Genomic DNA, 57318 nt, shown 5'->3' on the forward strand with positions numbered 1-57318 from the left:
CTACGTTGATTATAAAATCAACCTGCTGGATGAAGACGATCAGTTCTACGCCGATAACGGGATCGCGACTGACGACATCGTTGCAGTTGGTTTAGTCTATCAGTTCTAATCTGCTCATTAATACGCAAGCCCGCTTTATATAAAGCGGGCTATTTTATTTATGCTGACCCGTCCTGAATGACGTTTTTAAATTGCGAGGAAGTATCAGGTATTTCCTCACCGAAAGTGCTCAGTTAACGTCCACCCAAATTCGATTAAAATCTGGCCATCCCTGGGGAAATACAGTTACGTCGCAGATCCCCTTGCTTGCCCGCACTTCAAACTTCAGGGTGAATAGCGGAGACACGCAGCCAGTCCTGATCAGTAAGTCCATTATCCTGCGTATACGCTCAGGATAGCGTGCTTCATCCCGTCCAAGGCGAATCAGGAGCTGACTAAGCCTGCTATAAAATGCCGGTGGCGTGAATTGTCGGATCATAACCGAATGACAGAAGCGAGTTTCTGGTGCGAACCACCATGGGGTTTGAAAGCGCAGATCCGACACACCTATATCGCAGTCATCCCATTTTTCAGGCAGGAACCACAAATTGGCATCAATGGGGCGTATCGTCAGTTTACATCCCCAGTAACGCATCTGACGCTGAAGATTTTTCATCAATGCTTCCGTCTCAGGCGCCCAAAAGTAGCCGAGCGTCACCGCTGGCGGCAGCAAAACGACTTCCGCATTCTCAGACAATGCAGGTACTGACCATTGCTCACTGACAGGTGATACATTCTCACGCCCAATAAGCGATCTCAGAGCAACGCCAGCCAGTGCCTGAATAAAACGTTGCTGCGATGGGTTCAGACTCCCACTGCGATTATTAAATGCAAGGTAGACAAAACCAGCATTATCTTTCGGGAGATACTGAAACGTCGCTCCCTCCGGCTCCTCATCCGGGTGTAGCAGGACCACTGTGGTCCACTGCCTGCCAGGCAAACGGGCCTCAATACTGTACTCGATGGTCTGTATCCGCGGTTTCGTACCGTGATAACAATAAGATGCCTCAAGCTGCAATTGATGATCGTTATGCACCCGGATCGCGAAAGGCCCTAACCCCGTTTCCCCCGACTGCGGGTGAGCAAGCCGGTGTACCGGATCGGCCAATCGGTATGCCAGCATCGCATCAGGTCGGGACAGTGACAAAATCAGGGTATCTATACCGCGGTCTTTTTCCAGCTCGACGGAAGTCACATGAGAAAATGCAGGACGAGCAAGGTGAATCTGCAACGACTGTAACAACTGGTCGGCATGAACAGGCTCCCCATTGTGCCAGGTCAGGCCTTGTCGTAAAGGAAATCGCCAGGTCTGTAAATTCTGGCTTTTTTTTGCAGCCATCGCCACGTCCGGCACTGCAACACCTTGATCGTTGATGGAAGTCAGTCCGGCATGAACCATATTCAACAGATGGCGTTCAACCCTCCCGGTATGGTCAGAGGGCACAATGGCATCAATTGGACGGTAGAAACGAATACACACACGGTTACTGCTAACATCCTCTGGGGGAGAACTTTCATATTCTGAATCTAACGTCGCGCTCACTTCGAGGAAAATTTTCTCTTTTTCCTGCATAGAGACATCTTTCACACGGCAGTGTAAACGCCCCCTGGCTCCCTGGCCACGCTGTCCGGTCCACGATAGCCACTGACGTGCCATCATCGACTGGAGTAACACCCGCGTATAGCGACGGCAGCATCCCAGTTCTTCAGCAATTTCCTGTAGCGTCACCGCCGCGGCAGTCGTCTGCCAGCGAGCAACTAATCGTTGATAGTGAGATTCCAGACGGGATGTCTTGGGGGTGTATTTTCTATCCCGATTCATTACTGACATCATCCATTCCTTTATTTTTACAACCTTTCCTGATACCGCGAGTGGTGCAGAATATTTTCAGTTAATAGAGCATAGAAAAACAATCAGTGTTATGCCCCCAAAAAAACTTAAATAGAGGTATAACACCACTTATTCTCGCAGGGTTTATTCAGTCACTTTCAGTCGTATGCGTGGTTTTTCGTCCCTGTCAGATTTTGCTGTAAAAAAAGGCGTGATGCACTGACGGTTATTCATGCCCATTTTAGGCAGAGTACTGGCGATAGCTGTTACAGGTGAAACTGTTGCCTTCAGCCTGCGAGTTGGCTCATAACGCTTCCACCACTGAATAAAATCCATCAGCTCGACATTGTTGCTCAAGCTAAATTTGCGCATGAGACTGTGTTTCTGTGAACTTACCGTCTTCGGACTTAGAGCCAGCCTGTCCACCAACTCTGATAACGACGTTCCCTGGCTTAAATAGTCGATAACTCGTTCCTCAGATTTAGTTAATAGCAACGGACGACAGGCATGACAACTAACCTCTTTCGTCTGAAACCGGCGATGCCAGGCCAGTATTATCTGACGCCGAATTTCCGCAAGAGTATCTGTTCTGTGCAGAAACACACAGTTATGCTGACACGGAAGAATTGTGTTCTGCGAAATCTCTCCGCGTGCCGAGCTGATCACAATCAGCAGGCTGCACTGCTTACGTAATCTGTATTCAGGGCGACACATTGCCTGCACACCTGCAGCACAATGATCAACATAGATATCCGCAACACGGATGGAGGAATTGCCAGGCGCCCCAGTCATTCGGGACAATGAAATCCCCATTCCATGGGTAAAAATATCTTCCAGTAAAGACAACATTCCCTGGCTGTAAATCTGGTTATCATCATTAAACGCTACCAGTAATGTTGAAGATTTAAATTTCATTCATGTATTCCTGCTGCTCACTTGTGAAGCTTTGGTTTATCGCCCGGTTAAATATTTGGCAATAACCGAAGACGACATCAATTCGTAATAATGACTGAAATATACGATCGTTAATCACTCATATTTTTTACGATATATTTAGCTAGCTGTTAATAGCAGCCAAATGAATACCCCCTCTGTGAGATATATTGTGTATAAATGCGGATTCTAAATCACTAACAGAAAAAATGACTCATGTTGTATTTTTGGCAACACCCAGCGACATAAAAAACCAAGCCCCCAGGACATACAGATAAATATACATCAACGTTACCAGTGTGATGCTTCACAAGCTGGAAAAGAACACTAAAACATCATAACGGACGAATTTGAAAATCATCCACTTAAAAAAACGGATAAAATTATTAGTGATTTCCTTTTGCAATTTACAAAAAATAATTTCAATTCAAATAATCACAAACTCCAGTCAGATAGAGAACCTAAAAAACATTATACCTAATAATAAGTTACTATAAAATAACGCGACGGCCGTAAAAGTTATTTTTGCAGTTAAACACTCCGCGCAAACAAAAAAAACACAATTTAATTCGTTCGCAATCAAACTAATCCCATTAAAGCAGTGTAAAACTCTACGCGAGCACAAAAACACACCCAATAAAAAATAACATGCAACATAATAGCAACCAAAACCAAACTATACAGCCACAACAAATAATAAAAATTCACTTTACCAGAAATTGAGACCTAAAAATTGTTAGCGCAAATCTATAACAGGTGCTCTTATTTTTTGTGCACGGAATTATCAAACCTGGCGTAAAAAACATTAAAGGGAACGGGCTTGCTAAATAGATACCCTTGCCCAAGAGCAACCCCCATCTGCTGGAGTTTCTCCTGTTGTTTTTTATTTTCAATACCTTCAGCAACCAAAGGAATCTGTACCAGTTGAGAGAGATGAACAATGTTGCTGACGATGGACTCTTCAACGCCTCCTCTGCCCAGTGAATCAATAAACATCTTATCTATTTTCAGATATTGAGGAGAAATTCTCTGCAACGCCGCATGGTTTGAATAACCAGTACCAAAATCATCCAGAGCCAGCGATGCACCGGCGTCTTTCAATCGGTTAAGTACATTTTCCTGGATTAGATTCAGCTGCCTTTCAGTGATTTCCAGCATCACACCGATATCAATCAGACTCATGCGTTGAATAAATCGAATACAGGCGTCTGTAAATTTATTGCACTCCAGGGATTCAGGCGGGATGTTAATACCGATATGAAACGATGTCTCTCCGCGATTACCTATTTGTTGCATATCCACTTCTACCCGCTCCAGTAAACTGAGCGTCATTGCATTAATCAGCCCATTTTTTTCCGCATCATGAATAAACTCATTAGGTGGAACAATCCCCCGCTCCGGATGGTTCCATCGGGCAAGAACTTCAGCTCCTACAATTTTTCCGGACATGAGTTCTACGACAGGTTGATAATATGGAATAAATTCGTCGTTATCGATCGCCCGTGCAAGCGTTTCAATCGATGACAATCGCTGTATATGACGCAGGTGAACACATGATTTTATCAACAGAATCAAAAATAAAATAATGATATAGCGATTATCTTGTAAATAATCACCGACCTGTCGATTGGATTTATCCACAATCCAGAAAGGATAATTATGCGAAGCCACCCGGGTCATAGATTTGCTATCGGGGTGCAGTAAGAACAACGCATCTATTTTTTTATCATGGGAAAATTTTTGTAAAATATTATCGATGACTGCCTTATAGACCGCAACCGCAACCACTTGCCCCGCAGCAGGGAAATAAACCATATACATATCCGTCTTTTGACGATGAACCAACTCAATCATCAAAGAGTGAGTGGTTGTACCTGACGAATGAATTCCCAGCGATTCCCTGCCTTCAAGAGATGAGCAAGTCCATTCGCCGTTTTCGATAATATTGAGTGAGCGGATGCTGTCTTCTGATGCCGTCAGACGGTTCAGTGTTCGCAACAATTCGTCCGTACAGGCTTCGTGGATATGTGTACTGGCAAGTGCTGCCAGTGTCCGTGCGCCATTAAAAACACGATTAATTTCTTCTACCAGATTACCTACTGCGTGTTCCCTGATGAGTTCTTCCTCTTTATTCCATTGCAGCCATGAGGCCAGCATTCCGGTCAGAAGAAAAATCAACACCATCACTGTGGGCGCAGCTTTCTTGGTTATAGACATAATTAACTCGTATTATCGGACAAAGCACCCACCGGGGTGCTTCCGGTATAGTTAAGAAATTCAGGCGAAAGTCTTACATGCGGCATCAATCCAACGGCATCAGAAATTCCATTTCACACCGACCATTGCGGCGCTGTCGTTATAGCCTTTATCGCCAACCTGAACGCCAACGTTACCCCACAGATTCAGATGGGAAGTTACCTGACCTTCCACACCAACCTTAACTTCACCGATATTTTTCGCACCATTCTGACGTACATTCACGCCATCCATCGTTGCACTAAAATCTCGGCTATTGTGGATCCAGTTAATCTCAGCAAAAGGCTGGAATTCTCGCGATTTACCGTTATCCATCTGATGATGGCTGTTAATCCAGGTTTTCATGCCCAGACGCGTCTGTAGGTTACTGCTGCCGTTGCTGCTGACTCGCGTCCCGTTGCTTTCAAGATGGTCATCAGCGTCCACTCCCATCCACACAGCCTGCGCCTGAGGCTGTACATACCATTCGTTCAGTGTCCCTTTGCTACCATTGAACACACCCAGTTTCTGGGTGTAGCCCGTTTCCAGTGAGGCCGTTACTCCGCTGGATTTATACGACTCGCCCTGCAGATCATCGCCCTTCACATGGTTATCGAACCAGTTGTACTGTACCCAACTGTCCAGATACGCGCCGTTGTGTGACTCATCATTGGCATACCATGTCGCATATACGCCGGCACTATAGCCATTCACCGATCCCTTAGCATCGTATCCGGTTCGTGAAGACCGGGTGTTGTTGTGTTCATTGCCATAGCCCGCCATCACGCCAAGATGCCAGCGATCAACCTCGTTCTGACTCCACTGAGCAATATCTCCCCCCAGCTGCAGCACATAGCGATTGCTCTGGGTTTTCAACTGCCCGCTGCCATCACGCCAGCTATTGTGTCCTCCGACATGGCGCATCCACATACTGGTAATTTTCTGCTCCCCGGTGAGTGCATCCGTGTACCGGATCTCACCCTGGCGATCGTGAAGTCGCGTGACGAACATATTGTTCGCTGCTGCCAGGTTTGCGGTGTAGCTACTACCTTCCGGACGCAGGTCCTTCTCGGTATCTGGATTGGGTTTCGGATCGGGATCCGGATTGGTTTTACCGCTGGTGAGGTACCAGTTGCCGCTGTTCTCATCCAGACCACGCCCCAGGGTATAATCGTAGGCACCCGCGACGATACGTCCCGCCTGGGTAAATTCACCGTTTGACTGTCCATCAACGTGAATCACCTCTATTCCGTCGACAGTCGCAGCCCCTTTGCCACCCGTATTCGTCACACTGACAGACGTTTTGCCGCTCGTATCGCCATTAATCACCAGCTTATCCGTAACGGAACTGTCGTCACCCAACGCCGTATTTAATGACAGATGGCCATCGTTACCGGTGTAGTTCCCCTTAACGACCAGTTGATTACCCGCCAGTTGACCATGAATACCAGTAACAAGGTCACCGCTGTTCGACAAATCACCACCTACAGTAAACAGCTGAGGGTTGTCGCTCACCACCGACCCGACCAGTAACATACCGTCGTTATCGATGTTGCCTGCTACTCCACCAGAGCCGGAGAGCACCGCCCCGTCATGAATAGTGACCTGCGTACTGGCAAGTACCACCGGAGAGTCTGCCTGTCCCAGTTCCAGTCTACCTTGTTCGATAACAGTCTGGCCGGTCCAGGCCGCGTTATCACCTACGGTAATGGTCCCGGCGCCTGTTTTGGTTACGCTTCCCTGACCGTAAATCTCGTTGTCGAGTTGCCATGTGCTCTCACTGTTAAGTACCAGTGAACCGACATTACTGACTTGCGCATCGCCCAGGTTTTCCGCCGTCGAAGCCGTAAGCCGGGAGTCCGCATCAATGGTGAACTGCCCGGAGAAATCACTGTTATTCCCTGCCAGCACCACATCGCTGCCGCTCAGTTCTACCAACCCAGCGTCACTGATATTGTTATATAGCGTGCCTACGGATTTGCTCAGAGACAGCGTGCCCGCTGCGACGATATTTCCCACCCCCAGCCCAAGGGTATTATTCATCAACACACTTGCATCTTCTGCGATGGTTGTTTTAGCCGTCAGCGCACTGTTTTCACCGGTTACCGTCAACGTGTCGCCGATAATCTTCAGCTCGCCGCTGCCAGCCAGCGTACCGTCAACAGAACCACCATGTTGCAGCGTCAGGCTTCCGCCGTTGATATTCAGCAACGAATCCGCCACAGCAGACAGTTGATCAATTGTCTGGCTGTGACCATTCATATCAAAACCGGTTTCTGCTGCCAGACGAAGTTCACTCGTTTGTCCAAGAACGTTGTCGTTTTGCATCAGCAAATTACCACCACGAACATCAGTGGCCCCGGTGTAATCATTATCAGTATTTGACAACGAAACGGTCTGCCCTTTCTGACTGTCAATTGCCAGATCGCCATTACCCGTTACACGGGCACTGAGGTCTGCCGCATTTCCACTATTACCATTCGCACCCAGGGCCAGCGCATTATCGCCAGACGCAAGAAGTTCCACCTGCGTCAGCCCGTAACTGATATACAACCCGTCATTATTCTCACCGCTGGTAAGACGGTAATCATAGGTCCCTTCAGCTACAACCTCGCCGTTCTGACTGATAGAGGATTCAACGGCATCACTGATAACCTTTCCGTTCTGGTCCGTCAGTATCAAATTTCCTGCGCTGCCGATAGTGTCCCCATCACTGGAAACGAGTTGAATCAGGCTGTTTCCATCATCCTGCTCCAGAAGAGTAATATGGGTATTCGGTGTGGGAGTATCGTTATTTATCATTCCCCCCGTGGTTACCTGTATCGTTCCCTTTCCTGAAACATCCAGATCTCCGGTGGTATGAACTGTTTCCGTGCTTTCTGTCTGACCTGGGATAACATCTCCGAACACCAGCTTGCCACCATCAAACGCAAGCTCGTCAATAACCTGTTGACCATTCCCAACACTGACCACACTTCCTTCACCTAAACTCAGCAACATATTTTTCAGCGCAGCAGTATTCGTACCTGCCAGAGAAAATAATGTGTCTTTAAGCGCCAGCGTGCCGTTGAAATTCTCAGTCACTTCGGAGGAGTTAAAATCAAATGTATTTCCCGCTGCATTAATCTGAAGTACGCCCTGCCCAGTAAGCGTGTTAATAAACTGCCAGTCGTGAGCTGCGTCAATCTCCAGTAAGCCTCCGGTCATGGTAATTTCATTTGTGCCGATATTTTGTTGTTCTGAAATAACCAGTGTGGCAGGAGAGGAAATATTAAAACGCCCCTGAAAAGCGGAGTTATCACCGGACAAGGTAGAAACCCCACTCTCAGCATTTACTGAACCTGTACCGCTTATATCCGCATCAAGGACAAAATCCGTGTTGGTATGATTAAGTGTTAATACACCATCACCAACACCAAAAACAATTTTCTTAGTATCAATAATGCCGGCAACCGCCGCATCAGCACCCGCTCTGGCACCTACTGCCAGTTCACCGCTGGACCCGGAATCTTGCGCGATAACAATCTCTGGAGCACTGAGTATTCCACTATCGGAAGCAACCGCTGTCCCCTTACCCTGAAGTCCAACAGTCATTTTATCATTCGACGATATTATTGAATCAGCACCCTTTACGCTCATCAGATTATCGTAGGCTTTCGTCTCATCCATATTGCCTACCGAGATTGTGGCTTCACTATGGGTATGTCCGCCATTTGACGTGGTGAGGCTTCCGGAGCCGTATGTTCCGACATGAATACTGCCCACACTCCATAATTCACTGTCTGTACCATCAACACTCACAACACCTGACGTTTCTCCGGATGAAGATGCCCTGCCGCCGATCCATATACCACCGGATTGATGGCGAACTTTTCCGCCATCAGAAATATTCATAAACCCATTTCCGTCCCCGGCCCCCACCTGGAGAGCTGCAGCATTTGTAGAGGATATGGTGACGAGACTTCCCTGCCCGGAAACATTAAGAGTGCCAGTCCCTTTATGGTTTTGACCATCGATAGACCCGCCAATATCAAAGGGATAACTCATTGATTCTGCGCTAACTGTCAATTTCCCGCCATCAATGACATTTACGGTACCGGTAGAATCTTCCTGGCCAATATGGAAGTATTTAGTTAAAACGTCACCACCTTGAACAATATTCAGAGCACCGTCTGTTTCATACCCAACCCTGATGCGACTCGGGTTGTTTGAGGTCTCATCCCATACGGAATCAATTGTAACTTCCTGGTTATTATTGATATCATTAGCCATTGCACTTGTAGTACACAGCGCAGATATAACAGCAATAAACACTTTGCTTAATTGCATAAACACAGCCTTACATTAGAATAGATACAGCAACGGATAATGACCATCAGTTATATTGATCACTATTTTCGTCACATATGAATGATGATCTAACCATTAGTCTGGCTAGCAAACCTGGGCAAAAAATACCTAAGCGATACCATTAATCAGGCATTTGATTATTATGATTAAATATATTTTAAGATTAATGCGTACACTGAAGTTTCTTTAGGCTCTATTTTTAAGATAATAGTAAAGACATTCCTCTTTCCTGAACCAGCAAGGTCAAATCCAGCCCGTCATTATTCAACGATAATTTTATCGTTTCTGAATTAATCGATCTTCACTTTTACTTTGATGTGAAAGATCAGCCTAAAACACCTTCAGACACACCTGGGTTGAATCAGGAAAAATATCTCAGAGCACAGGCATCTTATCGACACCCAAAATCAAATTCAACAATATTTGAAAACAATATTTTTGTTGAATTTAAGGGACGCAAGATTTACCATTTAGAAACAATGGCATAGAAAAAACCAACGCAATTAAAAATAGGATTTATCTGCTTAAAAACGCTATAAACCAATTATCACCTGGAAAATAATCATACAAAAAATTATTCGCTTGCTTACTTTTACACCAACACGTTGCTTGTTTCCTGTGATCTGTAAACAAGATTTTACGACAAAAACAAACATTTGTTGAAAAATACAATTTCGTTTAATTCAGGGCGGAGCTGTGGTAACGTTATGGCATATCCCCCCCCGATGAGTAAGACTAAAGTATGAGTATTAAGCGCTATGCCACCAGTAAGCCCTTCCCTTTTTCCGATGCAGTTCAAGGGAATGGCATGGTATTTCTTTCAGGTCAGGTATCTATGACAGAGGAGGGTGAACCCGTGTATGGCTCTGTGACTGAACAAACGCAGAGGATCATGCATACCATTGTTGAAACGCTGAAACGTACAGGTATTTCGCAAGATAATGTCGTCAAAGTACAGGTATGGTTAAGTGATATGAAATATTTTGCTGAGTTTAACGCAGCATATTGCACGTGGTTCCCAAATGGTTACCCTGCAAGGACAGTAACAACCAGCCGCCTTGCCTTTGAATTGGATGTTGAGATAGAGGTACAGGCAGTCGCCTCGTAAAGAGACCATAATGAAAAACGAACGTGATCACTTAATAACTGTGCTGAGCGCTTCACTGGAAGCTCTGCGTACAACTCTCCCCTCAAATACTGAAGCCGTGTTACACGATCTTACACAGCCGGAAAAATCAGTTATCAGTATTGTCAACGGGCATATAAGTGGTCGGAAAATTGGAGATGCGCTGCTATCGGGACCGGATGATGACGCCGGCTTTTTAGGGCTACTCGATGCTTCACAGCCCGTCCCTACCCGTGTATTCAGTGGATATACAACAACAACGGTCGCAGGAACAAAGCTGAATAGTGCATCAACAATTTACTACAGCAAATCAGGTAGTCCTCTGGTGGCCTTCTGTATAAATGTTGATATTGAGGCCGTGGTACGGTTAAAGCGTGAGCTTGATTATCTTCTGCCAACACCTGTCGAGACAGAAAGCGCTGACAGTATCCCCAGAGATATTCAAGATAAGTCACTGGACGAAGTTCTTGCTCAATATCGACCAACAGGCTCAGAAAGCAAAACAGACTTTAGAAAGCGGGTCGTATCTGAAATACATGCAATGGGATTTTTTAAAATTAAAGGCAGCGTTAACCATGTAGCAAGAGCATTAGGCGTAACGCGATATACAATCTATAACTATCTGGACAAAATCAATGATAAATAATATCACAACCAGCCTCCCCTTTTACCAGGTGGATGCTTTTACGTCGCTCCCCTTTGGAGGCAATCCCGCTGCTGTATGCCCATTAACGGCATGGCTGGATGATGATATTTTGCAATCGATCGCCGCAGAAAATAATCTCTCAGAAACCGCGTTTTTCGTACCTGTTGAAGATGGATATCATCTTCGCTGGTTTACACCGGCGACAGAAGTTGATTTATGCGGTCACGCAACGCTGGCAACATCATGGGTAATGTTCAATAAACTAAATCATCCTGGCAAATCTATTCGCTTCCATACGCGCAGTGGCATTCTGACTGTGACTCAGCAAGGTCATGAATATTGCATGGACTTTCCGGCAAAGTCTGCCACAGAAGTTGAAGCGCCTGCAGGGTTACTTGAAGCACTCGGTATCACCACTGGTGTGATTAGCGTATGGCAATCAGACGATCTGATTGTGCTGGTGGACGATAAAGCAATCATTGATAAATTAGCGCCGGACTTCAACAAATTGGCTTTATTTGATACCCGTGGCGTCATTGTCACTGCCGGGGATGAAGAGTTTGATTTTGTCTCTCGTTGGTTTGGACCGCAAGTTGGCGTAAATGAAGATCCCGTTACCGGATCAGCACATACTTTTCTTGCCCCGTTTTGGGCATCACGGTTAGGCAAAACAGAATTAACGGCGCAACAAGGCGGTGCGCGAAAGGGCACATTGCGTTGCGTTGTAGGCGATAATAAGCGTGTAGAATTATACGGCGCCGCCCGCTTGATGATTGAAGGGATGTTTCAGTTGTAATATTACAGCCCTGATTTGTAATGGTGAATATTTTCACCATTACTCATGCTCAGAAAATCATACTTTACCCCTCCAGTGATATTGATAACACAATCAATAAATATGGCAATATCATAAATGCGAGTTTATAAATGACAGCGAACACAAAACTATCCTTGCCAGAAACTATGGCACTTGGCGGAATGACGCTAGCTCTTTTTCTCGGTGCCGGCAATATCATATTCCCACCGTTGGTTGGTCTGCAAGCCGGTACAAACACGTTTAACGCTGGTTTTGGTTTTATTATTACAGCTGTGTTATTTCCTGCATTAGCAATAATTTCACTTGCGATTAATGAAGGTAGTATCAATGAACTCACCAGGCCATTAGGAAAATGGGTCAGCTTTATATTCATCGGTATTTGTTTTTTAACTCTTGGTATGTTATTTGGTACTCCACGCACAGCTACCATTAGTTATGAAGTAATAACTAATGGAGCAGCAGACATATGGTGGAAAAAACTTATTTTTTCTGCTGTTTTTTTCGGACTGGCAGGCGCAATTTTAGCAAAGCCAGGTAAGATGCTTGAAGTCGTCGGCTTTGTCCTGTCACCGGTAAAAATTAGTGTGCTGATTTTCATTGGCGTATGCGCATGGTTTCATCCCATAGGCGAGATCACTACGGCGACAACTATATATGAAACACAAGCTTTCAGAGCAGGGTTTGTAAATGGTTACCAAACATTAGACGTGATCAGCGCACTATGTTTTGGGGCTATTATCTCACACACGCTTAAGCAACGTGGGGTTACACATACTAAAGGCATTTTCCGATATTCTGCTTCATCAGCATTTATTGCTGCCACCGGACTAACTCTGATTTACATTTGCTACATATCGATGGGCGCACACACTCCAGAGATTGGTGCGACAAACGGTATGCAAATCATGAGTGCATATGTAGAGACTGTTTTTGGAACATATGGCAGAGAATTGCTGGCAGCCATTATTACTCTGGCCTGCCTTGTCACCGCAATAGGACTCACGAGCGGTACAGCACAATTTTTCAAGCAGAACACAGGTATTTCTTACGGCGTATTTGTGACTCTGTCTCTTATATTCTCAGCAGCAATTGCTATTCTGGGCTTGAATTCGCTGACAACACTGGCGATACCGGTTCTTTGCTCTATCTATCCGGCTGTTCTGGTTGTAGTAATATTAGGCATATTTCGTAGATGGTTTGATATTCCGGATAATTTATACAGAGTCTTTTTTTATAGTGCGCTGGGAGTCGGCATTCTCAGTCTGTTTGTGAAAGGATAAATTAGTCCCTAATGGCAACCTCTCTCCGATTATACGATGAGGGTTTTGTGTAATCTTAAGCCTGCGCTATCTCCTGATTTCTGTGAAACGCCAGAGAGATGGCGCCGCCTCCGTCTTTTCAGGAAAAATTATTAAAAGTGATACTTCACGCCTGACGCTATTGCCCGTCTGGGCAACATAGCTGTTACTCTGAACAACCGTCACATCTGTAAACAGGGACCCGTCGATGGGTATCGGTCAGATTGTCGAAAACCTCAGTCTCTGATGTTGAAATCGCCATACCAGCCTTCCGAAGCCTTAGCACATCGGCAGCAATCCTCTGGATCCCAAACCAAAAAAGTCCATCCAGCGCAGTAACCGGTAACCCAGCCTCAAGTGCCATTCTCAGTCGTTCGCGCGGAGACTTCACTGTTTTTGCTATTTGCTGGTAAGGTGCGGCCGTGATCCCGGATACATCCACCCGACGAATGCGATTGGACAGATGATAGTGAAACTCATCTGGTATCCCGCTCAAATCCGCCTTCAGACTCCAGACACAACCAAAACGTTTCCCGTTGAAAACCACATTCTTTTGGTTGAGTTGCCATTCATCACGCACACTGGCTATTAGCTGTGGAGTGCGTACTAGCAACAACCGAAAAGGTAGCTCAAAACTGGTCACATAATCCACGTTAAGTAACGCAATACGCAGGCGCTCCTCTGCCCCTGCTTTTTTATCCTGACATTCAGCAATAACATCCGCCCACTGACGGGTTAACCTGGGGGACTCCCCTCTTTCCGTTAAACAGTACTTTTCAATCTGGTAGTCAATGGATGAGGACACTCCGATTCCCTTCAGTATGCAGTTAAGTATTGAGTTGCTTATTTTACCAGCAGCCAGATGTAACGGGAAGCATACTATTAAACGGAAACCTGCCGTTTCAGCGATAAATATTTCACTACGAAACGCTGCGTAACGTCTCAAGGGCATGAGCTTATATCAGAAGCAAAACGACAGAAATTTAGTATTGATATAGTAAGGCGCATCCGGATATTCCTGAGTGAATATCCGGTATTTGGGCTGAGGAACAACCTTATTAAAGTGCAACACTTCGACTGAAGTCACAAAATGAATGACATGCTGGTAAAGCTCTACCTGGAATGCTGGCTAAGTGATAACTTGTGTAGCTGCGAGTTTGCCCAATGCATACCAGGACAATACCCAGCAAACCAGTTATGAATGGCATACTGAACAAATAAAGTTTTAGCTGAAAGAGATATAAATCGATTGGGTTGAGGCGGTGTTTTGGCGGAGAGAGGGGGATTTGAACCCCCGGTAGAGTTGCCCCTACTCCGGTTTTCGAGACCGGTCCATTCAGCCGCTCTGGCATCTCTCCGTTCTGGCGGTTGCCATGATGCCAGGTAATTTGGCATTTTAACAGACCCAGTTCCGTCAATTTCGTTCAAGTGACGAGTTTGCGAGCAAAACGATGATTAAGTGGCCCTGGAAAGAACAAGAAACAGTCCGTAATGATGAGTGGCCCTGGGATGATGCCCTGGCAATTCCTCTTCTGGTGAATCTCACTGAACAAGAACAAGCCAGACTGATCGCCCTGGCCGAACGCTTTTTACAGCAAAAAAGGTTAGTTGCCCTTCAGGGATTTGAACTGGACCCACTGAAAAGTGCGCGTATAGCTTTGCTTTTCTGTTTGCCCATACTGGAATTGGGTATTGAGTGGCTTGATGGTTTTCACGAAGTGCTCATCTACCCTGCCCCATTTGTCGTGGATGACGAGTGGGAAGATGATATTGGGCTGGTGCATAATCAACGCGTAGTTCAGTCCGGACAGAGTTGGCAGCAAGGTCCGATCATCCTGAACTGGCTCGATATCCAGGATTCCTTCGATGCCTCCGGCTTTAATCTGATTATCCATGAAGTGGCGCATAAACTTGATATGCGTAATGGTGATCGCGCCAGCGGCGTCCCGGCAATCCCTTTGCGAGAAATTGCAAACTGGGAACACGATCTGCATGCGGCAATGAACAACATTCAGGACGAAATCGATCTGGTGGGTGAAACCGCATGCAGTATAGATGCATATGCTGCGACCGATCCTGCCGAATGTTTTGCCGTATTATCCGAGTATTTTTTCAGCGCTCCCGAATTGTTTGCACCGCGTTTTCCCGCATTATGGCAGAGGTTCTTCCAGTTCTATCGGCAAAACCCAATGCTACGGTTGCGCGATAGCCGGGAAGATGACGATTATCGCTCATCGAATGTGCATTAACACTACGTTTTGAGGATTAATTAACCAATTGATATGGCGTGCTAATTTTACTGTTGACACGATATAGTGAGGTCAGTAATATGCGCCTCGTTCACACGATTCCTCTGTAGTTCAGTCGGTAGAACGGCGGACTGTTAATCCGTATGTCACTGGTTCGAGTCCAGTCAGAGGAGCCAAATTTAGAAAAGCCCGCTTTTTAGCGGGCTTTTTGCTTTAGATCTGATAATCAATCATCACTTCATCTGGCTCCATAGCCTGTCGTTTGATCTCATCCACCGATAAGCCCGCATTACATAACTCAATGAATCGCCAGACGTAATTACGCTGTAACTGACCTCGTTTCAGGCCAAGCCAGACGGTATTCGCATCAAATAAATGCCGGGTATCCAGACGGATCAACGTGCCCTCTTCCTGCTCACCGCTGGATTGCTCCGCCACCAGTCCAATCCCCAGTCCCAATGCCACATAGGTTTTAATCACATCCGAGTCCTGAGCGCTAAGGATAATATCGGGCACCAGTCCTTTACGCGCAAATGCCTCATCAATGCGGGAACGTCCCGTAATTCCTTGTCGATATGTAATTAGTGGCCAGTGAGCAATAGACTCTAACGTCAATGGAGAAGCCTGAACTAACGGATGATCATGAGGAACAAGCAGGCTGTGATGCCAACGGAACCAGGGAAAGGCCACCAGCAGTGGATCGCTACTTAACCGTTCGCTGGCAATCCCGATATCTGCCCCGCCATTTTGCAATAGCACGTCAATTTCTTGCGGCGTCCCCTGTACTAACTCAAGACGGACTTCAGGAAAGAGTTCGCGAAATGCCTTAATCACCGACGGCAGGCTGTAGCGAGCCTGTGTGTGCGTGGTAGCAATCGTCAGAACACCGGACGTGTCATTTGTAAACAAATCCGCCAGTCGGCGAACATTACTGGCTTCATTAAGAATACGTTCGGCGATAACCAGCAATGCTTTGCCCGGCTCAGTCATGCCCAGCAGGCGTTTACCGCGCCGGATAAATATTTCAATACCGAGTTCATCTTCAAGCTCGCGAATATGCCGGCTTACGCCCGACTGCGAGGTATAAAGAATGTTCGCGACTTCCGTCAGGTTGTAATCCTGACGGGCCGCCTCGCGGATAATTTTAAGTTGCTGGAAATTCACGCTTCGCTCCGGGTACATCAGACATTACGCTATTGTTAAAGTCTGACGCCCGGCATAACAAATAATAAAAACCTGCATCTTATTCCTGTCGGGAATAAGGTTTAACTGACCAGCTGCAATTCGCGGTTTTCCAGCGCCGGACGGCTGACCAGTGATAACAGAATTTCTTTTACCGCTTGTGCCTGCGGCGACAAACTCCCTCTGGCCGATACATTCAGCGATAATGGCAAGCTCATCGACGGCGTTGTAATCCGGGCCATCCAGCCATTTGCGGCATTACATAATGAACGAGCGGCCGACTCAGGCAAAACAGTCACCCCCATACCGCTGGCAATAGCTGCAGTTAATGTGGAGATGGACTCGATTTCCCCGATTACTTTGGCCGTTAAGCGACGTAGCGAAAAGGCTTCGTCCACACGTAAACGTACAGCACTATAATCTCGCGGAAGAAACAGATTCATTTGAGCTACCGCGATTAAATCAACACTTTGACCCGGACAGTCACGCGTGCCAACAAGGAAAAGATCTTCTTTTAGCAATGGTTGACTGGAAATCCCAGCCACCGGCGAACGCTCATAGAGCACAGCCATATCAAGTTGACCACTGAGCAGTTTGTCGTTGAGCACTGCGCCACTGTTTTCATGCAGGTAAACCAAAACATCCGGCAGCTCGGCACGTACAGTTTGTAATAACGGCATCGTTATTGAGGATGCGGCAGTTCCAGGTGCGAGCCCAATAGACACCTGCCCGCTCAACGTCTGCCCGACATTATTGACCGCGAGCTGCGCCTGTTCACACTGACGCAAGATAGTCCGGGCGTGAGTATAAAGAACCTTTCCGGCCTCAGTTGGCGTCACGCCGCGCTTGGTACGAATCAACAATTGCTGATCCAGTTCACCTTCCAGCGTAGCAACCTGCTGACTCAGCGCAGGTTGCGCAATGTGCAACACCTCCGCGGCCTGGGTCAGGCTACCAATATCGACGATTTTTACGAAGTATTTCAGTCGTCTGAAGTTCATTTTGCCTCCTGTCGGAATACCAGAACCCGTGCTGGCAGTCATATTTATCAGGTTGCAAGATGCTTGCCAGTTTCGCCTGGCTGCAGTTAATCGCGCTAACCACCCGAAAAATAAGGGCCGATGGTGAATAATAACTATTCTCGATGCTTTGCGCAGTTTTCTGCCTGCCCCAACACGGGTAGGCGCGCACCAGAATGGAGCAAAAACATAAAAAGATTGAAAGATCGTCGCTTTGTTGATTTTGTCAGCAAACAAACACACATTTGCATTTACCCCTTTGACAACCCCTACGACCCTCGCTAATATGCGCCTCGTTCACACGATTCCTCTGTAGTTCAGTCGGTAGAACGGCGGACTGTTAATCCGTATGTCACTGGTTCGAGTCCAGTCAGAGGAGCCAAATTTAAGAAGCCTGCTCAGGAAACTAAGCAGGCTTTTTACTTTTTTACTGCCATTAAAAACCTCATTCCTTAAGCACCCTTCCCAACAGTTTTTCACCTGCCGGATGCCACATCACACCAATGATTAAAGTTGTGTAAATGTAAATCGTTTCAACTTTGCAATTATTGTAAGTGCTAGTGATTATCATTTATTGTACGACTGCCGAAAGGACGAGCGCTCGCTCGTTCACTGAACGTTCCAATTACTCTGGGATATAAACGATGAATGCTCTGCCTCGCACTGGACTGCGCCGTATCACGCTTGCATCAGCCCTGGTACTCTCCGTTAGCCTGCCGGCTTTCGCCCAGGATACGTTAACACTCTATACCACCCGCGAACCGGGTCTGATTCAGCCCCTGCTTGATAGCTGGACGCAATCCAGCGGTATAAAAGTAAGCACCGTTTATATCAAGGATGGCATGCTTGAGCGTGTAAAAGCAGAAGGTAAAAACTCCCCTGCAGATCTGCTGATGACCGTCGATGCCGGAAATCTCATCGATTTAGTTGAAGCTGGCGTGACACAACCGGTGCAGTCCGAAACGTTGAAGACTGCAATCCCGGCCAATCTGCGAGGTGAAGATAACCAGTGGTTTGCGCTTTCTATGCGAGCACGCGTACTTTACGCTGAGAAGTCTCTGCCAATTGATAACTGGCATTACGAACAACTCGCAAGCCCTGAATACAAAGGTAAAGTGTGTATCCGTTCCGGACAGCACCCGTATAACACGGCGCTGATTGCCGCCATGATTGCGCATCACGGTGAAGCCAAAACAGAAGAGTGGCTACGCGGTGTGAAAGCTAACCTGGCACGTAAAGCCACCGGCGGCGACCGTGACGTAGCTCGCGATATCCTCGGTGGTATTTGTGATATTGGCCTGGCTAACTCCTATTACGTCGGCCATATGAAAAATGCCAAACAAGGCAGCGATGCCCGTCAGTGGGGCGATGCGATTAAAGTCGTTAAGCCAACCTTTGAAAATGGTGGCACGCACGTCAATATCAGCGGTGCAGCCGTAGCCCGCTATGCACCTAATAAAGCAGATGCTATTAAACTGATGGAATACCTGGTTTCCGCACCCGCTCAGCAGCAATACGCGCAAGCAAACTTTGAGTATCCGGTACTGAAAGGCGTTACGCTCGATCCGGTTATTAGTGCCACTATCGGTGAAATCGACGTAGATAAAATTCCGTTAACCGAAATCGTGAAGTACCGTAAGCAAGCTAGCCTCCTGGTAGATAAAGTTGGATTCGATCAATAAATCGCTACAGTTTCCGACGTTACGCGGCCTGGTTTCCGGGCCGCAGTCATTATTAACACCATTGCATCTTAGCGCGTTATGCATTGCGCTAGGTGTCCTGACACCCATTGTTGCGCTTATCTGGCAGGCTACACAGGCTGATTTATCTCACTGGGATAATCTCATCGCGTTTGTATTGCCCTCAGCGTTAAAAAACACAGTACTTCTGCTGGCGGGAGTCGCTGTGATGGTGGGCGTGATTGGCGTTGGTAGCGCGTGGGCCGTAACGGCGTGGGACTTCCCAGGCCGCAAAATTCTCAGTTGGGCACTGCTGTTGCCACTGGCGATGCCGACTTATATCGTCGCCTTCGCCTGGCTCGATTTACTGCATCCAATCGGCCCACTGCAGACATTCATCCGTTTTTTACTGGGCTTTGACAGCCCACGACAGTTCCGCCTGCCAGATCTACGTTCACTTTCCGGTGCCATTATTTTGCTCGGTTTAGTACTTTACCCTTACGTTTATCTGACGACCCGGGCCATGTTCATCAGCCAGCCCGCCCATTTACTGGAAGCTGCCCGTACGCTTGGGTGCAGCGCAACCGGGACTTTCTTTCGCGTAGCCCTGCCAATGGCGCGTCCGGCGCTGGCAGTCGGTGTCAGTCTGGCACTTCTGGAAACGCTTAACGATATTGGCGCGTCGGAGTTTCTCGGGGTACAAACATTAACGGTCACCGTGTACACCACATGGATCTCCCGTTCTGATTTATCCGCTGCTGCACAAATCGCCTGCATGATGCTGATGTTTATCTTCTTCATTCTGACGCTGGAGTTTTATGGTCGCAGAAAGCAAGGATTCAGCAGCCGCAGCCTGCGAGAAATTCAACCCACACGCGTGCACGGCTGGCGGGGATGGCTCCTCGGCTCAGTGATTGCGCTGCCAGTTATTTTGGGATTCCTTGCCCCGGTACTGTTTTTAATGTGGGAGAGCGTCAAACGTTTAGGTGAAAAGAACCCGCTTTCCGCCTCGTTGCTCTCCGCATTGCAAAATACACTATTGCTGGCGGCGGGAACCACGCTGGTAGTGGTTTGCGTCAGTTTACTGGTGGCCTGGAGCGCGCGTCATAGTGCCGCAGACAACGCCATGCCAGGCTTTCGTCGCGGCGTGATGCGTCTGGCCTCTTTGGGCTATGCGGTGCCCGGCACTATTCTGGCAATTGGTTTTCTGCCGCCGGCTATGGCGGTAGACCGCTGGCTGGCCGATATACTGGATATTCGTGGTTTGCCGCTCATGTCTGCCGGTATCCTGCTGATTATTTGCTGTGCGATGCGCTTTCAGGCGATCGCCATCGGAGCGCTGGATTCCGGACTGGGTCGTATCCCCCCTTCCCTTGAACAGGCTTCGCGTTTGCTGGGTGAAAATGGCGCAGGTACATTTGCACGAGTCCATTTACCGCTACTACGACCAGCAATAGTAAGCAGTGCATTGCTGGTCTTTGCCGATGCGATGAAAGAGCTGCCCACGACTCTACTTTTACGCCCTGTCAATTTCGAAACGCTGGCAACGCTACTGTATGCAGAAGCCGCTCGCGGAACCTATGAAGAAGGGGCAATTGCCGCGCTGATGATTGTTTTAGCAGGCACGTTACCGGTTATTTTGCTGGTGCGTCACCAGATGACACGCCGTGGTTAAGAGAGTACCAATGTCAGAAATTGCATTACGACTCCAGGATGTGCATGTTGCATATGGCAACAGTCAGCAACCGGTACTGAGCGGATTTTCTATGTCTGTGCGCAAAGGCGAAATCGCCTGTCTGCTGGGCGCTTCAGGCTGTGGGAAAACCACGGTACTTCGTGCTGTTGCCGGGTTTGAACGCCTGCAACGCGGAGATATTTATGTTTCTCAGAGGCACGTTGCCGGCCCTGGCGTGCATCTGCCGCCGGAAAAACGGCATGTCGGCATGGTTTTTCAGGAATATGCATTATTCCCTCATTTGACGGCACAACAAAACGTGGCATTTGGCTTACGACGTATGCCGCGTGAAGAACAGCAGGCCAGAGTGGCAGATCTGTTAAACATGGTGGAATTGCATAGCCATGCCAGCCGTTATCCCCATGAGCTTTCAGGTGGGCAGCAACAGCGTATTGCATTGGCTCGCGCACTGGCGCCACATCCTGAAATCCTGCTGCTGGATGAACCCTTTTCCAGTCTTGATAAGCGTACCCGTGAACGTCTGGGGGGTGAGGTTCGGGATATTTTGCGTGCAGCCGGACAAACAGCGCTGCTGGTTACGCACAGTGAACATGAAGCCCGGTTGATGGCAGACCATATCGGTTTCGTAAAAATGGGGCAGTATCACATTAAACAAGCGGCCAGTCTTACTTGATCACGAAAAACAGGCCGCCTGTTACTCATTAATATTTATGAATCAGGCCGATATTCACCGGCATCCCGGAGCGTCGTTCAAGTGTTGCATTCGCGCGATTAACATCCACATCACTGCCTGTGATAAAACTACGCAATGCAGACGTTACCGGTAGTGGGATCTTTTTATCTGACTCATATTCAGCGCGATTTCGGGACAATGGCTCATGGACCTCAACCCAGCGGCTACCGTCTGGCTCTGCGCTATATTTCACCGGTCTGTCGATAAGTTGAACGCGCGTTCCAACCGGTACAGTATCAAAAAGGTATTTGATATCGTCATTACGCAGACGAATACAGCCCTGGCTCACCCGCAGCCCAATACCAAAATTGGCATTTGTTCCATGAATGGCATATAGCCTGCCGATATAAATGGCATACAACCCCATCGGATTATCTGGCCCGGCCGGAACAAAAGCAGGTAAGCTCTCCCCACGAGCGGCATATTCTCGCCGGGTATTCGCCGTTGGCGTCCAGCCCGGTGCTTCCTGCTTCCGCTCTACCACTGTCACCCAGTTACGTGGCGTTTCTCTCCCCGCCTGACCGATGCCGATCGGCAAAACCTCAACTGTATTTGTGCCCTGAGGGTAATAGTAAAGGCGCATTTCTGCGACATTGATGACAATTCCCTCACGTACGGTATCTGGCAAAATAATCTGCTGCGGTACAACCAGCGTTGAACCCGATTTAGGCAAATAGACATCCACGCCCGGGTTGGCCTCAAGCATATTGCTTAGCCCCTGCCCGTACTGCGCAGCAAATGCCTCCAGCGGCTGAGTATTTCCTTGCGGAACCGTAATTGTCAAAGGACTTCCCACCAGACGACTTCCCTCGGGTGGCAGCGGATAGCTTACAGCCTGTGTTCCCTGACTCGCGAACAGCATGATAAGCGAACATAGCAGTTTTACACGACGCATCATTGTCCTTTCCTTCGTCGCAACAGATATCCGTTAATTATAGCTTTTTTATCTGTTTTTCGGATTTACGACGTACACCATAAGAAAGAAACCCCGCCATTCAGCGGGGCACGGAGGACTACGCTTCCTTGCCGTCTGGTAGCACAATATTGCTGGCAGCTAAATGCCCCATATTGCTGTACATCGCACAGGCGGCTTCGACAATCGGCATCGTCAGCGCGGCACCACTTCCTTCACCTAAACGCATCCCCATGTTGAGATACGGCTCCAGTTCCAGATGTGCCAACGCGGTCCTGGCTCCCTTCTCGGCAGAGAAGTGTGAAGGGATCAAATATGGCTTAATCTCAGGCGCTATCCGGCAGGCGGCAAGTGCAGCTGAATAAGAGAGGAACCCATCCAGCAGCACCGGCAGACCGCAGGAGGCAGCACCTAACATCACGCCTGCCATACCGACAAGATCAAAGCCGCCGACTTTTGCCAGCACATCGATACCATCACTGGGGTCAGGTTGGTTGACGGTAATTGCCCGGCGGACAACCGCCACCTTATTACCAACGCGGGAAAGTGGAAGGTTAGCGCCAATACCAACCACATCCTCAGCATCGCTACCGGTCAACACGCTGACAATCGCTGCTGCGGGCGTAGTGTTTGCCATACCAAGCTCACCAACGCCAAACAGTGTCACGCCCTCATCCGCCAGTTCACGGATATAGCGGATGACTTCCAGCAGCAGTTCTTCAGCCTGAGAGCGGCTCATAGCCGGACCTTCAGCAATATTGCCGCAACCACGCGCCACACGCATATTGACTACGCCGGGGATAAGATCAGCATCAATCCCCACATCAATCACATGAACCTTTGCACCCGCCTGAGCCGCCAGCACGCAGACCCCGGTTGTCCCGCGCGTCATATTTGCCGCCTGAATAGCCGTGACCACTTTGGGTGAAACAGCAACGCCCTCATCCCATACGCCGTGATCGGCACACATCACCAGCATCGCTTTTCCCCCGACATGCGGCACACCCTTAAGGCCCGGCATACCAGCCAGTTGCACGGCAAGAGATTCAAGTCGACCAAGACTACCCGGTGGTTTGAGTAATCCGTCAATATGCTTCTGCGCACTCAACATCGCAGCACTATCGGGTGAAGGGATCGCCTGGAGTAAAGAGGATAAAGTCTGCATAAGGGTTCTCAATGTGTAGGCTGACTCAAAGCAGAGCCAGCAAGAAGATCAGCTCGCCAAGTTCGATGGCCGCACCCAGCGTATCGCCGGTTTGTCCACCCAACGTGCGTTTCAGTAATTGCCCAAGAATGAAAATTGCCACCATCGTGACGACCAGAGCCGCCACGCCACGCATGCCAGGAAGCAGTACTGCGGCAAGGATTGCCGCAAACCCCAACGTTACGCAGGTTTGTCGTCCGGTTACTTTGCCAATAAAGACGTTTCCCAGCCCCTCTTCTCGGGCATAACGATGCCGGTACATCAGCAGAACAGCGGTTCCCCGCCCCGCCACACAGGCCGCCGCCAGTGCCGCGAGCATCGGTGTTCCGCGCAAAGCCAGTTCGCTCACCACCAGCACTTTAGCCAGCAGAACGAAAATCAGCGCCAGCCCACCGTGCGTCCCCAGGCGACTGTCACGCATGATTTCCAGCATGCGTTCGCGCCGACGAGCAGAAAAAATGCCGTCACAGGTGTCCGCCAGGCCATCAAGATGAAAACCACCGGTCAGCAGCGCCAGAGCCAGCACGCTAAACAGTGCGGCCAGTGGAATACCGCACCAGGGTTGCAACGCCATAAACACCAGACCAGAGAGTCCCCCTAGCACTACGCCGATAAGGGGAAACATGACGATTCCGCGCGAATACTGTTCGAAATCGAGTCCTTGCGACCACCGTGTCGGAACAGGCAAGCGACTGATAAAAGAGAGCATTGCCCAGAACAACTTACTCATTTAATTTTGACTCCAATTCCAGATACCACCAGCCAGACCTCATCCGCCGCCGCTGCCAGGCGCTGGTTAACTCGTCCGGCAATATCACGAAAATGCCGCGCCAGACGATTCTCCGGAACAATCCCCATCCCCACTTCGTTGGTAACCAGAACGATTTTTGCCGGACAACGCTGACAAGCTTCGATCAGCATATGCATCTCTGCCTCAATAGATGTCTCCATTGCCGCGTAATCCCAGCTGTCGGGATCGCTATCACCGCCCAGTGAAAAGAGCAGATTGGTCACCATCGTGGTGATGCACTCCAGTAAAATCGCCTCTTGTGGATCGTTCGTCGCCGTTATCAGCTCATCAAGATGTTGCCAACGCTCAGCGGTACGCCAGTGCGCGGGACGACCATCGCGATGATGCTGAATTCGTGCAGCCATCTCGTCATCAAAAATCTGTGAAGTCGCGATGTACAGCACGTTCGGAGAATCAGCAATTAGCGCCTCAGCATGCCGACTTTTGCCGCTGCGTGCTCCGCCGGTAACCAGAATCATCATACTGGCTCCCGATGTTGCTGCATGATGGTATAAATTTTCTCAATATCGATGTGTTGCCGCATCGCATCCGCCAGCAGATCAAACTGCTGCGATTTATATTGCGCGTAATGGAAGGTGGAATCCAGCGGCGCTAACCCTTTCCGTACACGCAGACCATTAACCAGCGCACGAGTGAATTCATCGCTGTCGAACAGACCATGAAGATAGGTGCCAAACGCCAGACCATCGGGGGTTACCGCGCCATCAGCCACATTACCGCCGTCTTTGTGCAACGTCATCACCGACTGGCATTGCGTGGTTAATTCCGTTTCACCCATATGAATTTCATAACCGCGAACGGATAAGCCCGCCGCGTCCGCCAGCCAGTCAGGCAAAGAGGAGGACATCTGCCCCTCAACCAGGGTCGTTGTTTTGTTCTGGGCAAAATGGGTTACGGTATTGAGCAACCCCAGCCCCGGCAGCGTACCGAGTCCTGACTCCACCTCATCAATGATGGTATCGCCGAGCATCTGGTAACCACCGCAAATGCCCACCACCGGAACGTGCTGGCGATGTAGTTGCAACACGCCGTGCGCCATACCACTTTCACGCAGCCAGACCAGATCGCCCAACGTATTTTTACTGCCGGGCAGGATCACCAGGTTAACACCCGCCAGTTCCTCCGGGTGACGCACATAGCGAACGCGAACGTCCGGTTGTGCCGCCAGTGCGTTGAAATCAGTAAAGTTGGAAATATGTGGTAGTTGAACGACAGCAATCTCTATATCTCGTTTATCGGTGCGCAAATATTTGCCTTTTTGCAACGCGACACCATCCTCATCTTCCAGATCAACATCCAGCCACGGCATCACGCCGAGCACTGGAACGCCGGTCAGCGCTTCAATTTGTTCAATACCGGAATAGAGCAACGCCACATCACCACGAAATTTATTGATGATTACGCCTTTTACTCTGGCGCGTTCGTGGTCGTGCAGCAGCGCCAACGTACCGTAAATTGAGGCAAACACCCCACCACGATCGATATCGGCAACCAGAACAACCGGACACTGCGCCATTTCCGCCATGCCCATATTGACGATATCGCGATCGCGTAGGTTAATCTCAGCCGGGCTTCCCGCCCCTTCCAGCACCAGCACATCAAACTCCTGAGCCAGGCTGTTATAAACCGAAATAATCTGTTCCCGCAGGCGCGGTTTGTATTCGTGGTAACTCACCGCATCCATATCGGTGGCGACTTTGCCCATTAACACGACCTGGGCTTTACGGTCACTGGTCGGTTTAAGCAGCACCGGATTCATACGCACATCCGGTGTGATCCCTGCGGCTTCCGCCTGAAAAATTTGCGCGCGCCCCATCTCTTTACCCTCTGGGGTTATTCCAGAGTTAAGCGCCATGTTCTGCGATTTAAACGGTGCAGTCCGCAATCCATCCTGGTGAAAAATACGACACAGTCCGGCAACCAGTACGCTTTTGCCCACATCAGATGCCGTTCCCTGCAACATTATTGCCTGCGTCATGACGCCTCCTTCAGTGCGTTCTCTCGCATACAGCTAAAAAATTCAGCCTCTGTTTTACACAGCGGGAAGCCTAACTGTGTATGCAGCTTCACCAGCCAGGGCTGAGTTAATCCTGCTTGTTCAATAAGATCCGTGCGGGCAAATACCTCACCCGGTGTGCCGTGCGTCAGCACTTCCCCTCGGCGTAAAACGTAAACTGCATCGCTAACTTCATAAATAAGATCGATATCATGACTGGAAATGACCACATGATTTCCTTGCGCCACAATGCGTTTAATAATCTCAATCATCTGCGCACGACCCGATGGATCAAGGCCCGCAGTGGGTTCATCCAGTAACAGATACTGCGCCTGCAACACCAGCGCCCCTGCAATCGCAACACGTTTCTTTTGCCCGTGGCTTAAGCATTGAATGGGCTGATGGCGGAAATGTTGCGCATCTACCAGCGTCAATGCATCGTCAACCCGTCGGGCAGTTTCAGCCTCATCCACACCCAGATTGCGCAAACTGAATGCGATGTCACTGTCAATGTCGGTATAAAAGATTTGCTGATCGGGATCCTGAAATACGGTTGCCACCTGCTGGCGCAGCGCCAGCAGACCACGCTTGCTGTAATCCAGCGGTTTTCCTTGCCACATCACCGCCCCCTGCTGCGGACGTAGTAAACCACTCAGATTCATAAACAGCGTAGATTTCCCGCAGCCGTTCGCTCCCACCAGTCCGGTGACAGCATGCGGAGAAAAGTCCAGCGTTAGCCCTTTAAGGATGGGGTCATCCTGATAGCGAAACCAAAGCGCTGAGGTGGCAAGCATACTTTTCCTTACAGGTGAAAATCACCCTGATACAGTTTGATATCCAGTGTGGTGGTCATTTGTTGATAGCGGATCAACACGCGCGTAAACAACAATCCCACCAGCATCGCCAGCGAACGATAGCTCAACGGCAAACTACGATAACCAAAACGCAGCGTTTGTGCGCGATGAATGGCGAGCGCTTCGTCTAACAGAATAAAAATAAAGCGCCAGGTCAGCAGGATCTGTTCAGTGAGCAGTCGTGGAACATGCGCACGTTTGAGCAGAATGATTAACTGCGGAAATGGCAAGTTAAGCACCAGCCAGAATGTTGCCGCCAGTGCCGCCAGACTACGCCAGAACGTCTCATTGGCGGTATGTAAGCCCGAGGAGGTGATCCCCAGCCAGTAGCTCCCCACCGGAAGGCTGGCCAGTAAGGTCTGCGGATCGCGACTGACGCTAAATAAAATCGTCACAACACCAACTACCAGAAACCCAAAGGGCAATGCCATCCAGCGGCACCAGCGCCAGAAAGAAATGCGCAGCAACCAGCAACTCAGAGCGGCAATAAGTAACAGCTCAATACCCTGCCCCATCGGGGGCAGAGTAAAGGCCAGGATCATCATCAGCAGCCAGAGCAGGAATTTCCGCTGTGGTGAGACATGAAACCAGCGGCTCTGGTAGCTAAGCCTGTCAAGCCCGGTCATCACGACGTTGTCTGCCCTTGGTGTAACCCAGAATGTAGAAAATGACCGCTGCACCAAGAGATCCCTGAAGCGTAAACAGCAGGCTTTCAATCTCTCCGCTGGCGGGTTCATACAACGGCTGGAACCATGGCTCATAATGAGGGGCGATAGCCTGAATCTGGCTTTCTGCTTCGCCATCCGAGCCACCGTATTCTCCGCCGTGGTTAATAAAGAACGGCAGGATCACCAGCGCCACCACCATCCCTAACAGAATCAGCGTCTTTTTCATCGTTAATGTCCTTGTGCCGTAATCAACTGACGTTTGGTTAACTGGTCGTAGATCATCACGGTCAGCAAGCCTTCCGCGATAGCAATTGGGATCTGCGTCAGACAGAAAATCCCCATAAATTTGATAATTGACCCCATCGCGCCTGCCCCCGGATCCGGGAAGGCGACACCCAACTGGACCGAGGTAACAAAATAGGTCACAAGATCCGCCAGCATAGCGCACAGGAAGACGCAGACATCACGACGGAACCCCGCGCGACAGGCCATCTTCCACACCATGTAACCCACTACCGGGCCAATAACCGCCATCGACATGCCGTTCGCGCCCAGCGTTGTCAAACCGCCATGAGCCAGCAGCAACGCCTGGAATAACAAGACGATCGCACCAAGAATCGCCACGACGCCCGGCCCAAACAGAATAACGGCCAGACCGACCCCAGTCGGATGCGAGCAACTGCCTGTCACAGAAGGAATTTTTAGCGCCGACAGAACGAAAATAAACGCCCCACACAGTGCCAACAGAACTTTCTGGTGGTTATCTTCCTGCACGATTTGACGCAGGCGTACCAGTCCATACCACAGACAAGGTAAAAACAGCAGCCACCAGGCCAGCGCCCACATCGGCGGTAAAAAACCTTCCATAATGTGCATCGCGAACGCTTTTTCAGGGACAATCATCAGTAATAGCGCCGCGGCCAACCCGCTGAAAGACAGCTGTTTTAGCTGTTGTTCAAGCTTCATTGTGCATACTCCCACTGTTTGTTGACCAGAATGGTCGAGAAATAAGGCAGCGGCTGATCGTCACTCACTTCATTGAGATGACGCCAGCACTGCTCACCCGGCAGCGTGGCTTCTGACATCATTAACGCGCAGTCCAGCAGACCCTCTTGTTGTAGCAATGCCTTGATGCGCGCAAAACGACCATACACTTTCATCAGTACCAGACTGTCATGTTGCTTTAACGCCTGCTGGATTTCTGTTTCCGGTGCGGTACAGGAGACAACTGCCAGCGACTGCTGCTCCATAGCAAGCGGTGTTTTTGAGCGAGCGGCAATAGCGGCAAAAGAAGTCACACCAGGGACGATCTCTAACCAGTCAGGGCAGCCAATCCGCTGGAGTAAAAAGACCCAGGTACTAAACAGCATGGCGTCGCCGAGGGTGATAAAACCTACCTGCTTACCGGCATTCACTTCCTGTACCAACGCGGCAGCGACCTCGTCCCAGACGGCTTCTTTTTCCGAGCTGTCAGCACTCATAGGAAAATGGCAGCAGCGCACTTCAGTCTGTTCACCAATGTATTCACGCACGATCGACAGCGCCAGGCTATCCCCACCTTTACGCCCGGCTGGCGCATAGAGAATATCCAGTGCGCCAAGAGTGCGCGCTGCACGCACGGTGATCAGATCGGAAGCACCTGGTCCGGTGCTTAGTGCATACAATTTACCGCTCATGCTGCTTCCTCCAGCGCCACGTTCAGCGCCTGCTGTAAATGTGCCACGAACATGGCACGTACCGCCGGGTTCTCACCCAAACCACTTAACCACGGCGTGGCCGGAATTCCCGCAGCGTTGAATAACGTCTTCCACGAGTCATCTTCATCGGAAGCCATATCATTGATGGCGTGGTCGCCAGCAACTAACATCAGCGGCATCAGATGCACCGCCGTTACACCTTCCTGACGCAAACTTTCAATAATCACTTCCACTTCCGGATAGCTCTCCACTGCCCCTACACGGGCCGGAAAACGCTGCGCCGTCATCATGTGATCGAGACAGGCGTAGGCGGCAAACGCATGGTGACTAGCTCCGTGTCCCATAAACACCACTTTTTCACTCTCTTTAAGCGGCGGCATCTGTTGTTGCAGCGCCAGCATCAACTGCGCGTAATCATCGTGGCTACTCAGTAGCGGTACACCCAGCGTCAGGCGCGAAAACAGCGGGCGCATGCTCTGAACTTCACGGACAATTTTTTCGTATTCGTCACCGTTGATGATGTGCAGCGACTGAATAGCCACATCCTGATAGCCCTGCTCCGCCAGCTTTTGCAGTGCCTGCAGCGGCGTGTCGATATCGATGCCATCACGCTGTTTGAGCTTGCGGATGATCATCCCGGAGGTAAACGCCCGAAACAGATCGCGGTCAGGGCAACTGGCTGCAAGATCACGCTCACAGGCCACAATATTTTTCTCACAGGTGTCGTGGTAGCTGGTGCCAAAGCTGACCACCAGAAGCGCTTTCTTCATCTCTTACTCCTTAAGCAGCGGCCAGCCAGCGCGCTAAACGCGCCCCAAATGCGGCCTGACTTTCCAGTAACTCTTCTCCCGTCACCAAAGGTGCCGGACGTGTAATCACGATGCAGGGGATACCGGCATCCAGACAAGGTTGTACTTTTTCCTGATAACCGCCTTCCGCACCCGATGCTTTAGTGATAACCACATCAGCCAGACACTGGCGGTAGAACGCAGCATTAAACTCGGCGCTAAAAGGACCGCACAGTGCGAAAATTTCACCCACGCCAAAGCCCAAATCCGCACATTGCTGGATAACCTCAGGTACCGGCAGTACGCGAGCCAGCAGCGTTTTATCCGGCAATCCCGTACGCCAGATAGCCAGATCTTTACTACCGGTCGTCAGCAGTACGCGCTCACCGAAGCGTCGCGCTACATCGCAGGCTTGTTGAATACTCTGCACGGTGTACAAATGCGGGTGCGTTAAATCACTCAGTTGCTCAGGGCGCTGATAGCGGCTTAGCAGTACGCCTGCCGCTTCACATGCGCTCATGATGTTACGGCTCACCACTTCGGCATAAGGATGTGAAGCATCGATCACCCAGCGCGTACCATTTTCTTGCAGCCAGGCAATCATCTGCTCCCGCTCCAGGCGTCCACAGCGCACCTGACCTTTGATGTCGCCCGCCAGCTGTTTCCCTGTCGGTGTTGCAACCGACAGGGTATAAGCCACGTTTGCTGCATCGAGTTGCTGGCACAGCATGCGTGCATCGCTGGTGCCACCCATGACCAGTACATCTCCGTAATTCACAGCACATAACCCCGTGGCGTGATCATCAGGCCATCCTGAACATAGGTCGTTTTATTACCAACAATCACCAGACTGGTCATATCAACCGGTTCAAAGTCCATTTCACCCAGCGTGGTCAGCCATTTCTCCTGTTTTTTACGCCCCGCCGACTTCACGATCCCCACCGGCGTTTGCGCGCTTTTACTGGTCGAAAGCAGTTCAAAAGCACGCGCCAGGTGCCCTTCACGGCCGCGGCTGCGCGGGTTGTAGAAACAGATAACGAAGTCAGCTTCACCTGCGGCAACAATGCGTTTTTCAATCACCGGCCATGGTGTTAACAGATCGCTGAGACTGATATGGCAAAAGTCGTGCATCAACGGTGCGCCCAGCAAAGATGCCGCAGCAATACTGGCCGTCATCCCTGGAACCAGCTTGACCTCAACATCCAGCTTCTGCTTGCTGACCAGTTCGAGTACCAACCCGGCCATGCCATAAATCCCGGCGTCGCCACTGCTGATCAACGCCACGTTGTGCCCAGCCTGCGCCAGTTCAATTGCCGCCTGGCAGCGTTCAATCTCTTTGCACATACCGGTTTTGATCACCTGCTTATCACCAGTGAAGGCTTTTACCAAATGGGTGTATGTTTTATAGCCAACAATAATTTCTGCCGCCTGCAGTGCTTCAACGGCTTCCATGGTCATCATTGCCTGCGAGCCAGGGCCAATTCCAATTACGGTTAACATCAGTGTGAAACTCCCAAAGTAATAGTGACGCCCTGTTCACGCAGGGTCTCGCCTAACAGTTGTCCATGACTCAGTAGCCAGGCTGCAGGACCGGAAACACTTCCCGTGCCGACCGTTTTGCGAACAAACGACGAAGCAGGAAAACGGTGTTCATGCTCACGCAGCGCGTCAGCAGTAAAGGTTTCGAAAGGTACGCGACAGCAGGAGGCCAGTTGGATAAGTCCCTGTTCATCTTTTTTCAGCGTGATGCTGCCAATCGCTTTTAACGCCAGCGGATCGAGCCGCTGGGCTTCAAGTTGACGGGCAAGCAACTCGGCTAACAACGGAAATGGCGTATCACGGCGACAACCAATTCCAGCCACCACCCGCTGTGGCACCAGCTTCCAGTGCGGGATGGGCATTTCTGGTAAATCGGTGCGCAGAGTGATGCAAATTAACGCATCCAGTTCCGGTAATTGCGTGAGATCGGTTACGGTGATAAAACCACGGCGATCACAATGGCTGACGTCCTGTGCCAGTTCATCATCCCACCACAGCCCCACCCGTTTGTTGCTAACCAGCATCTGGTTGACAATTTTTACCACTGAGCGGAAATCGGTCATTCGCGCATTCAACTGGAACGCAAGCGTGTCCAGAGCCGCCATATCATTCACATCCGTCGCGGTCGTAATCACCGGATCAGCCCCCAGCATTCCCGCCAGATAACGCGCAAGGGCATTAGCGCCCCCCGCATGACCTGAGAGCAGGCTGATAACATGCTGGGCACGCTCATCAATCACCACGACCGCCGGATCGCAGAACTTGTCGTTTACCAGCGGGGCCAGTACGCGTACCGCAATACCGGTCGCACCAATAAAAATCAGCGCTGAGTAGTTCGCAAAAGCGTCGCGCGCAGCATTGGCAAAACCGTTTTCGAACGGAAGAAATCCCTCCTCCAGCAACTTTTCACTGGTGAAACAGGTTACCGGCAGCATCGCCGCCAGACGCTTCGCAAGCGTCACGCCGCCCGGTGTCAGGCAAAACAGTGCAATAGATTCAGGCTTTACGGTATTCATGGCTAAAGTCCGCCGCATAGAGTTTGGAGTAGTGGTACTCCGAGCCCAGGAAATTACCGACCAGAATGAGCGCCGTTTTGCGGATCCCTGCATCGCGTACTTTGTCGCCGATATCAGCCAGGGTGCCGCGCACGGTCTGGCTTTCTGGCCAGGTCGCTTTGTAGATGACTGCCACTGGTGTGGTCGCCGGGTAACCGCCTTCAACCAGACGTTCAGCAACCCGGTGAATACGCTGGACAGAAAGATAAATCGCCATGGACGTCTGGTGGCTGGCAAACGACTCCAGCTGTTCACGTTCTGGTACCGGCGTGCGGCCCTCCAGGCGGGTAATAATCAGACTCTGTGAAACTTCAGGTACGGTGTACTCGACACCAAGTTCGGCCGCTGCACCGAGGAATGCGCTGACACCCGGTACAACCTGCCAGTCAATCCCACGTTTGGTCAGCTCTTCGCCCTGCTCACGCACAGAGCCATACAACGAGACATCACCAGTTTGCAGGCGTACTACGGTTTTTCCTGCCTTCACTCCGGCTTCCATCAGGTCGAGGATCTGCTCCAGATGCAGTTCCGCGCTGTCATGGCACTCAGCACCTGCCGGGCAATAATCCAGCAGTTCAGTGTTAATCAGCGACCCGGCGTAGATAACCACCTGCGCCTGTTGCAGCAAGCGGTAACCTTTAAGGGTGATCAGCTCACGATCGCCAGGACCAGCGCCAACAAACCACACACTACGGGGATCAAAAATCTCAGACATGGTTTCCTTCCTTCTGACAGGCGATAACAAAAACGGGATTATTCGGTTTGAAATAGTGACCACTACCGAGCACAGTCAGAGATGAAACCTGCATTTGCAGGCAATCCACCCTCTGTACGCCGAGATGGTCCAGATGAGCCAGGGCGGTATTCAGGTTTTCCTGAAGGATGAACGTCATCACCAACCGTCCTGCCGGATGCAGTTGACGCATCGACCAGTCAATCAGATCGGTCAGATGACCACCGCTGCCGCCCATAAAGATGGCATCGGCTTTTTCGGTGATGGTCATCGGCGCGATACCGGGAAAAATGTCGATATTCCCGCAGGCAAAATGCTGGCGATTTTCGTCCAGAAGCCTTAACGCATCAGGGTTACGCTCGATAGCCGTGACGCGCAGCGACGGATATTGCAACGCCGCTTCGATTGATACACTGCCGGTTCCTGCACCAATATCAATCAGGTGACTGGCACGGTGTAATTCAAGTTTTGAGAGGGCAAGTGCGCGTACCGCTTCTTTGGTCATCGGCACTTTCCCTCCACGCAGAAAAAGCTCATCTTTCATCGAGGATCACCACTGCATTCATGTCATAGTCGGCATTAATTTCACTGAGAGGCAGGCAGTGGATACGCTCATTTTCCATCGCCAGGTTTTCGCCAATCACCATCCAGCGATGTCCCTTACCCCGTGCAATCAGTTGATGGGCGATTTCACGCGGGCCGCACAGGGCATCCGTGACCATTGCCACTTTGTTATGTCGAGCCAGCTCATCGAAACAAACGTTGCGACCGTGGCTACTGGTGAGCCACATGTCGTTCATATCAATGCCGGACTGCGCACAAAGGTACTGCACCGCACTAATACCGGGAATAATGCGCACATTTTCGATGCCAAAGTGCGCCACCATCCGGGTACCGATGCCGTAAAACAGAGGATCACCAGACGCCAGCACCACCACGTGTCGGTCCTGATGAGCGCTAATCCAGCCCAATAACTCCGGGATGTTGGCCCCGAGGACAAACTGTTCACCGGTAAAATTCGGGAACTGCTGCAGATGCCGCTTGCCACCGACAAGAACATCCGCTGTTGCGACCGCATCGCGCGCCGCCGGCGTCATCAGATGCAACCCCGCGGGCCCCATCCCTACAACAGTTAACATTGCATCTCCTCCGCAATCTCGGCGACAGGACGGTTGCTACCAAGGATCTGGTTATCAAAAGAGAACATAATGGCGTCGCAGGTCGGGGGATTTTTCGTAAAGCGCAAAGTTTGCAGAACGCGCATGCAGATACGCTTAGCCAGATGGTTATAGATATGCTGAAAGCCGTATGCGTCGATGTGCTCCATCGCGGCTTCAGTAGTATCGCAGTCACTGACCAGCGTCAGTAACTCCAGCGGGGCACCAAGCAATGCCAGATGGGCAACAAGTGTCTCCATACGGGCATCGGCAATATGGCTATGGGTATGGAAAATTCCTGCTGCTATTTTAATGAGCTTACCAGGATGGCCAACCAGGACGATTTGTCGGAACCCAAGGCGTACCGCCTCTTCAATCATGTAACCCACGAAGTTACTCATGGTGACGACAACCTGCGTATCGATCCCCATCTGTTCGCGGACGAAACGTTCACCGTGGTTGCCCGGCACCAGCACGACGCGATCCAGCCCGGCGGCACGTTTGATTTCGAGTTCCAGCGACAGTGAACGCTTCCAGCTTTCTTCCGACATCGGTGTAACGATACCGGTGGTACCAATGATGGAAATACCGCCCAGAATACCAAGACGCGAGTTGTAGGTTTTTTGCGCCCGTTCTTCACCTTCTGGAGCGAAGATTTCAATTTGCGCTCCGCGATTTGGTCCGATAGCCTCACGTACTGCAGATTCAATCGTCTGGCGAGGCGTTCGGTTAATCGCCGAACTCCCCACCGGCAGGCCAATACCTTTGCGAGTCACCGTACCGACGCCTTCACCACCCTGTAAGCGGATTTCTCCGCTATCGTCTAACGTTACACGGGCGAAAATCAGCATGCCATGCGTGGCGTCCACGTCATCGCCACCATCTTTGCGGATGGCGGCAATAGCCTGCTGTCCTTCAATGTGCGGCGACTCAACATTCAGACATAGCGTCACACCGGAAGGCGTCACAATTGAAACCTGATGGATCAAATGCTGACGCAATACCATCAGCGCAGCTACTTTCGCTGCCGCCGTCGCACAAGATCCTGTGGTGTATCCTTTGCGCAGTGCTTTTCCGTTATGCCATACCGGAGCATCGAAGGGTTGGTCGCTCATCGCTCCCCCTGCATGTGGTAGAGCATAGCGTTGACGATAGCGGCGGCGACATTGCTCCCCCCTTTGCGGCCTAAGGCGGCAATAGCTGGCAAGTTACTTTGCGTCAGTGCATCTTTCGACTCTTCCGCGCCGACAAAACCTACCGGTACGCCGACCACGCCACTGACGGCAACATCGTGCTCAAGCAGGCGGAACAGCGCCGTCGGTGCGTTACCGAAGACAAACAGCTTTTCGCCTTCTTCCTTCACTGCAATATCGACGGCCGCCATTGAACGGGTGATCCCCTGTTCTTTTGCCGCACGCACCACGCGCGGGTCGCTGATATAGCAGCGGCACTCACCGCCAAATTTTGCCAGCAGTGTTTTATTAATCCCGGAAAGCGCCATCGTGGTATCAGTGTAAATCACGCTCGGACGACGTAGCGCGGCGCAAAACTGCTCCAGCACATCACTGGAAAACCAGAGAATGTCCAGCCAGTCAAAGTCTGCCGTGGTGTGGATAACCCGCTTAATGATGGCCTCATGTAACGGACTGGCAAACTGATAGTCCGGACGGGTTTCACTGATGATCTCACCAATAATGTCGAAACTTTTGGCCTCAATCGCCTGGGGTTGCTGGATATATTGCATAGTATTGTCCTCAGGCTACACCGACCAGCAGCCACCGCAGCGCGATAAATAGCGCCAGTGCCAGCGTCGATGCTACCCACATCAATCGAATCGTTTGGGAAATGTCGTCTACCGAAATATCTCGTTGTGCATCACCAATCCACGGTTTCTCAACACGCTCGCCAAAGTAGTCATTAGGACCACCCAGACGAATACCTAATGCTCCGGCAACAGTTGCTTCCGACCATGCACAGTTTGGGCTGCTGTGGTTGTAGCGATCGCGCCAGCCAATATGCAATGCGCGTGAGCCGTCTTTACGGCATAAGAATGCCGCCACACCCAGCAGCAGCCAGCTTAGTCTTGCAGGAATAAAGTTTGCGACATCGTCCAGACGCGCGCTGACCATACCGATTGCACGGTATTTTTCATGCTTGTAACCGACCATAGAGTCCAGGGTATTCACCGCCTTGTAGGCCATCGCCAGCGGGGCGCCACCAAGAAAAAGGAAGAACAGCGGTGCGATGATGCCGTCAACAGTGTTTTCAGCAACGGTTTCCACCACTGCGCGATTGATCTGTTGCGGTTGTAATTGCGAGGTGTCACGGCCCACAATCCATGAGAGTTTTTCACGGCTTTCAGCAAGATTATTGGCACGCAGTGGACGCTCAACATCCCGAGCGGCGTCAGCGAGGCAACGCCCCGCCAGCACGGTAAAGATCATCCAAATTTCAATACCCCAGCCAAGCCAGGGGTGAATTGACTGAGCCAGTGTCAGTACGCCCCAGCACACGCCCCAGGTCAGCCCAACAACGACTATCCACATTACTGCGCCACCAATACGCAGCATCATGTCGCTATGACAGTAACGTCGAATCATTCGCTGAACGGCTGAAATAAGATTACCAATCCAGCGTACCGGGTGCGGCCAGTTCGGCGGGTCACCAATGAAAAAATCAAGAAGCCAGGCAATACACCATGCGAGCAGTGTCATAGCACACTCCTTGCCGCCGCCAGCCAGTGATTAAGCATTTCAGGACGCTGAGCAAAATGAACGTGCAGATAGCTGGCGAAAGTATTGCCCATTTGCCAGCCACCAGACCATGATTGCAATGTTTTACCATCACGAACCTTACGGCAGGCCATCACAGCTGGAATTTCAGGGGTAAAGTCGGAATAATGGAATTCATGTCCGCGCAGCACTTCGCCTGGTGCCGCCAGCAATGTTTGCTCAACAGCCCGCGCTTCACAGTAGCCAAAGCGGGTCAGACGCTTACCCATTTTGCTGTGACCTGGAATAATATCCGCCATCGGCCAGATATCGCCGTTGCTATCCTCCAGCGAGCTTCCAAGATACATAAGACCGCCGCACTCTGCGTAAATCGCCACGCCGCGTTGATGAGCTGAACGCAGTTGCGCCAGCATGCTGGTATTGCCTGAAAGTGTTGCAGCGTGCAATTCAGGATATCCGCCGCCCAACCAAATCATCTGGCAATCAGGTAGATGGCTGTCGTGTAACGGACTAAAACGCACGATGTTGATACCCGCACGTTCCAGTAGCGTAATGTTGTCCGGGTAGTAGAAGTTGAATGCTTCATCATCTGCGATGGCAAGCGTTAACCCGGCGCCTGCATCAGCGGCAGGAAGTGCGGGCCACTCGCCAACAGGTTGGGTATCTATTTGGCTTAGCGTCAGGAGGGCGTCGATATCCAGCGTTTGCTCAAGCGTTGCGGCAAATTCCTGCCATGGCTGCTGATTAACAACCGACTCACGCGCGGTGACTAATCCAAGATGACGTTCCGGGAGAGCCACGCCTTCCACTCGGGGAACATAGCCTAAAACAGGCACTGAACAGTAGCGCTCAATCGCCACTTTAAGTAACTGGTAATGGGTTTCGCTGTTAACCCGATTAACGATTACACCGGCAATATTTAAGGAGGGGTCAAAATGCTGAAAACCCATCACCGTCGCGGCAATAGAGGTTGAAACGGCTTTACCATCAACCAACAAGATGACCGGACAACCCAACTGTTTTGCCATTGCGGCGGTACTACAGTAGTCAGGATCTGTTCCATAGCCGTCATACAATCCCATAACGCCTTCGATAACCGCGATATCCGCATGCTGCATCTGATCGCAAAATAAGGCGTTGAGTGTAGGAATGGGGAGCATAAAGCTATCAAGATTACGGGAAGCCGTACCGCATACAGCGGTATGCCAGGCGGTATCAAGGTAGTCAGGACCAACTTTGCAAGGCTGAACACGCAAACCACGTTTTTTCATCAGGCTTAGCAAACCCAGCGTCACCGTAGTTTTACCACAGCCGCTTCCGGTACCTGCAAGAACAAACGCGTGAAAATTGGCCGCCATACCCTGATCCTGTTCAGGGTGGTAGGGGTGTATAGATACCCAGTCTCTCGACTGTATGCATCTGCGCAACCCACTTCCCACCGAAGTTGTTGGTAGTCACTGACAGGCAGGTCTTCTGGCTTAGCGTCAATCTCACCCGTCCTTCCCAATCTTGCGATCAGTGGTCTATACGGGGTCGTCAGCATCACAGCAGCGGGGGCTGCGGGGGATTCTCACCCCCTTCCCTACCACAAACGTGGCAAACCTGTCAGCTCAGGAGCCTGTTCTAATTAAGCTCCGGACCATGAGATGAATTATCACACCTCATGACAAAATTTCATTTTAAATATTTTCTTGCGTTTACTTAGCCAATGTTATCTCTTCATTAAGCTTATTCTTATGCTTACATTCCAAATGAAAGCTTCAATAAATAATAAAGAAAGTCATTCACCCAGACACTGTATCTCATCACAAAAATAAAAACTGGTGCAGTTTATCCTTCCAACGCTATTACTTTGTTGCGCTATGACAATTTATTGACTGCTATCTCTATTTTTCATTTTATAATGACGGACATACAATACGATATCAAAAATCGGCAATAGCAAATTATTGCTATTTATGCCGACTCGCCAGATGAAGCAACATTAATTTGTTGACGAAAAGCCTGTGGCGTAACCTGATAGGTCTGGCGGAATACTTTGCAAAAATAACTGGTTTGTGAAAAGCCTAAATTACGCGCAATGCTGGCGATGCTCCAGTCACTATGGCATAGCAACTCTTTAGCACTGGCCATTCGCTGTTGGTTTACCCAGGCATTAAATCCAATACCCTGATATTTTTTGAACAGCTTACTGAAATAGTACGGGCTCAGGTAAACATGAGAAGCCACATCCTCAAGGCGCAGCTCATCCGATAAATGAGCATCAATGTAGCGCAGCGCCTTTTTCATTTTGCTGTCATGAGGCGTCGGGCTACGACTCGTTTTTGCCGGCTCTGATTGCTGTGGGTTGTCCTTGATAACAACAAAATTCAGTTGTTTCTTAAGACAATTTTCGACGATAAGCTTCAGAAGATCCGCAGAAGCGATGACTCTTGAGTAATCCATTTCAGGAACATTGCGAAATTCACTGACCAGTTCCGGATCGGCTTGCCAGCGATCGTCGACGTTCAAAATATCAACTAATCCAACATCATTGCTTAGACGAACCTGCCCGCACAAAACAAACCCAACCAGGTGGCCCGCGATCACTAAAGGAATCGAGAAATCGGTGAGTCCGGCATGGCAGCGGTAAATACAGGGTTGATCGGATTTTGATGCTTCGAGTCCTCCACAGCGATCGCTCATTCGGCAACGTGTGCTGTGCTGAGGATGCTGGCGCATCAACTGACAAAATGGGGTGAAATTAAATAACTCAGAAATTTCATCACCGTGAATATTGACAACCACAACAGCCAGACTGGTGGCTTGTGCAAAATCCTGTGCGATTTTATTAATGAGTTCTGAGTTCAGGGCGCTCGCAGAAATCATGATAAAACCTCTCAGTTAATTTATTGTTATAAATAAAACATATTATTTACATCCACTTTTCATCTTGCTACCCGGAGCAAGATGAAAAAAGGTGTAATGGACCATAACAAAAGTCTCCCATTCTTGGGAGACTTTTTAACCGGTTCAGGAAACCGGATCACGAAATCAGTTTTTACATTTCATAAATAGGCATTTTCCGTGAAGCTAACCCTCATTATCCTCCAGCTTACACGTATTACAGGGTAAATTTTTGCCAATGAAATAACGATAAATTGCTGCCCCGGCGCAGGCACCGATAATGGGAGCTACAATCGGTACGATGAAGTAGGGAATGTCACGTCCCCCCGTCATCGCAATATCGCCCCATCCGGCAAACCATGCGAAAAGTTTAGGGCCGAAATCACGAGCAGGGTTCATTGCGAATCCAGTGAGCGGACCGGTAGATGCGCCGATAACGGCAACCAGAATACCAATTAGCAGAGGTGCCAGTGGCCCTTTGGGAACACCGTTGCCATCATCGGTAAGCGCCATGATCATGCCCATCAGAATAGACGTAATCACCACCTCTACCAGTGCGGCCTGCCAGACACTCAGTGCAGCAGCGGGATACGTACTAAAAATACTGGCAAGCTGCAGGCTTTCCAGGCTGCCACGAACCATATGATTAGCCGTTTCAAACTCTACAAATAAACTTCCATACAACAAATAGGCCAGTAACGCACCACCAAAGGCACCTGCCACCTGCGCTATGCTGTAGGGCAAAACTTTACGTCCTGGGAAACAGGCAAACAGCCATAAAGCAATAGTAATGGCAGGATTGAGATGCGCACCAGAAATCCCGGCGGTCAGGTAGACAGCAAGCGAGATCCCCAGACCCCATATGATGCATATCTCCCATAACCCCAAACTTGCACCGGCGACTTTCAGGGCGCTAAGACATCCAATACCAAAAAACAAAAACAGTCCGGTACCCAAAAACTCGGCAATGCATTGCGCTTTTAGAGAATCGTTCATTATGACACCTTCTAAGCAGAGTGCGTGTCTGTACCAGCAAACTCCTTGCTGGCAGTAGAATACATCGAGGCTTACTATAAAAAGCGTTGCCTACAAATTGTTGGCAACATCAGAACGATATGCTCTTAAAAATCGTGTTGCGATAACAAATTATTGCAATCACGTTTATTAAAACAGGCACGAAAGCGGGTTGAAATCCTAATAAAGTGACATTTTAAGAATGACAAAATATTGTTCAGGGCAGATTTCCGTTTTCAAACAAACATCACAATTCCATTTTTAGCGCATAGCAAAGGATATTTAATCTGTCACCACTAAAAATGTAAATCTGGAATTGACATAACCAAATTATCACATTAACAAAATCATTAATATTCAATAAAAACAAGACCATATAATAAAAAACAGCAATTTTATATCACCCGAACCTCACTATTTTTTCACTCTCACTTTCAAGTCAGCCATTCTTTTTCCTCGCTTCTTTTTATAGTCATGAAAATCGGGACAACCCAGGCGAGGTCTTTATGCAACAAGAAGCGTTAGGAATGGTAGAAACCAAAGGCTTGACTGCGGCCATAGAGGCTGCAGACGCAATGGTGAAGTCAGCCAATGTGATGCTGGTCGGCTACGAAAAAATTGGTTCAGGGCTGGTAACCGTTATTGTTCGCGGCGATGTAGGCGCTGTAAAAGCTGCAACAGATGCTGGTGCAGCAGCCGCACGTAACGTGGGTGAAGTGAAAGCCGTACACGTGATCCCACGCCCTCATACCGATGTAGAAAAAATCTTACCGAAGGGAATTAGCTAATGAGCAGCAATGAACTGGTTGAACAGATCATGGCGCAGGTGATTGCTCGTGTGGCAACACCGGAGCAAAAGGCTACCCCTGAAAATAATCATCCAACACGAGAAACGGCTATGGCAGAAAAGAGCTGCAGTTTAACGGAATTTGTCGGCACGGCGATTGGCGATACCGTCGGTCTGGTGATCGCAAACGTAGACAGCGCCTTACTGGACGCGATGAAGCTTGAAAAACGCTATCGCTCCATTGGCATCCTTGGCGCACGAACAGGTGCTGGTCCACACATCATGGCCGCAGATGAAGCGGTAAAAGCAACAAATACTGAAGTCGTCAGTATTGAGCTTCCCCGTGATACCAAAGGCGGTGCGGGTCACGGCTCGCTGATTATCTTAGGCGGCAACGATGTTTCCGATGTGAAACGCGGAATCGAAGTCGCTCTGAAAGAGCTTGATCGCACATTTGGTGATGTCTACGGCAATGAAGCTGGGCACCTCGAGTTGCAATACACCGCGCGAGCCAGTTACGCGCTGGAAAAAGCCTTTGGGGCGCCAATTGGCCGTGCCTGTGGCGTTATCGTCGGCGCACCGGCATCCGTTGGTGTGCTGATGGCTGACACCGCACTGAAATCCGCCAACGTTGAAGTGGTGGCTTATAGCTCCCCTGCACATGGCACCAGTTTCAGTAACGAAGCCATTCTGGTCATTTCCGGTGACTCCGGCGCCGTGCGTCAGGCCGTCATCTCCGCCCGTGAAATCGGTAAAACCGTGCTGGCGACCCTCGGTTCTGAACCGAAAAACGATCGTCCGTCCTACATCTGATATCAGTGAGGCTGATTCATGAGATCGAAAAGATTTGAAGCACTGGCGAAGCGCCCTGTGAATCAGGACGGCTTTGTTAAGGAGTGGATCGAAGAAGGCTTCATTGCGATGGAAAGCCCGAACGACCCTAAACCGTCTATTAAAATCGTTAACGGCATGGTCACTGAACTGGATGGTAAAGCCGCCAGCGAATTTGACTTAATTGACCATTTTATTGCTCGCTACGGTATTAATCTGGCGCGCGCAGAAGAAGTGATGGCGATGGACTCAGTCAAACTCGCCAATATGCTTTGCGATCCCAATGTGAAGCGCAGGGACATAGTTCCGCTGACAACTGCGATGACTCCGGCAAAAATTGTCGAAGTGGTTTCACACATGAATGTCGTTGAGATGATGATGGCAATGCAGAAAATGCGTGCCCGTCGTACCCCTTCTCAGCAAGCGCATGTTACTAACGTAAAAGACAACCCAGTGCAGATTGCAGCGGATGCTGCAGAAGGCGCATGGCGTGGATTTGACGAACAGGAAACAACCGTTGCCGTAGCACGTTACGCTCCATTTAACGCTATTGCTCTGCTGGTAGGTTCGCAGGTTGGGCGTCCTGGCGTATTAACCCAGTGTTCACTGGAAGAAGCTACCGAACTGAAACTGGGCATGCTAGGCCACACCTGCTACGCAGAAACCATTTCTGTGTACGGTACTGAACCGGTGTTTACCGACGGCGACGACACCCCATGGTCAAAAGGCTTCCTGGCCTCTTCTTACGCTTCTCGCGGTCTGAAAATGCGCTTTACCTCCGGTTCCGGCTCAGAAGTTCAGATGGGTTACGCCGAAGGCAAATCGATGCTTTACCTGGAAGCCCGCTGCATTTACATCACCAAAGCCGCTGGCGTGCAAGGGTTACAGAATGGCTCCGTCAGCTGCATCGGCGTCCCTTCCGCTGTACCGTCAGGTATCCGCGCGGTACTGGCCGAAAACCTGATCTGTTCTTCTCTGGATCTGGAGTGCGCTTCCAGTAACGACCAAACCTTTACTCACTCGGATATGCGTCGTACTGCTCGTCTGCTGATGCAATTCCTGCCAGGTACTGACTTCATCTCTTCCGGTTATTCTGCCGTTCCGAACTACGACAACATGTTTGCCGGTTCTAACGAAGATGCTGAAGACTTTGACGACTATAACGTTCTCCAGCGTGACCTGAAAGTGGACGGCGGACTGCGCCCTGTTCGTGAAGAAGACGTCATCGCCATTCGTAACAAAGCTGCCCGCGCACTGCAGGCCGTGTTTGCCGGAATGGGATTACCACCGATCACCGATGAAGAAGTTGAAGCTGCTACTTACGCCCACGGTTCGAAAGATATGCCGGAGCGTAACATTGTTGAAGACATCAAATTTGCACAAGAGATCATCAATAAAAACCGTAACGGCCTGGAAGTGGTGAAAGCCCTTGCCCAGGGAGGGTTTACTGATGTTGCTCAGGACATGCTCAACATCCAGAAAGCCAAGTTAACCGGAGATTATCTGCATACCTCCGCCATTATCGTCGGCGACGGACAAGTGCTATCCGCAGTCAATGACGTCAACGATTATGCCGGTCCGGCAACAGGTTATCGCCTGCAAGGCGAACGCTGGGAAGAAATTAAGAACATCCCCGGCGCACTTGATCCCAACGAGCTTGGCTAAGGGGTGAACAATGGAAATCAATGAAAAGCTGCTGCGCCAGATAATTGAAGATGTGCTGTCTGAAATGCAGACCAGCGATAAACCCGTCTCTTTTCGCGCGTCCACAACAGCAGTTGCACCACAAACAACGGCTCAAGGTGACAGCTTTCTGACCGAGATTGGCGAAGCCAAACAGGGCCAGCAACAAGATGAAGTGATTATTGCTGTTGGTCCGGCATTCGGTCTGTCCCAAACCGTCAATATCGTCGGCATACCACACAAGAATATCTTGCGTGAAGTGATCGCCGGTATTGAAGAGGAAGGCATTAAAGCACGTGTCATTCGCTGTTTTAAATCCTCCGACGTGGCGTTTGTCGCAGTAGAGGGTAACCGTCTGAGTGGTTCCGGTATTTCAATCGGTATCCAGTCAAAAGGCACTACGGTTATCCACCAGCAGGGATTACCGCCGCTTTCTAACCTGGAGTTATTCCCCCAGGCTCCGCTTCTGACACTGGAAACCTATCGTCAGATCGGTAAGAACGCTGCGCGATATGCCAAGCGTGAATCTCCGCAGCCGGTCCCTACGCTGAATGATCAGATGGCGCGTCCGAAATACCAAGCGAAATCGGCCATTCTGCACATTAAAGAGACCAAATACGTCGTGACGGGCAAAAACCCGCAGGAACTGCGCGTTGCGCTTTGATAAAGGATAACTCCATGAATACCGACGCAATTGAATCGATGGTTCGGGATGTGTTGAGCCGAATGAACAGCCTGCAGGGAGAGACGACCACTCCTGCCACGGCCAGTTCATCAACTCATACCGCAAAAGTCACGGATTACCCTCTCGCGAATAAACATCCGGAGTGGGTAAAAACCGCCACAAACAAAACCCTGGATGACTTTACGCTCGAAAATGTGTTGAGCAACAAAGTCACGGCACAGGATATGCGTATCACACCTGAAACGCTGCGCATTCAGGCTGATATTGCCAAAGATGCCGGACGTGACCGGTTGGCGATGAACTTTGAGCGAGCTGCAGAACTAACCGCTGTACCTGACGACCGCATCCTTGAAATTTACAACGCGCTACGTCCATACCGCTCAACGAAAGACGAGCTAATGGCCATCGCAGACGATCTCGAAAACCGTTATCAGGCAAAGATCTGTGCAGCTTTCGTTCGTGAAGCGGCAGCACTGTATGTTGAGCGTAAAAAACTCAAAGGCGACGATTAATATCAGGAAAATACGATGCGATATATAGCTGGCATTGATATAGGCAACTCATCAACAGAAGTCGCTCTCGCCACTCTGGATGAGGCTGGCACGCTGAGCATTACCGGCAGCGCACTGGCAGAAACTACCGGAATTAAGGGCACATTGCGTAATGTGTTTGGTATTCAGGAGGCGCTTACGCTTGCGGCAAAAAATGCAGGCATCAATGTCAGCGATATTTCGCTCATCCGTATTAACGAAGCCACTCCAGTCATAGGTGATGTGGCGATGGAAACGATCACCGAAACCATCATCACCGAATCGACCATGATCGGCCACAACCCCAAAACGCCTGGCGGCGTGGGGTTAGGTGTTGGCGTCACGATTACACCGGAAGAGCTGTTAACCCGTTCGGCTGATATTCCTTACATCCTGGTGGTGTCATCAGCATTCGATTTCGCCGATGTCGCCACCATGATTAATGCCTCTGTTGGCGCAGGATATCAATTATCGGGCGTTATTTTGCAGCAGGACGATGGCGTTCTGGTCAGTAATCGCCTGAACAAACCGTTACCTATTGTTGATGAAGTGCTCTATATCGACCGTATCCCATTAGGGATGCTGGCCGCCATTGAGGTCGCCGTTCCAGGCAAGGTTATTGAGACACTTTCCAACCCATACGGCATTGCGACAGTTTTTAACCTCGACGCGAACGAGACCAAAAATATTGTCCCCATGGCACGCGCGCTGATTGGCAACCGCTCTGCTGTTGTGGTGAAAACACCTTCAGGTGATGTGAAAGCACGTGCAATTCCGGCCGGGAATATTGAACTCCAGTCACAGGGACGTACCGTTCGCGTCGACGTCGCCGCTGGTGCCGAAGCGATTATGAAAGCAGTTGGTGAATGTCCAAAGCTTGATAACGTTACCGGTGAAGCTGGAACCAATATTGGCGGCATGCTGGAGCACGTACGCCAGACCATGGCTGAATTAACCAACAAACCTAGCCATGAAATCTTCATTCAGGATTTGTTGGCTGTTGATACTTCAGTTCCCGTCAGCGTGACGGGCGGACTGGCCGGAGAGTTTTCGCTGGAGCAGGCAGTTGGAATTGCCTCAATGGTGAAATCAGATCGCCTGCAAATGGCGATGATTGCCCAGGAGATCACACAAAAGCTCAATATTGACGTCCAGGTTGGCGGTGCTGAAGCCGAAGCAGCTATTTTAGGTGCTCTCACTACGCCAGGCACCACCCGTCCGTTGGCCATTCTGGATCTCGGCGCGGGTTCTACAGACGCCTCCATTATTAATCCCAAAGGCGAAATTATTGCCACACATCTGGCTGGGGCAGGCGATATGGTCACGATGATTATTGCCCGCGAACTGGGGTTGGATGATCGATATCTCGCAGAAGAGATCAAAAAATACCCGCTGGCAAAAGTTGAGAGCTTATTCCACCTTCGCCACGAAGATGGCAGTGTTCAGTTTTTCCCTACCCCCTTGCCACCAACAGTATTTGCACGCGTTTGTGTGGTGAAACCTGATGAACTGGTGCCATTACCAGGGGATCTGGCACTGGAAAAAGTCAGAGCCATTCGCCGCAGCGCGAAGGAGCGAGTCTTTGTCACTAATGCGCTGAGAGCGTTACGTCAGGTCAGCCCAACCGGCAACATTCGCGACATCCCCTTTGTGGTTCTGGTCGGAGGATCCTCTCTGGATTTTGAAGTACCACAACTGGTTACGGATGCGTTGGCGCACTATCGACTGGTAGCGGGTCGAGGCAACATCCGGGGTACTGAAGGTCCCCGCAATGCGGTCGCGACAGGGTTGATCCTCTCCTGGTACAAGGCGTTCGCTCATGGAAAGTAATCTCACCGCACCAGCTATCGTGATCTGCACCGTAGGGGACTGCACCTCACGCTGGAATGACGTACTGCTGGGTATTGAAGAGGAAGGGATCCCCTTTGTTATACGGGAAACCCATTCTACCGACATTATCCACAACGCATGGCTAGCTGCATGCCAATCGCCGTTGCTCGTCGGCATTGGATGCGATCAGGAAAAACTGGTTGTGCACTACAAAAACCTACCTACATCAGCACCACTTTTTACGCTGATGTATCAACAAAATAGCCACGATCGTCGGAGCATTGGTAACAACGCTGCGCGGCTGGTTAAAGGCATCCCTTTCAGGGAATGCCACTCATAACCCACAGGAGAAAAGCAGTATGAATAACGCACTGGGACTGGTTGAAACAAAAGGGCTTGTCGGCGCTATTGAAGCCGCTGATGCCATGGTGAAATCCGCAAACGTGCAGTTGGTTGGCTATGAAAAAATCGGCTCTGGCCTGATTACGGTCATGGTTCGTGGCGATGTTGGCGCGGTTAAAGCTGCAGTTGATGCAGGGAGTGCTGCAGCCAGTGCTGTTGGCGAGGTGAAATCCTGCCACGTTATCCCGCGTCCACACAGCGACGTTGAAGCTATTTTACCTAAGTCCGCGTAAGCCGTAGCAAAAGGAGCACAGCGTGAAGCAATCACTGGGATTACTTGAAGTTAGTGGTCTGGCGTTAGCCATCAGTTGCGCGGACGTCATGGCGAAAGCCGCATCCATCACGCTGGTGGGTCTCGAAAAAACCAACGGCTCAGGCTGGATGATGCTCAAAATCATCGGTGATGTGGCCTCCGTTCAGGCGGCCATTTCCACCGGTGCCAGCTTTGCAGAACTTCGGGATGGCCTGGTCGCTCACAGAGTCATTTCCAGACCTGGGGAAGGCATCCTTTCCCACAGTGTCATGACAGAGCCTGAGCCAGCCCCCGAGCCAACACCAGCCGTGGCGGAAGAAGAAGTAACTGTGGAAAACGTAATCTCCGAAGCCCCCCAAAATGCAGAGTTAATTAGCTGCAATCTGTGTCTTGACCCTGCCTGTTCGCGTCAAAAGGGAGAGCCTCGCTCACTTTGCCTGCACTCCGGCAAACGAGGTGAAGAATAATGGATAAACAGCTACTGGAAACAACCGTCAGCAAAGTACTGGATGAAATGCGCGAACGCCCTATTCCGCTGGGGATCTCTAATCGCCATATCCATCTTTGTGCTGCAGATTATGACCGCCTGTTCCCAAATCAGCCTATTAGCGAGAAAAAAGGGTTGTTACAGCCAGGGCAATACGCGGCAGACCAGACCGTAACGCTTGTGGGACCCAAAGGTCAGTTAAAAAATGTGCGTTTACTTGGGCCACTGCGTAGCACCAGCCAGGTCGAAATTTCACGCACTGACGCGCGCACGCTGGGTATAGCTGCGCCGCTACGCATGTCAGGCAATATCCAGGGTACGCCAGGCATTCGTCTTGTCAGCCCTTTTGCCGAACTGGATTTAGCATTCGGGGTAATTGTCGCCCAGCGCCATATTCATATGTCACCACTTGATGCGCTGATCCTGCGTGTCTCACATGGCGATAAAGTCTCCGTGGCCATCAATGGCGACGAACGCAGACTTATTTTCGATAACGTCGCCGTTCGTGTTTCACCCGACATGCGTCTTGAGATGCATATCGATACTGATGAAGCCAATGCCGCGGGTGCTGATAATCCACAGGCATTTGCCACACTGGTGGCCTCACGATGAACAACGAACTGCTGCAACGCATCATTGAGGAGGTTGTTTCCCGATTAAAAAAACGCGCGGAAAGCACACTCTGCGTGAGCGTCGCGCAGTTACGGGAAGTTGATACCCGGACGGTATGTTGTCAGTACTCAACGCTGCACATCCTGCAGGTAGATCTGTCTTTGCTGGCACAAATTGCTGAACACGACGCGTCCTGCGAGTCAGTAGTAACGATCCTCGAAGCACTGGCCTGCGGAGTCCGCGTGAAGATATCACTGCAACATCGACTGTTACCGGCGATCCCCGTGAGGAAACTCGCCCGACTGCCGGTGGAATTCAGCGATGAGCACGGACAAAACATCATTCTGCATCCCGAAACACTTTTAAGTTATGCCGACGTAGCCCGGTTGAAGGATGGATTTCTGGTAATACGCCGTCGATGTGTCGTTACCGCATTGGCTCAGGAAGCAGTCAATACGCGGAATGTCCAATTAATTAAGCAGGAGTGAACCATGCATCTGGCACGAGTTACAGGCGTCGTGGTTTCCACGCAAAAGTCGCCATCACTGGTCGGAAAAAAACTTTTGCTGGTACGTCGGGTATGCGCCGATGGGGAACTTCCCGCCTCCCCTGTGAGCGGGGATGAAGTCGCGGTTGATTCTGTAGGTGCAGGAACCGGCGAACTGGTATTACTCAGCAGTGGTTCCAGTGCCAGACACGTTTTTTCCGGCCCAAATGAGGCTATCGATCTGGCCATTGTCGGCATTGTCGACACGCTTTCTCGATAGGAGGAACTATGGCGATTTATACCCGAACTGGCGATGCTGGTACCACAGCACTCTTTACCGGGCAGCGCGTCAGTAAAACGCATCCACGCGTTGAAGCATACGGTACGTTGGATGAACTCAATGCTGCGCTGAGTCTGTGCGTCTGCGCAGTGAAAAGCCAACAACACCGACTCTTACTTGAACAAATTCAAGTGCAGCTCTTTTGGTTTAGTGCGGAGCTTGCCAGCGAAAGCGAACAGCCGACGCCAGAACAGCGTTACATCAGCTCGGAAGAAATTGCGGCCCTGGAAGCCGCTATCGATACCGCTATGGGGCGAATCCCCCCCCTGCATAGTTTTATTTTACCGGGCCGCTGCGAAGCTGCGAGCCGTCTGCACCTTGCTCGTACGCTTGCCCGCCGCGCAGAAAGACGGCTTGTCGAACTCTCAGCAGATGTCTCTATCAGACATGTGCTGATGCGGTATATCAATCGCCTGTCCGACTGCTTATATGCACTCGCTCGTGCCGAAGATCATGACGCCCATCAGGCCGACATCATTCGGAAAGTGACTGAGCGCTATCTGGCTACAACCCAAACAATAACCACAAATGAGTCTGCAATGTCTTTATCTTTCCAGGAACTTCATCAACTGACTCGAGCCGCGGTAACACGGGCAGATGAACTCAAAGTCCCTGTCGTTATCAGCATAGTTGATCCTAACGGGACACAAACGGTGACCTGGCGCATGCCCGATGCATTGCTCGTGAGTAGCGAACTTGCACCGAAAAAAGCCTGGACCGCCGTTGCGATGAAAACCGCCACTCATGAACTGAGTTCTGCGGTACAACCGGGAGCCGCACTTTACGGTCTGGAAAGCCATATGCAGGGAAAAGTCGTCACTTTTGGTGGCGGCTACGCACTATGGCGTGAAGGTTTACTACTTGGGGGTCTTGGCATCAGCGGAGGAAGCGTTGAGCAGGATATGGACATTGCAGAAACTGCCATTGCGGCGATTAACGTGAGAACACATCAATGAATACGTCAGAACTTGAAATCCTTATCCGCAACATTCTGAGTGAGCAACTCGCACCGGCAAAAACAGAAATAAAAGGAAACGGTATTTTCCCGTCCGTCGGTGAAGCGATAGATGCTGCCCATCAGGCCTTTTTGCGTTATCAGCAATGCCCGCTGAAAACCCGTAGCGCCATCATTAATGCACTACGGGAAGAACTGACACCTCATCTTGGTTCGCTGGCGGCAGAGAGCGCAGCAGAAACGGGGATGGGCAACAAAGAGGATAAATTCCTCAAAAACAAGGCGGCGCTGGACAACACCCCTGGCATCGAAGATCTAACGACAACGGCCCTGACCGGTGACGGTGGCATGGTGTTATTTGAATATTCCCCGTTTGGTGTAATTGGCTCAGTCGCCCCCAGCACCAACCCAACGGAAACCATTATTAACAACAGCATCAGTATGCTGGCCGCAGGAAACAGCGTTTATTTCAGTCCGCACCCGGGCGCTAAAATGGTCTCACTTAAGCTGATTGCCATGATTGAGGATATTGCGTTTCGCTGTTGCGGGATTCGGAATCTTGTCGTCACGGTCACAGAACCTACTTTTGAAGCTACCCAGCAGATGATGGCCCATCCTAAAATCGCAGTGCTGGCGATCACCGGTGGCCCTGGCATTGTTGCTATGGGCATGAAAAGTGGGAAAAAAGTTATTGGTGCAGGTGCGGGTAATCCTCCATGTATCGTTGATGAAACCGCCGATCTGGTGAAAGCAGCGGAAGATATCATCAACGGCGCATCCTTTGATTACAACCTGCCCTGCATTGCAGAGAAAAGCCTGATTGTTGTTGATGCTGTTGCCGAACGGCTGGTTCAGCAAATGCAGTCTTTTGGTGCGGTGCTTCTGAACTGCGAAGAGATCGACAAATTACGCGCCGCCTGTCTGCCTGAAGGGATAGCCAATAAGAAACTCGTAGGGAAAAGTCCCGCAACATTACTGGAAGCTGCGGGTATACCGGTTCCGGCAAAAGCACCCCGCCTGTTGATTGGTATCGTCAGCGCTGACGATCCGTGGGTCACCAGCGAGCAATTGATGCCAATGCTGCCAATCGTGACGGTAAATGATTTTGACAGTGCGTTAACGTTAGCCCTGAAAGTTGAAGAGGGACTGCATCACACTGCCATTATGCACTCACAGAATGTTTCACGTTTGAATCTTGCCGCCCGCACGCTTCAGACATCTATTTTTGTGAAAAATGGCCCCTCTTACGCCGGAATTGGCGTGGGTGGTGAAGGCTTCACGACCTTCACTATCGCCACACCGACCGGTGAAGGAACGACGTCTGCGCGAACTTTCGCACGCTCTCGTCGTTGTGTGCTGACAAACGGTTTTTCAATCCGCTAACGAGGCCGTAATGAATAGCTTTTCACTACAAACCCGATTGTACAGCGGCCAGGGAAGTCTGGAAGTGCTCAAGCGCTTCACAAATAAGCATATCTGGATCATCTGCGACGGTTTTCTGGCGCGCTCACCTCTGATTGACAAGCTGAGGAGTGCCCTGCCAGCGGATAATCGCATCAGCGTTTTCAGCGACATCACTCCCGATCCAACCATCGGTACGGTAGTTCAGGGGATTGCGCAAATGCACTCCCTGCAACCGGATGTTGTTATCGGCTTTGGTGGAGGCTCAGCGCTTGATGCAGCAAAAGCTATCGTCTGGTTCAGCCGACAGTTTGGCATCGAAATAGAAACCTGTGTGGCTATTCCAACCACCAGCGGCACAGGTTCTGAAGTGACCAGCGCTTGTGTGATTAGCGATCCGGATAAAGGTATTAAATATCCATTATTTAATAATGCTCTGTATCCAGATATGGCGGTACTTGATCCGACCCTGGTCGTCAGCGTGCCGCCAGCCATCACTGCAAATACCGGGATGGACGTACTGACGCACGCGCTGGAAGCTTATGTTTCAACGAAGGCCAGCGACTTCACCGATGCTCTCGCAGAAAAGGCGGCACAAATCGTCTTCCAGTATCTGCCCGTCGCGGTCAGTAAAGGCGATTGTCTGGCAACACGAGGAAAAATGCACAACGCCTCGACGCTTGCCGGAATGGCTTTTAGCCAGGCAGGACTCGGGATTAATCATGCGATAGCCCATCAGTTAGGCGGTCAGTTTCATCTGCCTCACGGCCTTGCCAATGCGCTAATACTGACTCCGGTCATTCAGTTTAACGCTCGTGATCCACGGGCAGCAAAGCGATACGCCCGATTTGCGAAAGCCTGTCACCTGTGCCCGGATAATGCTAACGATACAGCGGCACTCAATGCGCTAATTCATCATATTGAGCTGCTCAAAAAACAGTGTGCGTTACCCTCTTTTATTGACGCGCTTAAAGACGGAAAGCAAACCTGGTCACAGCGAATACCGTTGATGGTTCAGGCCGCGCTGGCTGATGTCACGCTGCAAACTAATCCTCGCGTAGCCAACGCCAGTGCCATCCAGGAACTGCTTGAGGAATTATTATGAATACAGCCATGACGGCAGAACCCACTCTTTATGATGCGCAAACGATACGCGATCGCGTTCGTGCTGCGGGTGTGGTGGGAGCCGGAGGCGCAGGGTTTCCTGCGCATGTCAAACTCCAGGCTCAGGTTGATACGTTTCTGGTGAATGCAGCAGAGTGCGAGCCAATGCTGAAAGTTGATCAGCAATTAATGGCTCTGCAGGCGGCCCGACTGGTCCGTGGCGTGCAGTATGCTATGAAAGCCACAGGGGCCAGTGCAGGCATAATTGCTCTTAAAGAAAAGTATCAGAAAGCTATCAAAGCCTTAACACCTCTCCTGCCTGCTGATATCCGGTTACACATGTTGCCTGATGTTTATCCGGCTGGTGACGAAGTTCTGACGATATGGATGGCAACCGGACGACGAGTCCCCCCTGCCGCATTGCCGGTCAGCGTCGGTGTAGTCGTCAATAACGTCCAGACCGTACTTAACATCGCCAGAGCCGTCGAGCAACAGTATCCCGTTACGCGTCGTACGCTGACCGTCAACGGCGCTGTAGCCAGGCCCGTAACCATAACGGTCCCTATCGGAATGTCTTTACGTGAAGTACTGGCCCTGGCTGGCGGATCCACCGTCGATGACCCTGGATTCATCAACGGTGGCCCCATGATGGGTAGCCTGATTACCTCCCTGGATACGCCGGTGAGCAAAACGACAGGCGGCCTGTTGGTTCTGCCAAAATCCCATGCGCTTATTCAACGGCGAATGCAGGATGAACGTACCGTACTTTCGGTGGCAAAAACCGTTTGTGAACAGTGCCGTTTGTGTACGGATCTGTGCCCAAGACATTTGATCGGCCATGAACTATCGCCTCATCTACTGGTCCGCGCGGTTAACTATCAGCAGGCCGCTACACCGCAATTGCTGCTCACTGCCCTGACCTGCTCAGAATGCAACGTCTGCGAAAGCGTTGCATGTCCGGTAGGCATCTCACCGATGCGTATTAATCGCATGCTTAAACGTGAGCTGCGTGCGCTAAACCATCGTTATGAAGGGCCACTCAACCCTGCTGATGAAATGGCGAAGTATCGCCTCATCCCGGTTACACGACTCATTACCAAACTGGGTCTAAGTGACTGGTACCACGACGCACCGTTAGCACCGACAGATTATTCAACAGATACAACGACGTTGCTGCTACGCCAACATATTGGTGCCAGCGCCATCCCTTGTGTGCAAAAAGGGGAACGAGTTGTTCGTGGCCAGTGTGTTGCCGATGTGCCAGCAGACGCATTAGGCGCCCCTGTTCACGCCAGTATTGACGGTATTGTCAGCGAGATAACTGATCAATCCATCACGGTAATTAGAGGTTAACCATGTCTCAGGCTATAGGTATTTTAGAACTCACCAGCATTGCCAAAGGGATGGAAGCCGGCGATGCCATGCTCAAAAGCGCGAATGTGAATTTACTGGTCAGCAAAACCATCTGTCCGGGCAAATTTTTACTCATGCTCGGCGGCGATGTTGGCGCTGTGCAACAGGCTATCGCCACTGGCACATCGCTTGCAGGTGATATGCTCGTTGACAGTCTGGTATTGCCAAATATTCATGCCAGCGTTCTGCCAGCAATCAGCGGTCTTAACAGCGTTGATAAACGTCAGGCGGTTGGGATTGTAGAAACCTGGAGCGTAGCCGCGTGTATCTGTGCCGCCGATCGCGCAGTTAAAGCCTCAAATGTCACGCTGGTACGGGTACATATGGCATTTGGCATTGGAGGCAAATGCTACATGGTGGTCGCGGGTGATGTTTCCGATGTGAATAACGCCGTGACGGTAGCCAGCGAAAGCGCAGGTGAAAAAGGACTGCTGGTCTATCGCTCTGTCATCCCGCGTCCGCATGAAAGCATGTGGCGACAAATGGTGGAGGGATAATGGAGAGGCAACCGACGACGGATCGCATGATCCAGGAATACGTACCGGGAAAACAGGTCACTCTGGCACATCTCATCGCCAATCCGGGTAAAGATTTATTCAAGAAGCTGGGATTACAGGACTCGGTTTCAGCTATTGGGATTTTAACCATTACACCAAGTGAAGCCTCAATTATTGCCTGTGACATCGCCACCAAATCCGGTGCAGTTGAGATAGGTTTTCTTGACCGTTTTACCGGCGCAGTCGTCCTGACAGGTGATGTTTCAGCGGTTGAATATGCGCTAAAACAGGTTACCCGCACGCTGGGCGAAATGATGCGTTTTACCGCGTGTCCCATTACACGGACTTAACACCATGAAACGCATAATGCTAATTGGACCCAGCCAGTGCGGTAAGACATCACTTACTCAATGTATGCGTGGTGAAGCACTTCATTACCAGAAAACTCAGGCCATTGTCTGGTCTCCTGCAGCAATAGACACACCGGGTGAATATATTGAGAACCGGTGCCTGTATAGCGCACTGCTGGCCAGTTCCTGTGAAGCCGACATTATCGCTCTGGTACTTAATGCTGATGCACCCTGGTCACCTTTTTCGCCTGGTTTTACTGGCCCGATGAACAGACCTGTTATCGGTCTGGTGACCAAAGCTGATTTAGCTAATCCGCAGCGTATTTCCCTCGTCGAAAACTGGTTGGTGCAGGCTGGAGCGCAAAAAGTCTTTATCACCAGCGCAGTGAACAATACCGGAGTGGATGAGATGTTCATTTTTCTGAATGCAAAGGAACCTTCATGTCTCACAAGATAATGGCTATTAACGCCGGCAGCTCTTCGCTGAAGTTTCAGTTACTGGCCATGCCGCAGGGTGAAATGCTGTGTCAGGGGTTGATCGAGCGTATCGGCATGACTGACGCACAGGTCACCATCAAAACACCAGTAGAAAAATGGCAGGAGATTTTGCCCGTTGCCGACCATCGGGATGCGGTAACCCTGTTACTGGAAAAACTGCTCAGCCATAAAATTATCAACAGTCTGGATGACATTGACGGTACGGGACATCGCGTTGCGCACGGCGGGGAATCTTTTAAAGATTCTGCCCTGGTGACCGAGGAAACACTGGCAGAAATCGAGCGTCTTGCAGA

Annotated in this window: 59 protein-coding genes, 3 tRNA genes and 1 riboswitch (1 of these 63 only partly in view); of the genes, 31 read left to right on the plus strand and 31 right to left on the minus strand. The window is 50.4% G+C overall.

The window, feature by feature from the left end:
- Positions 1-109, plus strand: a 109-nt coding sequence (locus tag AACS05_RS14110) for a porin (protein WP_045444372.1), incomplete at its 5' end; no start/stop codon positions are given.
- 120 nt (positions 110-229) lie between these two features.
- Here AACS05_RS14110 and AACS05_RS14115 read toward each other — a convergent pair.
- From AACS05_RS14115 to AACS05_RS14130, 4 genes are all read right to left on the minus strand, one after another.
- On the minus strand, positions 230-1870 hold the full coding sequence (locus tag AACS05_RS14115; protein ID WP_045444374.1) for an SgrR family transcriptional regulator: 1641 nt from the start codon (positions 1868-1870) through the stop codon (positions 230-232).
- 144 nt (positions 1871-2014) lie between these two features.
- Entirely contained in the window at positions 2015-2785 is a 771-nt protein-coding gene (locus AACS05_RS14120) for a response regulator transcription factor (RefSeq protein WP_045444377.1), read from the minus strand.
- 780 nt (positions 2786-3565) lie between these two features.
- Positions 3566-5020, minus strand: a complete 1455-nt coding sequence (locus AACS05_RS14125) for an EAL domain-containing protein (protein WP_081918213.1) — start codon at positions 5018-5020, stop codon at positions 3566-3568.
- 99 nt (positions 5021-5119) lie between these two features.
- Entirely contained in the window at positions 5120-9367 is a 4248-nt protein-coding gene (locus tag AACS05_RS14130; protein ID WP_081918214.1) for an autotransporter outer membrane beta-barrel domain-containing protein, read from the minus strand.
- Positions 9368-10130: 763 nt separating this feature from the next.
- Between AACS05_RS14130 and AACS05_RS14135 the strand changes: the two genes are divergently transcribed.
- The 4 genes from AACS05_RS14135 (at position 10131) to brnQ (ending at position 13257) form a co-directional block, all read left to right on the plus strand.
- Entirely contained in the window at positions 10131-10496 is a 366-nt protein-coding gene (locus tag AACS05_RS14135) for a RidA family protein (RefSeq protein ID WP_045444382.1), read from the plus strand.
- A gap of 10 nt (positions 10497-10506) precedes the next feature.
- Positions 10507-11160: a helix-turn-helix transcriptional regulator gene (locus AACS05_RS14140; protein ID WP_045444385.1), complete on the plus strand. Its 654-nt coding sequence runs from the start codon at positions 10507-10509 to the stop codon at positions 11158-11160.
- The gene (locus tag AACS05_RS14145; protein WP_045444388.1) at positions 11150-11956 is read left to right on the plus strand and encodes a PhzF family phenazine biosynthesis protein; all 807 of its coding nucleotides are present in this window, start codon (positions 11150-11152) and stop codon (positions 11954-11956) included. Before AACS05_RS14140 ends, AACS05_RS14145 begins: the two co-directional genes overlap by 11 nt.
- A gap of 131 nt (positions 11957-12087) precedes the next feature.
- Positions 12088-13257, plus strand: coding sequence for a branched-chain amino acid transport system II carrier protein (gene brnQ, locus AACS05_RS14150; protein ID WP_045444390.1), 1170 nt, complete (start codon positions 12088-12090; stop codon positions 13255-13257).
- 184 nt (positions 13258-13441) lie between these two features.
- Here the strand turns inward: brnQ and AACS05_RS14155 are convergent, their stop codons facing one another.
- Both AACS05_RS14155 and AACS05_RS14160 read right to left on the minus strand, forming a co-directional pair.
- Entirely contained in the window at positions 13442-14080 is a 639-nt protein-coding gene (locus AACS05_RS14155) for a helix-turn-helix domain-containing protein (RefSeq protein ID WP_045449685.1), read from the minus strand.
- Positions 14081-14543: 463 nt separating this feature from the next.
- Positions 14544-14633, minus strand: a tRNA-Ser gene (locus AACS05_RS14160).
- Positions 14634-14726: 93 nt separating this feature from the next.
- On the opposite strand from AACS05_RS14160, the gene mtfA reads away from it, so the two are divergent.
- Entirely contained in the window at positions 14727-15524 is a 798-nt protein-coding gene (mtfA, locus tag AACS05_RS14165; protein WP_045444392.1) for a DgsA anti-repressor MtfA, read from the plus strand.
- A 100-nt stretch (positions 15525-15624) separates the two neighbouring features.
- A tRNA-Asn gene (locus AACS05_RS14170) sits at positions 15625-15700 on the plus strand.
- A 37-nt stretch (positions 15701-15737) separates the two neighbouring features.
- On the opposite strand, the gene cbl is transcribed toward AACS05_RS14170, so the two are convergent.
- Both cbl and nac read right to left on the minus strand, forming a co-directional pair.
- Positions 15738-16688, minus strand: coding sequence for an HTH-type transcriptional regulator Cbl (gene cbl, locus AACS05_RS14175; RefSeq protein ID WP_045444394.1), 951 nt, complete (start codon positions 16686-16688; stop codon positions 15738-15740).
- A 101-nt stretch (positions 16689-16789) separates the two neighbouring features.
- On the minus strand, positions 16790-17707 hold the full coding sequence (gene nac / locus AACS05_RS14180) for a nitrogen assimilation transcriptional regulator NAC (RefSeq protein WP_045444396.1): 918 nt from the start codon (positions 17705-17707) through the stop codon (positions 16790-16792).
- 324 nt (positions 17708-18031) lie between these two features.
- Between nac and AACS05_RS14185 the strand changes: the two genes are divergently transcribed.
- The 4 genes from AACS05_RS14185 (at position 18032) to AACS05_RS14200 (ending at position 21773) form a co-directional block, all read left to right on the plus strand.
- A tRNA-Asn gene (locus tag AACS05_RS14185) sits at positions 18032-18107 on the plus strand.
- Between the two features lie 262 nt (positions 18108-18369).
- Positions 18370-19407, plus strand: coding sequence for an extracellular solute-binding protein (locus tag AACS05_RS14190; protein ID WP_045444398.1), 1038 nt, complete (start codon positions 18370-18372; stop codon positions 19405-19407).
- A complete protein-coding gene (locus tag AACS05_RS14195) occupies positions 19391-21079 on the plus strand; it encodes an ABC transporter permease (RefSeq protein ID WP_045444400.1) in 1689 nt (562 codons plus the stop codon). Before AACS05_RS14190 ends, AACS05_RS14195 begins: the two co-directional genes overlap by 17 nt.
- 10 nt (positions 21080-21089) lie before the next feature.
- Positions 21090-21773, plus strand: coding sequence for an ABC transporter ATP-binding protein (locus AACS05_RS14200; protein ID WP_045444403.1), 684 nt, complete (start codon positions 21090-21092; stop codon positions 21771-21773).
- Between the two features lie 28 nt (positions 21774-21801).
- On the opposite strand, the gene ldtA is transcribed toward AACS05_RS14200, so the two are convergent.
- The 23 genes from ldtA to pduF all read right to left on the minus strand — a co-directional run bounded on the left by ldtA (position 21802) and on the right by pduF (position 41862).
- Positions 21802-22728 (minus strand): L,D-transpeptidase, encoded by a 927-nt coding sequence (gene ldtA, locus AACS05_RS14205; protein WP_045449687.1) that lies wholly within the window; start codon positions 22726-22728, stop codon positions 21802-21804.
- A 118-nt stretch (positions 22729-22846) separates the two neighbouring features.
- Positions 22847-23911 (minus strand): nicotinate-nucleotide--dimethylbenzimidazole phosphoribosyltransferase, encoded by a 1065-nt coding sequence (cobT, locus tag AACS05_RS14210; protein ID WP_045444406.1) that lies wholly within the window; start codon positions 23909-23911, stop codon positions 22847-22849.
- Between the two features lie 25 nt (positions 23912-23936).
- Positions 23937-24680 (minus strand): adenosylcobinamide-GDP ribazoletransferase, encoded by a 744-nt coding sequence (gene cobS, locus AACS05_RS14215; protein ID WP_045444409.1) that lies wholly within the window; start codon positions 24678-24680, stop codon positions 23937-23939.
- Complete coding sequence (gene cobU, locus AACS05_RS14220; protein ID WP_045444412.1) at positions 24677-25222, minus strand: bifunctional adenosylcobinamide kinase/adenosylcobinamide-phosphate guanylyltransferase; 546 nt, start codon at positions 25220-25222, stop codon at positions 24677-24679. Before cobU ends, cobS begins: the two co-directional genes overlap by 4 nt.
- A complete protein-coding gene (locus AACS05_RS14225; protein WP_045444417.1) occupies positions 25219-26739 on the minus strand; it encodes a cobyric acid synthase in 1521 nt (506 codons plus the stop codon). The genes cobU and AACS05_RS14225 overlap by 4 nt, the downstream gene beginning before the upstream one ends.
- Entirely contained in the window at positions 26736-27551 is an 816-nt protein-coding gene (locus tag AACS05_RS14230; RefSeq protein ID WP_045444420.1) for an energy-coupling factor ABC transporter ATP-binding protein, read from the minus strand. Before AACS05_RS14230 ends, AACS05_RS14225 begins: the two co-directional genes overlap by 4 nt.
- Positions 27552-27559: 8 nt before the next feature.
- Entirely contained in the window at positions 27560-28237 is a 678-nt protein-coding gene (locus AACS05_RS14235; RefSeq protein WP_045444423.1) for an energy-coupling factor ABC transporter transmembrane protein, read from the minus strand.
- A complete protein-coding gene (locus tag AACS05_RS14240; protein WP_006683999.1) occupies positions 28224-28505 on the minus strand; it encodes an energy-coupling factor ABC transporter substrate-binding protein in 282 nt (93 codons plus the stop codon). Before AACS05_RS14240 ends, AACS05_RS14235 begins: the two co-directional genes overlap by 14 nt.
- Positions 28506-28507: 2 nt before the next feature.
- Entirely contained in the window at positions 28508-29245 is a 738-nt protein-coding gene (cbiM, locus tag AACS05_RS14245) for a cobalt ECF transporter S component CbiM (protein ID WP_045444427.1), read from the minus strand.
- Complete coding sequence (locus AACS05_RS14250) at positions 29242-29955, minus strand: cobalt-factor II C(20)-methyltransferase (protein WP_045444430.1); 714 nt, start codon at positions 29953-29955, stop codon at positions 29242-29244. The genes cbiM and AACS05_RS14250 overlap by 4 nt, the downstream gene beginning before the upstream one ends.
- A complete protein-coding gene (gene cbiK, locus AACS05_RS14255) occupies positions 29952-30746 on the minus strand; it encodes a sirohydrochlorin cobaltochelatase (protein WP_045444434.1) in 795 nt (264 codons plus the stop codon). Before cbiK ends, AACS05_RS14250 begins: the two co-directional genes overlap by 4 nt.
- A 10-nt stretch (positions 30747-30756) precedes the next feature.
- A complete protein-coding gene (locus tag AACS05_RS14260) occupies positions 30757-31542 on the minus strand; it encodes a cobalt-precorrin-6A reductase (protein WP_045444437.1) in 786 nt (261 codons plus the stop codon).
- Positions 31539-32264: a precorrin-3B C(17)-methyltransferase gene (locus AACS05_RS14265; protein ID WP_045444439.1), complete on the minus strand. Its 726-nt coding sequence runs from the start codon at positions 32262-32264 to the stop codon at positions 31539-31541. The genes AACS05_RS14260 and AACS05_RS14265 overlap by 4 nt, the downstream gene beginning before the upstream one ends.
- Entirely contained in the window at positions 32264-33319 is a 1056-nt protein-coding gene (cbiG, locus tag AACS05_RS14270; protein ID WP_045444441.1) for a cobalt-precorrin 5A hydrolase, read from the minus strand. The genes AACS05_RS14265 and cbiG overlap by 1 nt, the downstream gene beginning before the upstream one ends.
- Positions 33300-34073 carry a cobalt-precorrin-4 methyltransferase gene (locus AACS05_RS14275; RefSeq protein WP_045444449.1) on the minus strand — a complete coding sequence of 258 codons (774 nt, stop codon included), beginning with the start codon at positions 34071-34073 and terminating at the stop codon, positions 33300-33302. The genes cbiG and AACS05_RS14275 overlap by 20 nt, the downstream gene beginning before the upstream one ends.
- On the minus strand, positions 34066-34635 hold the full coding sequence (locus AACS05_RS14280; RefSeq protein WP_045444452.1) for a decarboxylating cobalt-precorrin-6B (C(15))-methyltransferase: 570 nt from the start codon (positions 34633-34635) through the stop codon (positions 34066-34068). The genes AACS05_RS14275 and AACS05_RS14280 overlap by 8 nt, the downstream gene beginning before the upstream one ends.
- Positions 34625-35230, minus strand: coding sequence for a cobalt-precorrin-7 (C(5))-methyltransferase (locus tag AACS05_RS14285; protein WP_045444455.1), 606 nt, complete (start codon positions 35228-35230; stop codon positions 34625-34627). The genes AACS05_RS14280 and AACS05_RS14285 overlap by 11 nt, the downstream gene beginning before the upstream one ends.
- Complete coding sequence (gene cbiD / locus AACS05_RS14290) at positions 35224-36363, minus strand: cobalt-precorrin-5B (C(1))-methyltransferase CbiD (protein ID WP_045444467.1); 1140 nt, start codon at positions 36361-36363, stop codon at positions 35224-35226. The genes AACS05_RS14285 and cbiD overlap by 7 nt, the downstream gene beginning before the upstream one ends.
- A complete protein-coding gene (locus AACS05_RS14295) occupies positions 36360-36992 on the minus strand; it encodes a cobalt-precorrin-8 methylmutase (RefSeq protein ID WP_045444470.1) in 633 nt (210 codons plus the stop codon). The genes cbiD and AACS05_RS14295 overlap by 4 nt, the downstream gene beginning before the upstream one ends.
- A 10-nt stretch (positions 36993-37002) precedes the next feature.
- Positions 37003-37962 (minus strand): adenosylcobinamide-phosphate synthase CbiB, encoded by a 960-nt coding sequence (gene cbiB, locus AACS05_RS14300; protein ID WP_045444473.1) that lies wholly within the window; start codon positions 37960-37962, stop codon positions 37003-37005.
- The gene (locus tag AACS05_RS14305; RefSeq protein WP_045444476.1) at positions 37959-39338 is read right to left on the minus strand and encodes a cobyrinate a,c-diamide synthase; all 1380 of its coding nucleotides are present in this window, start codon (positions 39336-39338) and stop codon (positions 37959-37961) included. The genes cbiB and AACS05_RS14305 overlap by 4 nt, the downstream gene beginning before the upstream one ends.
- A gap of 88 nt (positions 39339-39426) precedes the next feature.
- Positions 39427-39601, minus strand: a riboswitch (cobalamin riboswitch).
- A gap of 335 nt (positions 39602-39936) precedes the next feature.
- Positions 39937-40848, minus strand: a complete 912-nt coding sequence (gene pocR, locus AACS05_RS14310; protein WP_045444480.1) for a transcriptional regulator PocR — start codon at positions 40846-40848, stop codon at positions 39937-39939.
- A 204-nt stretch (positions 40849-41052) separates the two neighbouring features.
- A complete protein-coding gene (pduF, locus tag AACS05_RS14315; RefSeq protein ID WP_045444483.1) occupies positions 41053-41862 on the minus strand; it encodes a propanediol diffusion facilitator PduF in 810 nt (269 codons plus the stop codon).
- Between the two features lie 524 nt (positions 41863-42386).
- On the opposite strand from pduF, the gene pduA reads away from it, so the two are divergent.
- The 20 genes in view from pduA to AACS05_RS14415 are tightly spaced (at most 22 nt apart) and all read left to right on the plus strand, a layout consistent with a single transcriptional unit that may run on beyond the window.
- Positions 42387-42668 (plus strand): propanediol utilization microcompartment protein PduA, encoded by a 282-nt coding sequence (gene pduA, locus AACS05_RS14320; protein WP_003030255.1) that lies wholly within the window; start codon positions 42387-42389, stop codon positions 42666-42668.
- Positions 42668-43480 carry a propanediol utilization microcompartment protein PduB gene (gene pduB, locus AACS05_RS14325; protein WP_045444488.1) on the plus strand — a complete coding sequence of 271 codons (813 nt, stop codon included), beginning with the start codon at positions 42668-42670 and terminating at the stop codon, positions 43478-43480. Before pduA ends, pduB begins: the two co-directional genes overlap by 1 nt.
- Positions 43481-43498: 18 nt before the next feature.
- A complete protein-coding gene (gene pduC / locus AACS05_RS14330) occupies positions 43499-45163 on the plus strand; it encodes a propanediol dehydratase large subunit PduC (protein WP_045444491.1) in 1665 nt (554 codons plus the stop codon).
- A 10-nt stretch (positions 45164-45173) separates the two neighbouring features.
- Complete coding sequence (gene pduD / locus AACS05_RS14335; RefSeq protein WP_045444495.1) at positions 45174-45845, plus strand: propanediol dehydratase medium subunit PduD; 672 nt, start codon at positions 45174-45176, stop codon at positions 45843-45845.
- A gap of 14 nt (positions 45846-45859) precedes the next feature.
- On the plus strand, positions 45860-46378 hold the full coding sequence (gene pduE / locus AACS05_RS14340) for a propanediol dehydratase small subunit PduE (protein WP_045444498.1): 519 nt from the start codon (positions 45860-45862) through the stop codon (positions 46376-46378).
- A 15-nt stretch (positions 46379-46393) separates the two neighbouring features.
- Entirely contained in the window at positions 46394-48226 is a 1833-nt protein-coding gene (locus tag AACS05_RS14345; RefSeq protein WP_045444501.1) for a diol dehydratase reactivase subunit alpha, read from the plus strand.
- Positions 48216-48566, plus strand: coding sequence for a glycerol dehydratase reactivase beta/small subunit family protein (locus tag AACS05_RS14350; protein ID WP_045444503.1), 351 nt, complete (start codon positions 48216-48218; stop codon positions 48564-48566). The genes AACS05_RS14345 and AACS05_RS14350 overlap by 11 nt, the downstream gene beginning before the upstream one ends.
- Positions 48567-48585: 19 nt before the next feature.
- Positions 48586-48861, plus strand: a complete 276-nt coding sequence (gene pduJ / locus AACS05_RS14355; protein ID WP_001057752.1) for a propanediol utilization microcompartment protein PduJ — start codon at positions 48586-48588, stop codon at positions 48859-48861.
- Positions 48862-48883: 22 nt separating this feature from the next.
- A complete protein-coding gene (locus AACS05_RS14360; RefSeq protein WP_045444509.1) occupies positions 48884-49348 on the plus strand; it encodes a BMC domain-containing protein in 465 nt (154 codons plus the stop codon).
- On the plus strand, positions 49348-49980 hold the full coding sequence (locus AACS05_RS14365) for a phosphate propanoyltransferase (protein WP_045444512.1): 633 nt from the start codon (positions 49348-49350) through the stop codon (positions 49978-49980). The genes AACS05_RS14360 and AACS05_RS14365 overlap by 1 nt, the downstream gene beginning before the upstream one ends.
- The gene (gene pduM / locus AACS05_RS14370; protein ID WP_045444515.1) at positions 49977-50468 is read left to right on the plus strand and encodes a microcompartment protein PduM; all 492 of its coding nucleotides are present in this window, start codon (positions 49977-49979) and stop codon (positions 50466-50468) included. The genes AACS05_RS14365 and pduM overlap by 4 nt, the downstream gene beginning before the upstream one ends.
- 3 nt (positions 50469-50471) lie before the next feature.
- A complete protein-coding gene (locus AACS05_RS14375) occupies positions 50472-50747 on the plus strand; it encodes a EutN/CcmL family microcompartment protein (RefSeq protein ID WP_045444518.1) in 276 nt (91 codons plus the stop codon).
- Positions 50748-50755: 8 nt separating this feature from the next.
- Positions 50756-51763, plus strand: coding sequence for a two-domain cob(I)yrinic acid a,c-diamide adenosyltransferase PduO (pduO, locus tag AACS05_RS14380; RefSeq protein WP_045444522.1), 1008 nt, complete (start codon positions 50756-50758; stop codon positions 51761-51763).
- Complete coding sequence (gene pduP / locus AACS05_RS14385) at positions 51760-53145, plus strand: CoA-acylating propionaldehyde dehydrogenase PduP (protein ID WP_045444533.1); 1386 nt, start codon at positions 51760-51762, stop codon at positions 53143-53145. The genes pduO and pduP overlap by 4 nt, the downstream gene beginning before the upstream one ends.
- Before the next feature lie 10 nt (positions 53146-53155).
- On the plus strand, positions 53156-54268 hold the full coding sequence (locus tag AACS05_RS14390; protein ID WP_045444536.1) for a 1-propanol dehydrogenase PduQ: 1113 nt from the start codon (positions 53156-53158) through the stop codon (positions 54266-54268).
- Positions 54265-55620, plus strand: a complete 1356-nt coding sequence (gene pduS / locus AACS05_RS14395; RefSeq protein WP_045444539.1) for a cobalamin reductase PduS — start codon at positions 54265-54267, stop codon at positions 55618-55620. Before AACS05_RS14390 ends, pduS begins: the two co-directional genes overlap by 4 nt.
- Positions 55621-55622: 2 nt before the next feature.
- A complete protein-coding gene (gene pduT, locus AACS05_RS14400) occupies positions 55623-56177 on the plus strand; it encodes a propanediol utilization microcompartment protein PduT (RefSeq protein WP_003030201.1) in 555 nt (184 codons plus the stop codon).
- Complete coding sequence (gene pduU / locus AACS05_RS14405; protein ID WP_032939586.1) at positions 56177-56527, plus strand: propanediol utilization microcompartment protein PduU; 351 nt, start codon at positions 56177-56179, stop codon at positions 56525-56527. Before pduT ends, pduU begins: the two co-directional genes overlap by 1 nt.
- Before the next feature lie 4 nt (positions 56528-56531).
- Complete coding sequence (pduV, locus tag AACS05_RS14410) at positions 56532-56984, plus strand: propanediol utilization protein PduV (RefSeq protein WP_045444543.1); 453 nt, start codon at positions 56532-56534, stop codon at positions 56982-56984.
- Positions 56969-57318: the 5' end (the start) of an acetate/propionate family kinase gene (locus AACS05_RS14415; RefSeq protein WP_045444545.1), read on the plus strand. The gene runs 865 nt beyond the window's last position; only the first 350 of its 1215 coding nucleotides appear in the window; the start codon lies at positions 56969-56971; its stop codon lies off the right edge, out of view. The genes pduV and AACS05_RS14415 overlap by 16 nt, the downstream gene beginning before the upstream one ends.

The sequence above is a fragment of the Citrobacter sp. S-77 genome (assembly GCF_963864895.1).
Classification (GTDB): domain Bacteria; phylum Pseudomonadota; class Gammaproteobacteria; order Enterobacterales; family Enterobacteriaceae; genus Citrobacter; species Citrobacter murliniae.

What these genes read in the sequence shown, in the direction of transcription:
- cbiB (WP_045444473.1), bottom strand. Translation starts at nt 37,962, where the DNA reads ATGACACTGCTCGCATGGTGTATTGCCTGGCTTCTTGATTTTTTCATT.
- cbiD (WP_045444467.1), bottom strand. Translation starts at nt 36,363, where the DNA reads ATGAGCGACCAACCCTTCGATGCTCCGGTATGGCATAACGGAAAAGCA.
- AACS05_RS14140 (WP_045444385.1), top strand. Translation starts at nt 10,507, where the DNA reads ATGAAAAACGAACGTGATCACTTAATAACTGTGCTGAGCGCTTCACTG.
- AACS05_RS14240 (WP_006683999.1), bottom strand. Translation starts at nt 28,505, where the DNA reads ATGAAAAAGACGCTGATTCTGTTAGGGATGGTGGTGGCGCTGGTGATC.
- pduE (WP_045444498.1), top strand. Translation starts at nt 45,860, where the DNA reads ATGAATACCGACGCAATTGAATCGATGGTTCGGGATGTGTTGAGCCGA.
- AACS05_RS14285 (WP_045444455.1), bottom strand. Translation starts at nt 35,230, where the DNA reads ATGTTAACTGTTGTAGGGATGGGGCCCGCGGGGTTGCATCTGATGACG.
- AACS05_RS14280 (WP_045444452.1), bottom strand. Translation starts at nt 34,635, where the DNA reads ATGAAAGATGAGCTTTTTCTGCGTGGAGGGAAAGTGCCGATGACCAAA.
- pduB (WP_045444488.1), top strand. Translation starts at nt 42,668, where the DNA reads ATGAGCAGCAATGAACTGGTTGAACAGATCATGGCGCAGGTGATTGCT.
- AACS05_RS14295 (WP_045444470.1), bottom strand. Translation starts at nt 36,992, where the DNA reads ATGCAATATATCCAGCAACCCCAGGCGATTGAGGCCAAAAGTTTCGAC.
- pduD (WP_045444495.1), top strand. Translation starts at nt 45,174, where the DNA reads ATGGAAATCAATGAAAAGCTGCTGCGCCAGATAATTGAAGATGTGCTG.
- cbiK (WP_045444434.1), bottom strand. Translation starts at nt 30,746, where the DNA reads ATGAAGAAAGCGCTTCTGGTGGTCAGCTTTGGCACCAGCTACCACGAC.
- AACS05_RS14230 (WP_045444420.1), bottom strand. Translation starts at nt 27,551, where the DNA reads ATGCTTGCCACCTCAGCGCTTTGGTTTCGCTATCAGGATGACCCCATC.
- AACS05_RS14250 (WP_045444430.1), bottom strand. Translation starts at nt 29,955, where the DNA reads ATGAGCGGTAAATTGTATGCACTAAGCACCGGACCAGGTGCTTCCGAT.
- mtfA (WP_045444392.1), top strand. Translation starts at nt 14,727, where the DNA reads ATGATTAAGTGGCCCTGGAAAGAACAAGAAACAGTCCGTAATGATGAG.
- AACS05_RS14275 (WP_045444449.1), bottom strand. Translation starts at nt 34,073, where the DNA reads ATGTCTGAGATTTTTGATCCCCGTAGTGTGTGGTTTGTTGGCGCTGGT.
- pduO (WP_045444522.1), top strand. Translation starts at nt 50,756, where the DNA reads ATGGCGATTTATACCCGAACTGGCGATGCTGGTACCACAGCACTCTTT.
- AACS05_RS14365 (WP_045444512.1), top strand. Translation starts at nt 49,348, where the DNA reads ATGGATAAACAGCTACTGGAAACAACCGTCAGCAAAGTACTGGATGAA.
- AACS05_RS14350 (WP_045444503.1), top strand. Translation starts at nt 48,216, where the DNA reads ATGGAAAGTAATCTCACCGCACCAGCTATCGTGATCTGCACCGTAGGG.
- AACS05_RS14120 (WP_045444377.1), bottom strand. Translation starts at nt 2,785, where the DNA reads ATGAAATTTAAATCTTCAACATTACTGGTAGCGTTTAATGATGATAAC.
- AACS05_RS14375 (WP_045444518.1), top strand. Translation starts at nt 50,472, where the DNA reads ATGCATCTGGCACGAGTTACAGGCGTCGTGGTTTCCACGCAAAAGTCG.
- pduT (WP_003030201.1), top strand. Translation starts at nt 55,623, where the DNA reads ATGTCTCAGGCTATAGGTATTTTAGAACTCACCAGCATTGCCAAAGGG.
- pduU (WP_032939586.1), top strand. Translation starts at nt 56,177, where the DNA reads ATGGAGAGGCAACCGACGACGGATCGCATGATCCAGGAATACGTACCG.
- AACS05_RS14265 (WP_045444439.1), bottom strand. Translation starts at nt 32,264, where the DNA reads ATGTTAACCGTAATTGGAATTGGCCCTGGCTCGCAGGCAATGATGACC.
- AACS05_RS14345 (WP_045444501.1), top strand. Translation starts at nt 46,394, where the DNA reads ATGCGATATATAGCTGGCATTGATATAGGCAACTCATCAACAGAAGTC.
- pocR (WP_045444480.1), bottom strand. Translation starts at nt 40,848, where the DNA reads ATGATTTCTGCGAGCGCCCTGAACTCAGAACTCATTAATAAAATCGCA.
- AACS05_RS14190 (WP_045444398.1), top strand. Translation starts at nt 18,370, where the DNA reads ATGAATGCTCTGCCTCGCACTGGACTGCGCCGTATCACGCTTGCATCA.
- AACS05_RS14115 (WP_045444374.1), bottom strand. Translation starts at nt 1,870, where the DNA reads ATGTCAGTAATGAATCGGGATAGAAAATACACCCCCAAGACATCCCGT.
- pduC (WP_045444491.1), top strand. Translation starts at nt 43,499, where the DNA reads ATGAGATCGAAAAGATTTGAAGCACTGGCGAAGCGCCCTGTGAATCAG.
- AACS05_RS14235 (WP_045444423.1), bottom strand. Translation starts at nt 28,237, where the DNA reads ATGACCGGGCTTGACAGGCTTAGCTACCAGAGCCGCTGGTTTCATGTC.
- cbiG (WP_045444441.1), bottom strand. Translation starts at nt 33,319, where the DNA reads ATGAATACCGTAAAGCCTGAATCTATTGCACTGTTTTGCCTGACACCG.
- AACS05_RS14145 (WP_045444388.1), top strand. Translation starts at nt 11,150, where the DNA reads ATGATAAATAATATCACAACCAGCCTCCCCTTTTACCAGGTGGATGCT.
- pduJ (WP_001057752.1), top strand. Translation starts at nt 48,586, where the DNA reads ATGAATAACGCACTGGGACTGGTTGAAACAAAAGGGCTTGTCGGCGCT.
- cobU (WP_045444412.1), bottom strand. Translation starts at nt 25,222, where the DNA reads ATGATGATTCTGGTTACCGGCGGAGCACGCAGCGGCAAAAGTCGGCAT.
- brnQ (WP_045444390.1), top strand. Translation starts at nt 12,088, where the DNA reads ATGACAGCGAACACAAAACTATCCTTGCCAGAAACTATGGCACTTGGC.
- ldtA (WP_045449687.1), bottom strand. Translation starts at nt 22,728, where the DNA reads ATGCGTCGTGTAAAACTGCTATGTTCGCTTATCATGCTGTTCGCGAGT.
- pduS (WP_045444539.1), top strand. Translation starts at nt 54,265, where the DNA reads ATGAATACAGCCATGACGGCAGAACCCACTCTTTATGATGCGCAAACG.
- AACS05_RS14390 (WP_045444536.1), top strand. Translation starts at nt 53,156, where the DNA reads ATGAATAGCTTTTCACTACAAACCCGATTGTACAGCGGCCAGGGAAGT.
- AACS05_RS14130 (WP_081918214.1), bottom strand. Translation starts at nt 9,367, where the DNA reads ATGCAATTAAGCAAAGTGTTTATTGCTGTTATATCTGCGCTGTGTACT.
- pduF (WP_045444483.1), bottom strand. Translation starts at nt 41,862, where the DNA reads ATGAACGATTCTCTAAAAGCGCAATGCATTGCCGAGTTTTTGGGTACC.
- pduV (WP_045444543.1), top strand. Translation starts at nt 56,532, where the DNA reads ATGAAACGCATAATGCTAATTGGACCCAGCCAGTGCGGTAAGACATCA.
- AACS05_RS14225 (WP_045444417.1), bottom strand. Translation starts at nt 26,739, where the DNA reads ATGACGCAGGCAATAATGTTGCAGGGAACGGCATCTGATGTGGGCAAA.
- AACS05_RS14200 (WP_045444403.1), top strand. Translation starts at nt 21,090, where the DNA reads ATGTCAGAAATTGCATTACGACTCCAGGATGTGCATGTTGCATATGGC.
- nac (WP_045444396.1), bottom strand. Translation starts at nt 17,707, where the DNA reads ATGAACTTCAGACGACTGAAATACTTCGTAAAAATCGTCGATATTGGT.
- AACS05_RS14135 (WP_045444382.1), top strand. Translation starts at nt 10,131, where the DNA reads ATGAGTATTAAGCGCTATGCCACCAGTAAGCCCTTCCCTTTTTCCGAT.
- cbiM (WP_045444427.1), bottom strand. Translation starts at nt 29,245, where the DNA reads ATGAAGCTTGAACAACAGCTAAAACAGCTGTCTTTCAGCGGGTTGGCC.
- pduM (WP_045444515.1), top strand. Translation starts at nt 49,977, where the DNA reads ATGAACAACGAACTGCTGCAACGCATCATTGAGGAGGTTGTTTCCCGA.
- AACS05_RS14125 (WP_081918213.1), bottom strand. Translation starts at nt 5,020, where the DNA reads ATGTCTATAACCAAGAAAGCTGCGCCCACAGTGATGGTGTTGATTTTT.
- cobS (WP_045444409.1), bottom strand. Translation starts at nt 24,680, where the DNA reads ATGAGTAAGTTGTTCTGGGCAATGCTCTCTTTTATCAGTCGCTTGCCT.
- AACS05_RS14305 (WP_045444476.1), bottom strand. Translation starts at nt 39,338, where the DNA reads ATGGCGGCCAATTTTCACGCGTTTGTTCTTGCAGGTACCGGAAGCGGC.
- pduA (WP_003030255.1), top strand. Translation starts at nt 42,387, where the DNA reads ATGCAACAAGAAGCGTTAGGAATGGTAGAAACCAAAGGCTTGACTGCG.
- cobT (WP_045444406.1), bottom strand. Translation starts at nt 23,911, where the DNA reads ATGCAGACTTTATCCTCTTTACTCCAGGCGATCCCTTCACCCGATAGT.
- pduP (WP_045444533.1), top strand. Translation starts at nt 51,760, where the DNA reads ATGAATACGTCAGAACTTGAAATCCTTATCCGCAACATTCTGAGTGAG.